Source organism: Mesorhizobium sp. YC-39, from assembly GCF_025753795.1.
GTDB lineage: Bacteria > Pseudomonadota > Alphaproteobacteria > Rhizobiales > Rhizobiaceae > Mesorhizobium.
Genome location: NZ_JAOWPS010000004.1, coordinates 339256 through 393842, shown reverse-complemented (window position 1 = coordinate 393842; position 54587 = coordinate 339256). Strand labels below are relative to the sequence as shown.

The following is a 54587-nucleotide window of genomic DNA, read 5'->3' as shown; positions in this document are numbered from 1 at the left end:
CTGCAAGAGGCCAGAGTTCGAGATACGTAGAAATCCGTTTTTGGCTGCGCTAGCTTGGCCCGCTATTGGCAAAGGGGCGAGTGCATGAAGGAAGAACATACTGTGTTCTTGATCGGCGGCGGCACGGGCGGCGACGAGCAGGCAACGTTTACACTGTACGATATGGGGAAAAAGTGCCGGCTCACCTGTAGCTATCGAAACAAGGTGATCGAGGCCGAGGAGGACGACTATTTCGAAGCCTTGTTCCAGATTCGCCAGCAACTCGAAGTCGATGGGCTGCTGCCCTTTTGTTACGGTGCCAGCGCAAATGTCTATCCCGAAGGCATGGTAATGGAGATGAGCCGCGGACTGACAGTCTGTAAGGTGAAAATGGGCCAGCCGCCTCAGAGAACTGATCTGGTCAACATATTCGACGACGGCTACGACGTGGTGCCTGTGTTCGTACACATGCAACAGCAGTTTTGGGATGCGTGGCTAGCCTCGCTGCCGTCATAGCCGAAAAAGACTTGTCTTGCGCAACCCTGCCCTTCCTTCAAATCTTCACCCAATGCCGCCCATAACCGCATAAGCGCCGGCGACGCGCCCGTCCTCAAGTCGCACGATGGCCGTGACGATCGAGCCGTATGACCCGCGCCAGACGCTGTGGATTCTCCGATGCTCGGCGGCCGAAACCAATGCCCGACCGGTGAAGCGCGCGCCGGCTCGCTGCATGGCGACAGGCTCGCCGTTGACATGGACTTTTACACTCGCAACTCCGGCCTCAGCCGCGTTGCCATCCAGGTCGAGCGTGATGGAAATCTCGTCCCGCCTCTCTCTGTGCCGTGTCTCGACGGCAAGAGTGATAGTGGGCTGCGAGGCATCGATATTGCTGGACGGAAAGCCACCCGTCCGACCGGCAAAGACATCATCCGCCAGGTCCGGCGTGCGCGGCGGCCGGGTGCGGCGCACGGTGGCGCGCTCGAAATCGCCGGCCAGGCGAAGCAGTCTGGTGTCATCATAAGCCTTGCCGGCGAAGGTCAGCCCCACCGGCATGCCGATATCGGCCATCGTCCCCATCGGCACGGTGACGGTGGGAATGCCGAGATGCCGCCACACCAGATTGCCATTGGCGACCCAGGTGCCGTTGCGCCAGGCAAGTGCTGCCGACACCTCGTTGACATCCGCGTCGGCCGGCCCGACATCGGCCACGGCGGAAAACACCACCGCGTCGAGTCCAAGCGCGTCCAGCCAGTCCTCGAAATCGATCCGCCGCGTCGCCTCCAGGCCCTTCAGGCCCTCTTCCAGTGTCGGAATGTCCTTGAACGGCGTCACACTCGCCTTCGCCCGCTCGACATATTCCGCCAGGTCGAAACCATCGTCGCCATAACGGTCCAGCAGCGTACCCGGCGGTTGCGGAAAGATCTTTGGGCCGTCGACCGAGGCGAGATCGGGGAAGGCCGGGTCGGCATTGGCGCGTAGAAAGTCGTCCCAGGCAAAGACGCACAGATCCCAGATTTCGCGTTCGGCGAAATTCCGGGGCACCAGCCCGCGCTCGACCATGTTTTGGGCGCCGGGCCGGTCGCGCTCATAATTGGAGACGACGGGGAAATCGACTTCGACGACATCGGCGCCCAGCCGCCTCAAATCCACAGCCGCCTGCTCCCACAGCGCCAGCACCGAGGCGCGGGTTTCGATCGGTGTGGTCGCTTCCGTATCGCGGCCGATATACATGCGGGGCACGCCGAGCCGCGCACCTTTGAGTGAGCCTTCGAGCCTTAGCCCGGTATAGCGCGGCGGACGCACGGCCGAACTCTTCGGTAGCTCGACCCAGGGCTGCATCCGCCAAAAGTCTCCCCTGGTCTCAGGATCATCCGCCACGATAACGTCGAGCAGTTCGAGCATATCCGCCACGCTGCGCGTATGCGGCACCACCACATCCATGGTCGGCACCAGTGGCCAGTTGCCGCGCACGGAAATGACGCCGCGCGACGGCGTGTAGGCGACCAGCGCATTGTTCGACGCCGGCGCCCTGCCGGACGACCACGTCTCCTCGCCGAGCCCGAAGGCGGCGAAGCTCGCCCCTGTCGCCGTGCCGGAACCGTTGGACGATCCGGAAGCGAAGGCTGCGGTCAGATAATCGGCATTGTAAGGGCTTTCGGCCCGGCCGTAGACGCCGCGCTGCATGCCGCCATTGGCCATCGGCGGCATGTTGGTCAACCCCACCAGCACCGCGCCGCCGGCTCTCAGCCGCGCGATGGTGAAGGCGTCCTCATTGGCGACGAGATGCTCGAAGGCCGGCGAGCCGGCGGCCACCGTCAGGCCTTTCACCTTGTAGCTGTCCTTGGCGGTATAGGGGATGCCGTCCAGTGGCCCGAGCGTCGAGCCGTTCCGGCGGCGCCGGTCAGAGGCGGCCGCTTCCTCGAACATATCAGGGTTGAGCACGGGAACTGCGTTCAGCGCGATGCCGTGGCGGTCGTAATGGGCGATGCGCCTGAGATACGCGCCGACCAGTTCGACGCTCGTGACAGTGCCGTCCTCCAGCGCGCGGCGCAGACCGGCGATCGAGGCTTCGACGATGTGAAACTCGGTCATCACTCCGACCCGTTCAATCCGGCGCGCCAGCAAAAAGCACCACGCCGTCGCCGCCCGCCGCCGGCCATTCCCTGATGGTGCGGTCGTAGCCGCCGGTCAGCACCGTGCCGTCGGCGGCGAAGGCCACTGCGTAGATCGGGCCGGTCTGGCTGTCGAACATGGTGATCTCGTTGCCGCTGTCCATGTCCCACAGCCGCGCCGTGCCGTCGAGCGAACCGGAGAGCAGGCGCTGGCCGTCGGCCGAAAGCACCAGCGCATAGACCGTGCCCGAATGGCCGTCGAAACGCCGGACTTCGCGGCCGCTGTCGAGATCCCACAGCTTGATCGTGTCGTCGCCGCTGCCGGTGACCAGATGATGCCCGTCCGCCGTGAACACCGCGCCATAGGTGCCTTCTTCGTGCCCGCGCCAACTGCGCAATTGCTTGCCGCCGCCGATGTCCCACAGCTTCAGCGTGCCGTCGATGCTGCCGCTGACTGCGCGTGCGCCGTCGGGCGAGACGGCAACGGCGCTGATCGACCAGTCATGCCCGGTCATCACGTGCAGCACGCTGCCCTTCTCGATATCCCAGACGATGACCGTGCCGGTATCGTGGCCGCTGACAGCGCGTTTGCCGTCCGGGCTGATCGCCAGCTTGTTGACGCCGCCATTGCCGCCTGACGAGAAGACATGCAGCACCGCGCCGTCGGAAAGCCGGCGCTGCACGATCTCGCCATCGTCGCCGGCCGTCAGCGCGCTGACGCCACCGGGCATGAACAGCGCTGTCCGCGCCATGTCCTTGTGGACGCCGAGGGTGCGGATCAAGCGCTTGCCACCAATGTCCCAGAGCTTGATCGTGTGGTCGGTGCTGGCGCTCAGGATCGAGTGCCCGTCCGGCGCTACCGCCAGCCAAACGACGGCATCGCGATGGCCATCTGGCTCGGTCGGCAGCGGTGGAGGGGGCTGAGGCAGCGGCGCGACGGTCTCGGGTGGCGAAACGACAGCCGGCGGCGATATCGGGGCTGGCGGGGCAAGCGCGACCTCGGGTGGCTGCACTGGCACTGCGGGCGCGGCAGCAGGCGGCGCCGGCCGGGCCGGCTTGGGCGACGTCTCGGCTGCCTGCTCAGGTGGCGCAGGCGGCGAAGGTGCCGGAACTGGTGCTGCCGCCGGCGGGTTTGCCGGCGCTGGTGCCGGCGGCGCATTGGCGATGTCCTGGCCCTCCGGTTCGCCTGGCGCAACCGCCTCGTCGGGGCTCTTGCCGGACCAGAACCGATCGGCGACCAGCACCAGCAAGGCGACGACAGGCAGAACAAGGAAGACCTGCCGCAGACGCGGCCGGCCGATGTCTTGCGTCTCAGCCGCCCGTCCGAACAACGGCGCTGCGGATGCATGGCTTGGCCGCCCCGGTAACAGGCCGGCCCAAAAAAGCACCGCGGCAACCGCCGAGACGATGCCCGCGGCACCGAAGACAGCCAGACGCACCGAGGTGAAAGCTTCGTCGGCAACCTCGCCGCCATGCGCCAGATACGCCATGGCAAAGCAGGCCGCGCCGATCGCCAGCAGGAGAAGCGCCAGCAGCCTGTCGGCAAATCTGTTCATCGATTCCTCCCCCAAGGCCGGCAGTGGCGGCTGTTTCCCCTTGCGGGAAAGAGTGATTTCAACATCTTGGTCGAGCTTTTCGCAAGACTGATGCAGGTCGTGGTCAGCAGCAGCGACTGGCCCTGATTGGCGCCGCTGGCGCGCCAACCCGGCGGGACCGAGACCGAAAACCGGTAGGTGCCGGGCGAGCGGATTGCGGCCCGGCGCCGGGTCGCTGACATCTTGAAATTGGCGAAGCCGCCATTGTTGCTTCGCTCCGCCGCAATGAAGCCGCCCTGCCCGTCGAACAGCCGCACCATGATGCCGGCCATCGGCCGGTCGGCGAGCCCGTATTTTCGGTCGCCATCGACATCCATGTAGACGAAGGACGAGTAGTTGAGCGTGGTGGTACTCGGCCGCCAATCGGCGCGCACCGCATAGTCGTTCGCGGGATTGGCCCGGCGCCCAGCCTTGCGCCGAAGACGGACTTGCCGCTGCGCCAGCCAGTAGAGAAAAGCCACGCCGAGGACGACTGCGGACACGATCGCGATTTCGACCAGGCCGAAATCACCCATGGGAGCCACTGAATTCAGTCGAGGGCGAGATGTCGATCACTGGGAAACCCATGTTGGCGCTTTGCTGCAGCCTAGCTTGCGCACTGCTCGCTGGACAGATGGCGCAATGAAGGCGCCGACCCGGCGTGGTTGGTGTCGCCCGTCCTCGTCTGGCTTACCACGGAGATCTCTGGGGCAAGCCTTGCCAATTGGCAAACATATGCTATATATTTGCCAGAAAGTGAGATACGCGATGCAGCTTCAGCCTATTATCATCACGCCGGCCGCGGCCGGAGCGGCCGCCATTACCGAGGAAGAAGCCGGCGCCCTGGCGCGCACCACGGTCAATTTGTTCAAGGCCTGGTCGCTTACCGATGGCGAGGCCTGCATCCTTCTCGGCGGCATGTCGCCCCGCACCTGGGCCCGCTGGAAGGAAGGGCTCATCGGCAGGATCGACCGCGATCTCAGGATGAGGATGGCGCACCTGATGGGCATCCACAAAGGCCTGCGCTATTTGTTCAGCGAGCCGTCGCGCGGCTATGCCTGGATCCGCAAGCCCAACGCCGCTTTCGCCGGCCAATCGGCGCTTGATCTCATGCTGCGCGGGGAAATGTCCGATCTTGCCGCGATGCGCGAATGGATCGATGCGGAACGCGGTGCATGGTAAGTGGACTTGCGGTTCGCCGCCACGTTCACTGGCAGCAGACCTTCCGCATTATCCGTTCCATCTACCCGCCGATCGATCTCTTCGAGGATATCGCCGATCCGCGTGACTGGGAGGCGCTTGCCGCCGTCGAGGAAAAGACCAATCCGCGCATCCGGCTCGAGATCGGCGACCTCGGCAAGGTTCCGGCCGCCAGACGGGTTTCCGGCCCAGGCGCGAGCCTGGTGATGGCGCCCTTCGTGCATTGCTCGACCCTGCGGCCGGGCCGCTTCTCGGATGGCAGCTACGGGATCTACTATGCCGGCGACAGCGAAGAGGTCGCGCTCGCCGAGACCATCCATCACCACCAGAAATTCATGCTCGCGACGAAGGAGGAGCCGGGCTGGACGGCAGACTTCCGCGTGCTGATCGGCAGCGTCGACCGGAACCTCGATGACGTCGACGCGGTGCCCGGCGTGCTGGACCCGGACGACTACAGCGCCTCCCAAGCGGAAGGACGTGGCCTCCGCGCGGCCGGAAGCGACGGTCTCACCTGGGCCAGCGTGCGCATATCCGGCGGACGCTGTATCGGCATCTTCTGGCCGGACGTGATCACCATCCCCATCCAGGGGCGCCACTACAGCTATCACTGGAACGGCGCCGGCGTGGATTTCGTGCGCCAGCTCGATACGGGCCGCGTGCTGAGTGTCAGTTGATAGTGAGCGAATAGCGAATAGCGAATAGAAATACTCATTGCAGCCTCGACAGCCGCCCATTCACTATTCGGCATTCACCATCAATTTCACTATTCGCTACTCACTATTCGCTACTCGCTATTCGCTCACTTCAACTCCACCCACACCGGCGCATGGTCGCTGGCGCCGTCCTGCCCGCGCACGTCGCGGTCGATGCCGGCAGCGGTGAGGCGGCGCGCCAGTTTCTTCGACAGCAGTATGTGATCCAGCCGCAGCCCGGCGTCGCGCGGCCAGCGGTTGCGGCGATAATCCCAGAATGTGTAGAGCGTTTCCCTCGGGTATTTCTTGCGCAGCGCATCGAGCCAGCCCTGGTCGAGCAGACGCTGGAACGAAGCCCGGCTTTCCGGCTGCACCAGCGCGTTGTCGTCATAGGAGCGGGTCGGGTAGATGTCGCGCGGCTCGGGCACGATGTTGTAGTCGCCGACCAGCGCCACCGGCAGGCCGGTGTCGAACAGCTCGGCGGCATGCGCCTCCAGCCTGTCGTGCCAGGCCAGCTTATACTGGAACTTCGGGCCGGGCTGCGGGTTGCCGTTCGGCGCATAGAGACAGGCGATGACAATGCCGTTGACCGCCGCCTCGATGTAACGGCTTTGCTTGTCGGTGTCGTCGCCGGGTAAGACATCACGGGTCAGCACGGGTTCCGAACCGCGCGCGAGAATGGCAACGCCGTTCCAGGTCGGCTCGCCCTTCCACACCGCGCCATAGCCGGCATCCGCGAGCGCGGTGCGCGGAAACTGCATGTCCCTCGCCTTGAGCTCCTGCAGGCAGACGACATCGGGTTTGGCCACAGCCAGCCAGGCCAGCAGGTTTTGCAGCCGGCTGTTGATGTTGTTGACGTTGAAGGTGGCGAGTTTCATTTTCTGATGCCGAAGGCGCCCCTCGCTTCGTCATCCTCGGGCTTGACCCGAGGATCCATGCCGTGCCCTCTGCCGTGGAACTCGGCAGGGCAGAATTCTTGACCGTTGCAGCTCTCAGAAGTCACGGCATGGATCCTAGGGTCTGCGCCGCGTCGCTTCGCTCCTTGCTCCGCCCTAGGATGACGAAGCCGTTGTCCACGCCTTCACCCTCTCCGCCAGCGTCTTCAGGTGATCGGCGACGGAAAAGCCCGAGATGGCTTTTCGCGGCTTCAAATCGTGATCGCCGTCTTCCAGCCAGATCACTTCGATCTTGTCGGAGAGCGCGTAGGTCGCGACCTCTTCCTTTGTGCCGAACTCGTCACGCGTGCCCTGGAAGATAAGGGTCGGCGTCTTGAGATCGGCGAGATGCTTTGTCCGCAACTGCGTCGGCTTGGCCGGCGGATGGAACGGATAGCCCAAACAGAGAAGGCCTGCGATTTCGCCCTTGGAGAACATCTCGTCGGCGATCATCGAGGCGACACGCCCGCCCATCGACTTGCCGCCGATAACCAGTGGACCGGTCACGCCCTTCGCCCTGAGGTCGCCGATCGCCTTGATGTATTCCGGGTTCACCGTCTCGGCGCGCGGCGGCGGCTTACGGTGGCCGTAGCGGCGCGCTGCCATATAGTGGAATTCGAAACGCGCGACACGGAAGCCCGCAGTGGCGAGCGCCTTGGCCGTGGCGGCCATCGAGGCCGAGTCCATCGGTGCCCCGGCCCCGTGGGCGAGCAGGATGGCGGTGGCGGCGGTTTCGGGACCGTCGAAGAGGAAGTGGGTCATGGGGCAGTGTCCCGCGCGACGGCGACGCTGCTGATCTCCCCCCTTGTGGGGGAGATGCCCGGCAGGGCAGAGGGGGGCGCGAAGGAATGCCGACCTTCGATCGATCTTTCGAGGGGACAAACACTTCGAAATTGGTCCTCGCCTCGGCGGGACAGCGCCCCCCTCTGTCCTGCCGGACATCTCCCCCACAAGGGGGGAGATTGGCTGTCATCTCGGCCTTCGCCAATCATCATCACCCCGCCGACCGCGAAAAGTGCAAATCGACAAACTGTATCCCCTTGGCCGCCATCCGTGCCCATTCCGACTCCGCATCGAGCTCAAGATACCGCACCCAAAGCCGGCGGGCTTCGCCCAGATTACCGGCGTCGAACTCCAGCCGGGCGAGATTGAACACCGGATCGGCATAGGCCTTGTCGAGCGCAATCGCCTTCTGCAAATGCCGGCGCGCCGAGGCCACGCGGCCCTCATCGCTCATCAATCCGGCGAGGTTGAACCAGGCTTCGACGAAACCCGGATCGAGTTTTATGGCGCGGGCATAGTCATGCGCAGCCTCATTCACGTGGCCGGCGCCGCGCAGGCAGTTGGCGCGGTTGAAGGCGGCGATGGCATCGGACGGATCGATGGAAAGGCAGCGCTGGTAAAGAGCGGCCGCCTCGTCGTGCCGGTCCTCCTCCTCCGCGGCTTCCGCCTCGGCGAACAACTCCTCCAGCGTGTCGTCGTCCGGAGAGCCGAGATCGAACAGAAGCTGACCGTCGATCTCGCTCTCGCCACCGTCGAGATAGATCGCATCATTACGGCCATACTGGGAACCGACGGCGAGCGACTTGGCGGTGAGCGAGGCGACCGGGCCGGAGCGATGCACCGAGCGTGCGATCGCGCCCCATGAGGCACCGCCAGCCACCAGCCCGGCATATTTGTGCGCCAGGATCAGGTCGCGGAAGGAATAGGGTTCGCTGTCATGCTCAAACGCATCGAAGAGCGACAGAAGGTCGAGAGCAGCGGCGGCAAGCCGCGACTGGTCGATGAGCGACTGGCGCGACAGGGCCGACGCCTCCGGCGCCTTCAACAGCCCGAGCAGGCGCAGAAATCCGTTTTCGCTGAGAAGCTTGTGTCCGGCGGCGCGTTCGGCGGCGACCCGGCGCTCGATCTCGGCATCATTTGCCTTGGCGAGATACATGCGGCCGAACACGACATGGCTGGTGCGTCTGGTGACGCCGCGCCGCAACTGGCCCTGCTGGCGCGCGACCTCACGCGCAGCCAGCCGTAGCGGAAACGCCGCCAGCGCGCCGACGACGCCGAACATGGCGCCGGGGATGCCGCCGGCGGGGGCCGTCACGCCTTGCTCTTGCCGACGGCCTTCAGCAAATTGGCCTTCAACGGGTTTTCCTTGGCAGCGCCGCCCGCTGCCGCCTTCTTGGCTGCGGGCTTAGCCGCCTCATCGGCCTTGCTCTTCGACTTGGCCGGCGGCTTGGCCGATTGCGACAGGCTCGCCTTCAGCGCATCCATCAGGTTGATGACATTGCCGCGCTCGGGCGCCGCCGCGATGATCGGCTTGTGGCCCTTCAGCTTCTCGCGGATCATCGCCATCAGCGCGATTTCGTAGCGGTCTTCGTAATTCTTCGGATCGAAGGTGGTTTCCTTCTGCTTGATCAGCGCTTCGGCCAGTTGCAGCATTTCCGGGTCGGGCTTGCCGGCCGGGATGTTGCCGAAATATTCAGCCGTGCCGCGCACTTCGTTCGGGTTCCTCAACGTGCACACGAACATGCCGTTCTCGCGCGCGCCAATGGTCACCACGCGTTCGCGGCTGGACAGCACCAGCCTTGCGATCGCCAGCTTGCCGGATTTGCGCATGGCTTCGCGCAGCACGGCGAAGGTTTCCTCGGCCATCGCGCCATCCGGCGCCAGATAGTAAGGCGCGTCCTGATAGATGACGTCGACCTCGCCCTCGTCGACAAAGGCCTCGATGTTCATCGTATGGTTGGATTCGATGCGCACCGCGTCGAGATCGGTATCGTCGATGATGATGTACTGCTTGTCCTCGTATTCGTAGCCCTTGACCAGGTCCGAGCGCTCGACCAGCCCGAGCTCGGGATCGACCGGCTTCATGTTGATGCGGTTGTGCGTCTTCTTGTGCAGCTGGTTGAAGCTGATGCGTTCGCTGGCACTCGTCGCCGGATAGAGCCGGACCGGACAGCTGACGAGGCTGAGCTTGAGATAACCTTTCCAACTTGCCCTGGGCGCCATGAATTCTCTCCTACGCGGCCGTGCGCTGTCGAACTGATGCAGCGCTGTTCGTCCGAAGGACGAACGAAGACGCCGAAATCCTACATCGAGCCCTCACAATACCGGCAAATCCCTAGCGAAATCTTCCATGTCGGCCCAGGGGTCGCCGGAGGTAGCCAGAAGGCCCGGCAGCGAAGAATAATTCAAATCCTGCGGAGCGTCGATGGATTCCAGGTCGGACCAGCTCACCGGCGTCGAGGCCGGCAAGTTTGTGCGGGCGCGCAGCGAATAGGGTGCGGCCGACGTGTGGCCGCGCGCATTGCGGTGATAGTCGATGAAGATGCGCCGCTTGCGGTTGTCCTTGCCCATGGTGGTGGTGAAGGTGTCGGGTGCTGTGGCAGTCAGATGCGTGGAGATGGCGCTGGATGCCTGATGCAGTTTCTTCCAGTTCTGCTTTTGCGTCACCGGCACGGTGATGTGGATGCCGCTGCCGCCGGAGGTCTTGGCGAACGGCATCAGCCCAAGACCTTCCAGTTCACCCCTGATGTGCACCGCGGCCTCCACCACCTCGCGCCACGCAATTCCCTCGCCCGGATCGAGGTCGAAGACGATCAGGTCGGGCTTGTCCAGTTTTGTCCGATGGGTGCCCCAGGTGTGGAATTCGACGACGCCGAACTGCGCCAGCGCCAGATAGCCCTTGGCACCCTCGACCGACAGATAGGATTTTGTCTCACCCTCTGAATTGGTCGCCTCGAAGGTGACGACCGAAGGTGGCATGCCGGTGAAGGCATGGCGCTGGAAGAAACAATCCTGCGGCTTGCCGGTCGGACAGCGCACCAGAGATACCGGACGGCCGAGAATATGCGGCAGCATGAAATCGCCGACCAGCGCGTAGTAGACGGCGATATCGAGCTTGGTCGGCCCGGTCTTGCCGAACAGCCGCCGCGTCGGGTTGGTCACCCAGATCGTCGCAAGGTCGGCCTCGGCAATCAGCCGTTTGCGTTTCGCCGCGACCGGCGTCGACAGGCCGACATCCCTTAGGCCGCGGAACACGCCGTGACGCAGTGCATTGTCCGAGGTGCGGTTGGCGTAGTGGATGCGCGCCGACAGTAGCGGCCGCACCCAGTTCATCTCGCGCATGATCTCGCGCGGCACGCCTTCGGGTGCGGTGGCGCCTTCGCGCAACGGTTCCAGCCGGGCCAGCAATTCGCTGGCCATCCCGGCATCGAAGCCGGTGCCGACCTTGCCGCGATAGTGCAATTCGCCGTCCCCGAATTCCGCCATGCCAAGTGCCGCCAGCCCCTCGGCGGCGTCCGATGTGGTGTAGCCGGCGATGACGAAGTCGCCCGACTGCAACGCCTTGGTCTTGGTCCAGCTCTTGGTGCGGCCGCTCTGATAGGTCGCGGTGGCGCGTTTTGAGACGACGCCTTCCAGACCGAGTTCGGAGGCCCTGACATAAAGCCCCTGCCCGTCGCCCTCGACATGGTCGGAGAATTGGATCGCGGAGTTGGCGCCAAGGCCGGACAGCAGTTGCGACAGCAGCGCCTTGCGCCTGATGAGCGGCGCCTTGGTGAGGTCCCAGCCATCGAGATACAAAAGATCGAAGGCGTAGAAGTGCAGCTTGTTGCCGGCGCCTTCGGCCAGCGCATCCTGCAGCAGTGCGAAGCGGCTGATGCCTTTGGCGTCGAGCGCGACGACCTCGCCGTCGATAACCGCCTCGCGGCACGGCAGTCTGGCGAAGGCGTGCGGCAGATCTCCATAGCGCTTCGTCCAGTCGAGGCCGGCGCGGGTGATCAGTCGCACCTCCTTGTCGGCCAGATGCGCCATGGTGCGGTAGCCGTCGAACTTGATCTCGTGCAGCCAGGTTTCGCCTGTGCGCTCCCCCGGATTGTCGCCGCCCGGCGGTTTCGGCACCTGTGTGGCCAATTGCGGCTCGATGCGGGCGGGAGGTGGCGCCTTGACGGCGCCGGGCAAGGCGCCTGGTTTCGGCACAACCGGCTTTGCAGGTTTAGCGGCAGGCTTCGGCGGAGCCACCAGCTCCTCGATGCGCTGGCCAGATTTGACGCTCTCGGGCCGGGCAGCAAGGATGTCGAGCTTGGTATCGGCGGCGAGGTCACGCTCCTTGAACAGCAGCCAGTTCTTCTTGCCCTCATCCTCGCCTGGCTTCGGCTTCAGCCGCGTCAGCATCCAGCCGCCATTCAGCTTCTCGCCGGCGAGGCGAAACTTGAAGGCGCCGGTGCGCAGGCTCTTTTCGACATCGTCCATAGGCGCCCAGGTGCCGGTGTCCCAGACGATCATCGGACCGCCGCCATATTCGCCCTCGGGAATGACGCCTTCGAAGTCGATATAGTCGAGCGGATGGTCCTCGGTCTCGACCGCCAGCCTTTTGTCCGCCGGGTTGAGCGATGGGCCGCGCGGCACCGCCCAGCTTTTCAGCACTTCACCGACCTGCAGGCGCAGATCGTAGTGATCGGCTGTGGCATGATGCTTGTGGACGACGAAGCGGTTGCCATCGTCGCTGAGCAGCCCGCCTGCCGGTTCCGGCGTGCGGCTGAATTCGCGCTTGGCGCGATAGGCCTTGAGTTTTGGCGAGGTGGTCATGCCCACGCGCCAGTCGGAATGCCGCGCAAAAACAATGACTTGATGCACATCACTTGAATCATTTTGTCAGCATGCGGCAGGCAGGTGTCGCGCCCACGCGGCTCAATCGTCGGTGGCTGGAGTCAATTCGAGCTCAGCGGGCGAAAGTCCCTGCTGAAGCTGGCCCAACCGGAATTCGTCGACCCAGTAGGCCTCGCCATCAACCAGAACCCGCGCGCTGTAGGCGCCGGCGGAAAAACGCTGCGCGGTGATGTAGACCTTGTGGCGGTCGAGCGCCCGGCGCACCGCAGCGCGCTTGGATTTTTGGGCAGTGACGGAACTGGCCATGACTTGCTCATGCGCTCGACGCCACACAACAGGGCGAGTGGGAGAAGGATGACCGAGACCGGGGTTTGAGTCAATTTGCGGACGATTTTTCGCAGCTGCCAAAAATTGCGTCTGGATGCCCATGGTCTAAACGCATGATGTGCTGAAGGCAAATTGAAGGGACGATCTGCCGAGCGAAACACGAACAGGCTTATCGGGGCAGTCCGTCGGACTCAATTGCCTGGCGGTTCGCACGCGCCTAGGCGTCGATAATTGGGGCGGGGTTGTTCAATGGCATCTGGATCAACAAGCGGCAAAGCCGAGCGCATGGGTTCGCTTGATCTGCTGCGTCTGGTCGCGGCTTTGGCTGTCGTCTGCTTCCACTACTTTTTCCGGGCAGCGCACACAGAACCGCTGCAGGTGAACGGCTACCCCGAAATCGCCCCTTTCGCGATCTACGGCTACATGGGCGTCAGTCTGTTCTTTCTGATCAGCGGTTTCGTCATCGCCTGGTCGGCCGAAGGCAGGAACTGGACGGAGTTCGCCGTGGCAAGGTTCGCGCGGCTTTACCCCGGCTTTCTTGTCTGTATGACCGTCACCTTCATCATCCAATTCCTGGCCCGCGATCCGAACCTTCCATATGACCCGATGGCGTGGGTCGCCAATCTCATTATCGTCGCTCCAGCTCTCAACAAGCCCTTCATGGACGGTGTCTACTGGTCGATCGTGTTCGAGATTATTTTCTATGGCTGGATCGCGATCGCCCTGTTCTTCGGCATCTTCTCGCGCTGGAAGCTGCAAATCGTGGCGACGTGGCTGCTGATTTCCGTGATCAACGAAACGTTCATCCACAGCATGGCCCTGCACATGCTGTTCGCCACGCAATATGCGCCATTCTTCGCCGCCGGAATCCTTGCCCAGCACATGGTCGCGAAAGGTGCGTCGACCGAAGCGCTGGTGCTGCTCGTTGCGGCGTTCCTGCTGTCGTTCAAGTACCTGCATATCGAGGCCGACTGGATGCAGGAAAATTACGGATTCTCACTGACGTTCTCAAAGCTGATTATCGCAAATGTCGTCGTTTTTGCCCTTTTTGGCGCTGCTCTCCTCTTGCGTCACCGCATCGCGCCGACACCTTTGGTGCTCGTCTTGGGCGGGCTGACCTATCCGCTCTATCTCCTGCATCAGCATATCGGCCTGCTCGGGCTCAACGCGCTGTCGCCAACGGTCGGCCGATGGCCGGCCCTCGCAATCGTCCTCGCGGTGGTCCTGTCGGCCTCCTTCGTGGTCTCGTTCTATTTCGAAAAGCCGGTACGCAAGCCTTTGATATCGCTGTTGCTGCCCCCGCTGAACATGATGGCAAGCAAACTTCGGCTCCACCGGCCGGCATAGATCGGGCGCAAGTGAGCCGCATCCGCATGGTGGATAGCGAGTCACAACAGTTCCTCCGCCTTGGGATGAGAACCGCCTGGAGCGTTTCCTGTTTTGACGGAAGCGTAGCCTGCATTTGCGGGACAGTTGGAGCACTCTGCGGGTTCGATGGTTGCGAAGAGTGCGCCGATGTGGCGCCAAGTCTCCTCGACCGTTGCCTTTGGCGTTCAGCGCCTAATCCATGGGTATGGGCCTGATCCATCCGATGTATCCTTCGGCTAGCGCTCCAAGATTATTCGCAGATCGGTCAAAGCCAGCCAGACTTGCCGACGCTTGGAAATCCCCCAATCGGAGGCAAGTCTGTGATGGAAAAGAAGTTGGTGGCTCTGGCGCACCCATATCTCGCGCCGTTTCTGCGCGACATGCTCGGAGCCAAATATCAAATCGTCGAGCTTGCCTCTCCGATTTCGGAGGCTGGCTCGTGTTCCGCCCGTGCCGTGATCGTCGACGGAAGCCGTCCGTTTGATACGAACGTGCTGCAGGTCCTGCCGAACCTTGCCCTGATAGCCTGCTTCAACGCGGGCTATGACGGAATAGATGTGGACTGGACACGAGAGCACGGCATCATTGTGACGCATGCCCCGGACATAAACCACGAGGACGTGGCCGACTTTGCGATTGCGCAGATACTGAACATCTACAGGAGTATCTCCACCGGCGATCGCTGGGTTCGCAGTGGCGCATGGCGATCAGGCCGGAAGATGATAACGCGTTCCGTCGCGGGGCTCCGGCTCGGCATCGTCGGACTGGGCAGCATCGGACGTGCGATCGCTCATAGGGCGGATGTGCTGCGCATGGTGACTTCGTGGTGGGGCCCACATGACAAGCCTGGCACCCCTTGGCCGAAGGCAGCGAGCATTCTTGGGCTTGCACAGGCAAGTGATGTGCTGGTGGTCGCCGCGCCCGCCAGGAACGACAACCGCGGACTGATTTCGGCAAGCGTGCTGCAGGCGCTTGGCCCTCAAGGCGCCATCATCAATGTCGCCCGAGGATCGCTGGTCGACGAGGGTGCGCTGATCGATGCGCTCACGCACGGTGCGCTCGGAGCCGCCGCGCTGGACGTCTACCAGGATGAGCCGGCCTTACCCGGGCACTGGGCTGACATTCCCAACCTATTTCTATCGCCGCACATTGCCGGCGTTACCGATGTGGCCCTGAGCCGCATGGGGGCGCTGGTGCGTGCAAACCTCGACGCCTTCTTTGATGGGGAGCCCGTGCTAACCCCCGTCAAGGCCGCAGCCTGATCCCAAAGCGACACCGCGAATGGCTGTGCAAACGGAGCGCGCGCCCAATATAGTTCATCGTCCAGTTGGAGCACTGCAAATGACCTTGAGCACACGCAAACTCGGCAGCCAGGGGCTGCAGGTGTCGGTGATCGGCCTCGGCTGCATGGGCATGAGCCAGTCCTACGGCCCGGCCGACGAAGCGGAATCGATCGCCACGCTGCACCGCGCTATCGAACTCGGCTGCACTTTTTTCGACACGGCGGAAGTCTATGGCCCCTACACCAATGAGAAACTGCTCGGCCGGGCGCTGAAGGGCCGGCGCGACCAGGTGACCATCGCCACCAAATTCGGCTTCCGCATCGAAAACGGCAAGCAGGTCGGCACCGACCGCGACAGTCGGCCCGAACACATCCGCAAGGCGGTGGACGGTTCGCTCAGTCGGCTCGCCACCGACCATATCGACCTGCTCTACCAGCACCGCATCGATCCGGCGGTGCCGATCGAGGATGTCGCGGGGACGGTGGGCGAACTGGTAGCCGAGGGCAAGGTGCGCTTCTTTGGTCTGTCGGAGGCGGGTGCTGCCAACATCCGCCGGGCGCATGGCGTACACCCGTTGTCGGTGGTGCAGAGCGAGTATTCGCTGTGGGAACGCAATCTGGAGCCGGGGATCATCCCGCTGCTTACCGAACTCGGCATCGGCCTGGTGCCATTCTCGCCGCTTGGCCGGGGCTTCCTCACCGGCGACGTCAAGCGCGCCGAGGATTATCCGGAAGGTGATTTCCGGCGCGGCGACCCGCGCTACCAGGGCACCAACTACGACGCCAATGTACAGGCCGCCGGAGTTGTCCGCGACATTGCTGTGGCCAAGGGTGTCAGGCCGGGCCAGATCGCGCTGGCATGGCTGCTGCACAAGGGTTCCGGTTTCGGCATCGACATCGTCCCGATCCCCGGCACCAAGCGCCGAAAATATCTCGAGGAAAACGTCGCCGCCGTGGCAATCAGGCTCGACTCCGCCGCGATGCAGGCGCTCGACGCGGCACTGGCGCCGGGCAAGGTCTCGGGCGAGCGCTACAACGAGCGCATCATGGCGATCATCGATCGCTAGGGTGGCACAAAGGGAGGCTGGTGAGGTGCCAAAGCTATTCGATGCCGCCCAACAGTTCTTCCGCCCTGTCAATGGCATCCGCCTGGTGCGGCTGCAGGGGCTGGCCGGCGTAGCCTTCGAAGACCGGCAGGAACGGATCGTCGATATCAGTCCTGATACCGGACAGCTGCTCCATCACCGCCAGGCCGCAATAGGGAACGTAGGCAGCCGAATAGCCGCCTTCATGCGACATCATTAGGCGTCCGCCGCAGAGGTCGTCCGCCGCCTGCATCAGCATGCGCGTCATCTTGCGGTAGCTGCCGCTGTGCAGCATCATGCGCCCCAGCGGATCGGCCGCCGAGGCATCGAAGCCGGACGGCACGACGATGAGATCGGGCTTGTAGCGATAAAGCGCCGGCAGCACGATGCGTTCGAACACCGACATATAGGCGCCGTGGCCGCATCCGGCCGGCAGCGGCACATTGATGTTGTAGCCTTCGCCCCTGCCCTCGCCGCGCTCCTTGTGGAAACCGCTGTCATGCGGATAGAGCCCATCCTGGTGGATCGAGATCGTCAGCACGGACGAGTCGCCATAGAAGGCGGACTGGGTGCCATTGCCGTGATGGACGTCCCAGTCGACGGTGGCGACGCGCTCGAAGCCATGCTTGGCCCGGTTCTTCAGGATGGCGACCGGAACGTTGCCGAACAGGCAAAAGCCCATGCCTTGTGCGCGCTCGGCATGATGGCCGGGCGGCCGCACCAGCGCGTAGCCATTGCCGACATCGCCGCTCAGCACCGCGTCCATCACCGCCGCGGTGCCGCCGGCGGCAAGACAGGCAATCTCATAACTGCCATGGCCAAAGGGCGTCAGATAGCTCGCATCGCCACCACGCCCGTCGCTGAGCGTCTTGATGCGGCTGACATAGTCGCGGTCGTGGAACAGGGCGAGATCGTCCTCGCTCACCGCAACGGAGGCGATCTTCGCCAGTTTGTCGGTGAGGCCCGAAACCTCCATCAGGTTGCGGAACCGGCGCTTGGTCGCAGCATTTTCGGCATGCTCGCCCGGCTCGATGGTCAGGCTCGGCTGAAAGAACTGCGCGGCGTTGCCGGTTTCGTGCCAGAGATAGAGTTCGTGGAAATTCCAGCCCGTCGTCATCTGTTGTTTCCTAGCCCGCCAGGATCATCGAGGCGGCACGTTCGGCGATCATGATCGTCGGCGCGTTGGTGTTGCCCGAGACCATCTTTGGAAAGACCGAGGCGTCGGCGATGCAAAGCCCGTCCAGCCCATGCACCTTCATCGACGAAGGATCGACGACGGCCATCGCATCGGTACCCATGCGGCAGGTGCTGGTCGGGTGATAGAGCGTCGTGCAGTGGCCGCGAATATACTGCGCGATCTCGGCGTCGCTCTCGCATTCGGCGCTTGGCGTGATTTCGCCGACCAGCATTTCGGCAAGCGGCGACTGCGCCGCGATCCGGCGGCTGATGCGGATGCCTTCGACCAGCGTCGCGATGTCGGAGCCGTCCTCGTCGCTGATGAAGTAACGCGGATCGATCGCCGGATACTCGACCGGATTGGCCGAGCGCAGCCGGATCTCGCCGCGGCTGTCCGGCCGCTGCAGCGTGGTGTGCAGCGTGATGCCGGGCTTCGACGACAGGAACCGCACATAATCGCGATGCGGGCTGATGGCGCCGTAAAGCTGCAAATCCGGTTCGACATCGGGCCGACTCTTGACGAAGCCGCCCGCCGCCACCCAGGGCGAGGAGCGCGGACCGCTGCGCGATGTCTCCCATTCCAGGAAGTCGCGCTGCAGCGTCTCGTCGGTCCAGGCGCCGACGCCGATCTTGTCCTTCGTATAGAAGGTGATCGGAATGTTGATGTGGTCCTGCAGATCCTTGCCGACGCCCGGCAGGTCATGCACGGGGGCAACGCCGGCCTGGGCGAGCTCGTCGGCCGGCCCAATGCCGGAAAGCAGCATCAGTTGGCAGCTGCCGATCGAGCCCGAGGACAGCACCACCTCGCTGTCGGCGAAAGCGGTCTCCGGCACGCCATTGACCAGATAGCGGATACCCCTCGCCCTGCCCTTCTCGACGATCAGGCCAGTCGCCAGCACCCCGGTTTTCACAGTCAGGTTGGGACGTTCCCGCGCCGGGCGCAGATAGGCCTTGCCGGTGCCCCAACGCTCGCCATTCTTGATGGTGAACTGGAAGAGGCCGACGCCCTCCTGCTCGACGCCGTTGAAATCGCGGTTCTGCTTGAAGCCAGCGGCCTTGCAGGCCTCGATCCAGGCAAGCTCGTTGGGATCGACATGCCCGACATTGCCGATATGCAGCGGCCCGTTGGCACCGTGCAGCGGATCGTTGCCGAGTTCGGCATTGCTTTCGCAGGCCTTGAACACCGGCAGCACGTCGGCCCACGCCCAGCCGGGGCAGCCCATCGCGGCCCAGCCATCATAGTCGGACGGCAGGCCGCGAATATAGATCATGGCGTTCAACGCGCCGGAGCCGCCGATCATCTTGCCGCGCGGCCAGAACACCCGCCTGCCGCGGCAGCCGGCCTGCGGCTCGGTGTAATAGCCCCAGTCGACGGCTGTGTTGAACATGGTCGGCCAGTCCGAGGGCACGTCCGAGGCGAGCGGCGCCTCGCGCCCCGCCTCCAGCAACAGCACCTTGCGGGCCGGATCGGCGCTGAGCCGGTTGGCCAGCACGCAACCGGCCGAGCCGGCACCCACTATGATCGTATCGAACATCGTCAGTCTCTCACTTTCCGGCAGGGGCCGGGCTTTGCACAATGTTGCTCACTGCTGTCTTGCTGTCCGGGCTGGCTCGACGGCGCGCCAGCCAGTGGACGAGATCGCCAAAGCGGCCGACCAGCCCCTTCGGCATCAGCACCACCGACAGCGCGATGATCAGGCCGAGCCCGAGCGTGCGGAACTCGCCGCTCTCGCGCATCAGTTCGTCGGCCAGGACCAGCACCACCGTCCCGACCAGAGGTCCCCAGAACGTGCCGACGCCGCCGACCACGACGATGGCGATGATGAACATCAGTTGCGACATCGACAGCACGCCGGGGCCGATCGCCTGGAAATGCGCGGCATAGAAACCGCCGGCCAGCCCGGTGAAGAAGGCGGAGATGCCGAAGACCAGAAGCTGCGCCTGGAAGCGGTTGACGCCCCGCGCCACCGCATAGCCCGGATTGTCCTTCAGCGCCCGGAAGGCGAGGCCGATCGGGCTTTTGACGATCGCGTAGGTGAAGACCATGGTGACCGCGAACAGCACCGCGATGATGGCGTAATTGCCGACCAGCCACTGCGCCCTGAGCAAGGCCCGGGTGCCGAGATCGCCGAAGCGGGCAAAGCCGACGGCGCCGCCGGTGAACTGGCGGCAGACGGAGCCGACCATGACGAAGCATTCGGTGTCGGTGACGATCAGCAGATACATCGTCTGGGCGATCGCCAGCGTCAGCAGCGCCACATAGACGCCGGTCAGGCGCAAGCAGGCGAGGCCGACGACCAGCGAGAACAGCACGGCGCCCAGCGCGCCGGGCACAAGGGCGGCCCATACGTTCCAGCCGAAATAGAAGCAGAGCATCGCCGTCGCATAGCCGCCGAAGGCGAAGATCGCCATCTGCGCCAGCGAGAAGATGCCGGAGAAGCCAAACAGGAGGTTCCACTGCGAGGCGATCGTTGCATAGAACAGCGCCAGCACGATCTGACCGAGGATGTAGCGGCTGTCGACCATGAACGGCAGCGCGATCGCCGCTGCGATCAGCACCAGGCTGATGGCAAGATCGGTCTTGGCTGAGGGGGACATGGAGGAACGCGACGCGGGCCTTGTCTCTGTCATGATGCCCCTCACATGCGCCGGATTTCGGCGCGGCCGAACAGGCCGGACGGTCGCCAGATCAGCACGGCAATGACCACGAACAGCAGCGACGGAAACCCCCAGCGGGCGCCGAGCGCGTACTGGACGAAGGATTCGAGCAGCGCCAGGCCAAGCGCGGCGGCGACAGCGCCCGGCAGATTGCCGAGACCGGCGACCACGCACATGATGAATGCCTTTAGCATCGGGTCGTTGCCGAGCGGCGGCGACAGCTGCGTCATCGACGACACCATGACACCGCAGATGCCGGCAAGCGCGCCGGACAGCATCAGCACCTGCAGATAGACGCGGTTGACGGCGACGCCCATGAGCTGGGCCGCGTCGCGGTTCTGCGCCGTCGCCCGGATCGCCCGGCCCATCCGCGTGCGGCCGAGCGCCAGCGAGACCACCACCATCATGACGACGACGACCGCGATGATCATCAGGTTCTGCCAGGGCAGCGTCAGCGGCCCGAGGCGAAAGGTGCCGGCGATCGAGACCGGTTGCTTCAGCGGCTGCCCGCCATAGGTCAGCAGGATGGCGTTCTCGAGCGCGATGCCGATGCCGACCGTAGCGATCATGACGTTGGCTTCGAATGTCGATTTGTCGTTCTTCAGGAGATTGCGCACGATCGCAAAATAGAGGATGGCGCCGGCCACGGCACCCGCGACGATGGCGCCGGCAAAGCCGAGCGCGATCGGCAGCCCAAGCGAGGTGATCACCGTGAAGGCGACGTAACCGCCAAGCGTCAGCATCGCCGCATGGGCCATGTTGAGCATGCCCATCGAACCCCAGACCAGCGACAGCCCGACCGTCGCCAGGGCATAGAGCGCGCCCGAGGTGAAGCCGGCGACGAGAATGGCCATGAGAACGTCGGTCATGGCGTCAGCCTCCGAGATAGGTTGCGAGAAGCTCGTCGCGGGCCATCAACTCGGCGGGCTTGCCCGACCAGACGATGGCGCCGTCGTCAAGCAGATGCAGGCGGTCGGCGAGGTCTTCGACCCGCGCCGGGTTCTCCTCCACCAAGAGGATCGTGCGGCCGGCCCTGCTCAGTTCGGAAATGACGCCGTAGACCTGGTCGATGATCAGCGGCGCCAGGCCGAGCGACGGCTCGTCGATCAAAAGGATGCGCCCACCCATCATCAGGCCGCGGCCGATGCCGACCATGCGCCGTTCGCCGCCGGACAGGCTCGAGGCGATCTGGTTGCGGCGGTCGGCAAGCTTCGGCAGAAGCGCGTAGACTTCGTCCAGCCGGCGCGCGATCACTGCCTTGTCCGGCGCCAGATAGGCGCCCATCAAAAGGTTTTCGAGCACGCTCATCTGCGCAAACAGCATGTCGCCCTGCGGCACGTGGGCGACGCCCAGCATCGCCGTCTCATGCGGCTTGCCGGACAGGCGTTGGCCGTCGATGCTGATCTGCCCGCCGCGCAGCGGCACCAGGCCGGAGATGGTCTTCAGCAATGTCGACTTGCCATGGCCGTTCGGGCCGACGACGGTGACGAATTCACCGGCATCAACGGTCAGCGAAATGCCCTTGAGCACGTCGAGCCCGTCATAGCCGGAGACGATGCCGTCGAGTTGCAGGACAGGCGGTTTTGCGGCTGCGCCCGTCATGGCGTCCCCACCGCCGCCGGAATCGTCGTGGCGGCTTGCTCGTCGAAGAATTTCTTCAGCCGTTTCTGCGTGCCCTGGCCGAGATAGGTTTCGACGACGGTCTGGTCCTCGGCAACCTTGTCCGGCCGGCCTTCGAAGATCACCTTGCCATGGTGCATGATGACGACGCGGCTGGAGAGCGCCAGCAGAAAGCGCATGACATGCTCGATCAGGACGATGGTCAGTCCCTGGTCGCGCAGTTTCAGCACCATCGCCATGATCTGGTCGATCTCGGCGACGTTGAGCCCGCCGACCGGCTCGTCGAGGAAGAGCATTTTCGGCCGGGTGGCGATGGCGCCGGCGATCATCAGCAGCTTGCGGTCGAGCACCGGCAGCCGCGCCACGGTCTCGTCGGCCTTGGCCGCAAGCCCGACGAAGTCCAGCGCCTCGATCGTCGCCTGGCGGACATCCTCGCCGAGGCGGAAGCCGGCCAGCCTTCGCCGCTGCCGGCCGAAATAGGCGGCGATCTCGATGTTTTCGCGAACGGTCAGGCTGTCGAAGGCGGCATTGAGCTGGAAGGTGCGGGCCATGCCGAGCTGGCAGATGCGGTCGGCCGGAAAGGCCGAAATGTCGGTGTCGCCGAAATGCACGCGGCCGCCGCTGGCCGGCGTGATCCCAGTCACCACGTCGAAGAAGGTCGTCTTGCCGGCGCCGTTCGGTCCGCCAATGCCGACGATCTCGCCTGGATTGACCACCATCGACACGCCGTCGACGGCGGCCAGCGAGCCGAAACGTTTGACCACACCGTCACAAACCAGCATCGGACCAGCGGCCTCAGTCATATTTCTCCCCAATGGAAACCGGTCGGGCGCAGGGCCCCGGCCGGTTTCGTTGTTTCATTTCTGCTCGGCTCATTTGATCCATGGCGGCACAATGAAGCTGTCCGTGGCATAGAGCACCGGCGCGATCAGCTTCGGATCGGTCTTGTAATCCTGATGCTGCAGGAACTGGTGCGGCATGCCAAGCGACGGATCGGCCACCTGCGTCGGATAGCAGAAGGCCGACTGGCCAGCCGGATCGGCCCGGTAGGTGCCGTTGACCCCGCGATAGACCAGGCGCTTCATCGCATTGGCCACCTTGGTCGTCTGCTCCTTGTTCATCGGTTCGCCCGGACCGCCAGCGATCGCCGCGGCAAGCGCCCACATCCACAGGCCGTCATAGGTCTGCGACCCCGTGATGTAGGCGGAGTTCGGACCGAATTTGGCCCGGTAGCTCTCGCGGAACGGCTTGGAGAAATCGTCCGGCAGGCAGCCGATCACCGTCGAATAGACGACGCCGTTGACCGCCTCGCCGCCGATCTCGCGGAAGGCCGGCAGCGATGGTCCGTACTGCATGTAGATCAGGCTGTTGATCGGCTCGGCGAGGAACTGGACCATGAACTGCGCCAAGTCCTGCGGCAGGAAATGCGTCACCAGGATCGCCGCCGGCGGGTCCTGGCGGAGTTTTGCCAGCGTCGGGCCCCACTGGTTGGTCGGGAACGGAACGGTCTCGAACAGGCTGACCTCGAAGCCGTATTCGGTGGCCTTGTCGCGGATCGCGTTGGCGATGACGATCGAATATTCGTTGGCCGACGGGATGATGGCGATCTTCTTGTTCGGCGCCTTCCATTTGCCATCCGCGGCAAGCGTCTTGAGGAAATTCAAGCAGCCCGGTCCATACCAGAACTCCGGCGGGTCGCCCTGGAAGGAGCTGTAATAGCGGGCCGGGTCGGTCTTGAACTTCTCATTGTGCGAAATCAGCGTGTTGTAGTGCATCATGATGACGTCGTTGTCGGCGGCGACGTCCATCTCGATCATGTTGGTGCCGAGATTGTAGCCGTTGATGATGACCGGCGCCTCGAAACGGTCGATCAGGCGCTGCATCGACTGGCTGACGAGGTCGGCGCCCATTTCCTTGGTGTCTTCGATGTGGATCTCGACAGGCCGGCCGAGAATACCGCCCGCCGCATTGATCTCCTCGGCGGCAAGCTCGAGACCGTTCTTGAACTCGATGCCGTCGGCGGCGGCGATGCCGGACATCGGCAGGGCCGAGCCGACCGGAATGGGCGTGGCGTCCTGGGCGATTGCGGCGTTGTTCATGTCGGCAAGAAGTGCGGCACCGGCGGCGCCCGCGCCGACCACGCCTTGCAGCATTGCACGTCTGTTCATCATGGCAAAGTTCCCCTTTTGGCGTTGGTTAGAGTCTTTTCTTCATGTGAAATTTTCAGGCGAAATCCTTCAGGCGAAACGCTTCGGTCATGGGCAGAAAGGCGGCCTCCAAGTCGGCCGCCGCCGACAGTACGCGGGCATCGTCGCCGCGCGCGCCGATGATCTGGAGGCCGACAGGCAGGCCCGCCGCGGTCATGCCGCAAGGGATGACGCAGGCCGGTTGCTGGCTGAGATTGATCGGGTAGCTGAACGCCGCCCATTCGGTCCAGCGCGACAGGCCGCTGCCCGGAGGCACTTCAAGTCCGACGTCGAAGGCCGGAACCGATGTTCCAGGCGAAACGATGAAATCATAGGCGTCGAGCAGCCGGTCCATGGCGGCGCCGAATTCGGTACGCTCCAACTGTGCGGCGACGAGCGCCTCGACGTCGAATGCCGCCCCCGCTTGCGCGATCTCCAGGAAGCCCGGATCGATGCCTGCCCGTTCGTCCGGCGCGACCAGCGCCAGCCGCGCCGCGGCGCCGGTGAACCAATGATGCTGGAAAAGATCGAGAAGATCGCCACCGGGAAGATCAATCGGCTCGACCGTCGCGCCGAACGCATCGAAATGCGTCAGGGCATGGGAGACGGCGGCGGCGATCCCGGAATCCAGCGCTCCTGACGGCGGCTTCGACCAATAGCCGATCCGGGCGCCCTGCAAAGTGTCTTCGATCCGGCCAAGCGGCGCCAGCATTCCCACGCCTTGCTGCCAGTCGCTGATATCGCGGCCTGACATGGCCTCGGCCATGACGGAAAGATCCCGTGCTGTCCGCGCCATCGGTCCGATATGGGCGACGGTTCCGAACGCGCTGGACGGGTAGGCCGGCACGCGGCCGAAGGTCGGCTTCAGTCCGGCGATGCCGGTGAACGAGGCCGGGATGCGGATCGACCCGCCGCCGTCGGTGCCGAGATGGAAGACGCCGGCGCCGGTGGCGGCCGCCACCGCCGCGCCGCCGGAGGAACCACCGGGCGTCTTTTGCGCGTTCCAGGGATTGCGCGTGATGCCGCAGAGGGCGCTGTCGGTGATCGCCTTCCAGCCGAATTCGGGCGTCGTCGTCTGCCCGATGAAGACGGCGCCGGCTCCGCGCAGCAGGGCAACCGCGGGGGCATCCTTGTCATAGGCGGCGGAAGTGGTCGTCCTGCTGCCGTAGCGCACGCTCCAGCCGTCGACCCAGACGATGTCCTTCAGCGTCGTCGGTATGCCGTCGGCCGCCGACAGCGGCTCGCCTGCCCGCCAGCGTTTCTCGGAAGCGCCGGCGGCCTCGATCGCACCCTTGCGGTCGATCATGGTGAAGGCGTTGAAAAGCGGATTGATCGCTTCGGCGCGTTCCAGCGCCGCCAGCGTCACCTCGACGGGCGACAGCGATCCAGCGCGATAGGCGGCGTCAAGCTCCGCCGCGCCCAGGCGGCACAGATCATTGGCGTCGGCAATGGGTGAGATCCCATTCGGCATGCGGTTCGAACCCCTCACTTCATGGCCGCTCTTCCGGCAGCCTTGTCAGCCCGGGCAATCTGGCGGGTTTCTTCTTCACCATAAAATGTATTATTGTGGGGAACATTCACCATTCAATGTAACAAGAGCCATGAACCTGACAATCCGGCAGTTGCGCTATGTCTGCGAGGTCGCCCGCCTCGGCAGCGTGCTGGCAGCCTCCAAATCGCTCTACATCTCGCAATCCTCCATCCTGGCGGCGATCACGCTGGCCGAGGCCGAGATGGGGGCGCGCATTTTCGACAGGCGGCCGGCGCGCGGCGTCTCCATCACGCCGGCCGGCCAACGCTTCGTCGCCGCCGCCCGCGTCATGTTGGCGGCGGAGACGGAGTTCAACCGGTCGATCGGCGACCTCAGCGGGCGCATGCCGAAAGTCCTGCGCATCGGCTGTTTCGAGCCGTTCGGCGCGCTGTTCATGCCGGAGATGCTGCGCAGCTACCTCGACAGTGTCGGCGATGTCGAGATCGACCTTGTCGAGGCCGACCAGGTCCAGTTGCAGGAACGGCTTGTCGCCGGCCAGATCGATCTTGCCATTCTCTACGACATCGGCCCGATCGGCATCGACAGCGTCACCCGCATCTGCAAGGTGCCGGCGCATGCCGTGCTCAACGCGGACGATCCCCTCGCCGCGCGCGACGGCATCTGGCTGGCGGAACTGGCCGCGCGGCCGCTGGTGCTGCTCGACCTGCCGCACACGGCGACCTATCTCCTGACCCTGTTCGACGTGCTGGCGAAACGGCCGGAGGTGCGCTTTCGCACGCGCTCCTATGAAACGGTCCGCTCGGCTGTCGCCTCGGGCTTCGGCATGGCCATCCTCAACATGCGGCCGATCGGCCGCGCCACCGCCGATGGCGACGAGATCGTCCGCAAGCCGATCTTCGACGAATTGCCGCCGCCGACACTGATCGTCGCCGACATGTATGGTTCGGCAAAGCCGCTCTTCGTGCGTGTCTTCATCGAGATATTCCATCGCTTCTTCACCGCGGTCGGCCCGGCAGGCTTTTCGGTGACGACACCGGAGCGCGAAGCTTCCCTGCTGGTCGCCAAGGAGGGCTGACGTTCTTGCGCAAACCTCCGGCCTTGGCTAGCATCCGCCGGCCGGCACCGAGCGGAGGAGAACGTCGCGGTGGACCGGCTGGAGCGCCGTTGCGTCCCCTTGGGCGCTCACAGGACACTCCATTTTTGAATCGACGCAATGATCCTCCCCAAAACCGGGACCGGTTTTCGGGGGTCATGCGCTCATGTGGAGGAGACTAAATTGATCAACAGACGCGAATTCCTGCTGTCTTCCGTAGCTGTCGGCACATTGGCGCTGGCCGCACCCTCGGCCTTCGCCCAGGACAAGCTGACCATTCTTGGTTCGATACCCAATCTCGGCTTCCCGTTCTTCGTGCACATGCTGAACGAGATCAAGGCCGAGGCTGCGGCGCAAGGCGTCAACCTGATCGAGAGTGACGGCCAGAACTCGGCGCCCAAGCAGACCGCCGACATCGAAGCCGCGCTCGTGCAAAAGGTCAACGCCATCGTCATCTCGCCGCTTGACGTCAACGCGCTGGCTCCGGCCATCGAGGAAGCGGTCAAGGCCGGCGTTCCCGTCGTCACCATCGACCGCCGTGTCGACGGCGTCGAAGGCATCCTCGCCCATGTCGGCGCCGACAACACCAAGGGCGGTGAAGCTGAAGCACAGGCCATGGTGGCGGCGTTCCCCAATGGCGCCAAGCTGTTCCATCTGCAGGGCCAGCCAGGTGCCGGGCCAGCGATCGACCGCAACAAGGGCGTCCACAACGTTCTCGATCCGCTCAAGGACAAGTACCAGATCATCTTCGAGCAGACCGCCAACTTCGCCCGCGCCGAGGCGCTCTCGGTCACCGAGGCCGGCCTTGCCGCCAACGGCAAGCCCGACGCGATCATCTGCGCCAATGACGACATGGCGCTCGGCGCGCTCGAAGCCTGCGCGGCGCGCAACTTCACCGACGTCAAGATCTACGGCTTCGACGCGCTGCCCGAAGCGCTGGTCGCCGTGCGCGACGGCAAGCTTGCCGGCACGGTCGAACAGTTCCCGGGCGAGCAGTCGCGCACTGCCGTGCAGATCGCGGTCGCCTACGCCAGGGACAAGACCGAGCCGAAGGAAAAGCTGGTGCTCTTGACGCCGATCGTCATCGGCAAGGACAATCTCGACAAGGCGGAGAGGCTCGGCGAGACGAAGTAGGGTGAGAGGCGGGGCGCATGGCTTATAGCGGTCTCGTTTTGTCGCGCCCCCCTCTGTCTTGCCGGACATCTCCCCCACTTGGGGGAGATTGGCAGTTCTCCCGGAAGCGCCTTTTCTGCGAGGTTGGCGATTGGCGAAGGCCGACGCGATATTCGATCTCCCCCCTTGTGGGGGAGATGTCCGGCAGGACAGAGGGGGGCGCTGTCCCGCGGCCAATCGCAATCAGGGAGCAACTTTTGTCCGTCGCTGAAGCCGCAACACCATCGCCCGCCCTCCTCACCGTCGAGGGCGTAACCAAGCATTTTGCCGGCGTCACCGCGCTCAGCGACGTCTCGCTCGAGGTTCGGCCCGGCGAAATCCTCGGCCTGCTCGGTGAGAACGGCGCCGGCAAGTCGACGCTGCTCAAGATTCTGTCCGGCGTCATGCCGCCGTCCAGCGGCCGCATCGTCTTCGATGGCGCCGAATTCAACCCGCACAATCCGCAGGACGCCAAGCGCCACGGCATCGTCACCATCTACCAGGAACTGAGCCTGATCCCGACGCTGACGGTGGCGGAGAACATCTTCATCGGCCGCGCGCCGCTCGGCCCGCTCGGACTGGTCAGTTGGCGAAAGATGGAGGAAGACTCCCGCGGCATCATCGCCCGCGTCGGCCTCGACCTCGACCCGGCAACACCGGTGTCGGCTCTCTCGGTCGCCGAGCAGCAGTTGGTCGAGATCGCGCGTGCGCTGTCGCTCAAGAGCCGCCTCATCATCATGGACGAGCCGACCTCGGCGCTGACCGAAACCGAGGTGCAAAAGCTGATGTCGATCATGGACCGGCTGCGCAAGGACGGCGTCGCCATCATGTTCGTCACCCACCGGCTGGAAGAGGCCTCTGCCATCTGCGACCGCATGACCGTGCTGCGCGACGGCAGGCTGGCCGGCCATCTCGACCGCGAGGGCGGGCCGATCAAGCTACCGAAAATCATCGAGAAGATGGTCGGCCGCGCCGCCTCCGAACTCTATGCCAGGCCGACGCAGCGCGATGTCGCCGGCGACGTCAGGCTGTCCGTGCGCGGCCTGCGCACCGTACGCGATCCGCAGGCGCCGCACGCCATCGTGCTCGAAGGCGTCGACCTCGACCTCAAGGCGGGCGAGATCCTCGGCGTCGCCGGCCTCGTCGGTTCCGGCCGCACCGAGCTTGCCCGCGCCATCTTCGGCGCCGACCGCATTGCCGCCGGCACCATCACCCTCGACGGCAAGCCGATCGCACCCACCTCGCCGGCCGATGCCATCGCGCTCGGCATCGGCCTGGTGCCGGAAGACCGCAAGCATCAGGCGATCTTTGCAGCACTTGGCATCCTCAACAATTTCTCCATCGCAGCGCTTGGCCGCTACTCCAACGCCGCCGGCTTCATGGCCGAGCGGCGCGAGCGTGAGGCGCTGGCGAGCTACAGGAAGACGCTGTCGATCCGCATGGCCTCGCCCGAGCAGGCGATCGAGGGCCTGTCCGGCGGCAACCAGCAGAAGGTCATCCTTGCCCGCTGGCTGGCGCGCGACCCCAAGGTGCTGATCGTCGATGAGCCGACGCGCGGCGTCGATGTCGGCGCCAAGGCCGAGGTGCACCAGATCCTGGTGCACCTCGCCGCGCGCGGCATCGCGGTCATGATGATCTCATCCGAATTGCCCGAGGTGCTGGCCGTATCGGACAGGATCGTCACCATGCGGCGCGGCCGCATCACCGGCGAGATGCCAGGCATCGAAGCGACCGAGGAAAAACTGATGGAACTGATGGCGCTCGACCAAAGGCAGGGAGCGACGCAATGACCAGCACGACCGAACCGAGCCAGCGCGGCGGTATCAATGTCGCGCGCCTGTTGATGAGCTTCGGCCCGCTGATGTTCCTGGCGGTGCTGATTATCGTCTTCACGGTGCTGAAGCCGAGCTTCATCGATCCCATCAACCTGTTCAACATCATGCGGCAGATCTCGATCACCGGGCTGATCGCACTCGGCATGACCTTCGTCATCCTCACCGCCGGCATCGACCTCTCGGTCGGCTCGCTGCTGGCCTTCTGCGGCATGGTGGCCGCGGTGGTGGCCAAGGGCGGCACCGCCAACACGCTGTCGCTGTCGACGTCTGGCACGCAAGGCTATGGCTGGTTCGCGGCCCTTCTCGCCGCCGTCGCGGTCGGCGCCATGGCCGGCAGCGTCCAGGGTTTTGCCATCACCAGGCTGAAAGTGCCGCCCTTCGTCGTCACGCTCGGCGGCCTCACCGTGTTTCGCGGCCTGACGCTGACTATCTCCAATGGCGGCCCGATCTCCGGCTTCGATGCCTCGATGCGCTGGTTCGGCACCGGATTGATCGGCCCGGTGCCGGTACCGGCGATCATCTTCGCGATTGCGGCGATCCTGTGCCACATCGTGTTGCGCTACACACGCTACGGCCGCGCTGTCTATGCCGTCGGCGGCAATGCCGAGGCGGCACGCCTGTCCGGCCTGCGCGTCGACCGCATCCTGATCTCGGTCTATGTCATCGTCGGCTTTTTCGCCGGCCTTGCCGCTTTCGTCTTGTCGGCGAGGCTCAATTCCTCGGAAGCAGTCGCCGGCATCGGCTACGAGCTGACGGTGATCTCGGCGGTGGTCATCGGCGGCACCTCGCTGTTCGGCGGCATCGGCAGCGTCGGCGGCACGGTGGTGGGTGCAGCACTGATCGGCGTGCTGCAGAACGGGCTGCAGTTCAACAACGTCTCGTCCTACACCCAGAGCATCGTCATCGGCCTGATCCTCATTCTCGCGGTCGCCTTCGACCGCTGGCTGAAGTCGCGGGTAAGGCGGTGAGTTAGCGATGGTCCAGATCAGAACCATGACCGGGAAGGATGTGCCGTCGGTGTCGCGGCTGCTGGGCGAGTCCTGGCGCCGGACCTATTCGCCAATCATCGGCGCCGAGACCACGGCACGCATCTCGGATGAATATCATGCGCCGCAGAGGATCGCGGCGGAACTGGCCGACGACAACAAGATGTCGTTCGTGGCGGAACGACCGGACGGCTCGATTGCCGGCTACGCGATGGCTAAGATGGATGCAACCGGCGACGTCATGCTCGACCGGCTCCACATCGACAAGACCGAGTTCGGCACGGGGTTGGCCGCCGATATGCTGCACGCCGTCTTTGCCGCCCATGCGGGCATTCCAAGCATTGCGCTCGAAGTGGTCGAGGGCAACGACCGGGCGATTGCCTTCTATCACAAGCACGGATTCGAAGTGGTCGAGCGCCGGCCCGCGTCCCACGGCGCGGAAGGCCTTACATCGTTCATCATGCGCAAGCTGCTGCCAAGGGCGTGACTCCGGCGGGACACCGCTCCTCGTCCCGCCTCGGCTTTCCAACGCTGGAAGGCGCCCGCTCAGGCCGATGCGTTGACGTGCTGCGAACGTGTCGTGCAGCCCGCGATCGTCCCGCTTGCAATGGCCCCATTCGTCTGCGGCACAAGAAGATCGTTGCGGCGGGCAAACGCCACGAAGGTCGCCCGCGCCGTCTCGGCGTCGATCTCTCCGTCCATCGCGGCCCGGCAGGCCTTGGCGGCGATGTCATGCGCGGCCGTCCGGCTCGCCGCCGGCCAGTCGGCCAGCAGCGCATGGGCTTGCGCCGCGCTTTCTATTTTCGTCGGCGTGCCGAGGCCGGTGAGGATCGTCACCGGCTTTTCAAAAGAAGAACGATCCATCACACTCTCCTTTCGAGGTTCAACTGTCTCCATTCCAGGGTCAAAAGTCGGGCCGTTTCCCGGTATCGGGCCGGGTTCAATTGCAGGCACCGTACGAATTTCGGGCGCGGCCGACATCCCGGTGGCCGACATGGCATCGGCGCGCCGGTTGGCCGGAGTCGCCGGCATGCTCGGCCGCGGCAGCGATCGATGCGCCTTGACCAGTGCCTCCAGCCAGGCCACCACGCCGAGAGGCGGACGCTCGCGCGCCCAGAGCCAGTTTCTTGCCGTTGCAACCGGATAGCCCACCTCTTCGGCAAAATCGGATTCCGACCACCTCAGCAGGCGCAGGCATTCGCGCATGCGCGCCGCAATCATTTGCGCCCCTCCTTACCGGCTCCCAATCGCTGAGCCGACAGGAACATTAGGGTGTAGGTCGCCTTGCGGCGGTCCCAGCCGGCCGACTCGACCGCGTCCAGCAATCCGTCGACAAGCGGCGCCAGCGCCGTCTTGCACTCCGTTTCATAGTTGAAATTGGTTTTCGATAGGGTTGGCGCCGCGATCTTTCCAAAACTGTTCATCGTGTCCATGGCCACACCTGCATATCTTCAGTCAGGCAGGGCCGTGTCCGCCTTTCACGTCAGCGGCACGGCCGTTCGTCCTTTGAGGCCTGGGCCTCAGAAGTCCATGCCGCCACCGCCAGGCATTGCCGGCGCGGCCGCCTCCTTCTTCGGCTTTTCGGCCACCATCGCTTCTGTGGTTACCAACAGGCCCGCGACCGACGCGGCGTCCTGCAGAGCGGTGCGCACGACCTTGGCCGGGTCGATCACGCCCTGACGATAGAGGTCGCCGAACTCGTTGGTCTGGGCATTCCAGCCATAGCCGAAGTCGGTCTTCTCGCGTAGCTTGCCGACGATGATCGACCCTTCAGCGCCTGCATTCTCGGCGATCTGGCGCACCGGCGCTTCGATCGCGCGGCGCACGATCTCGACGCCGGTCCTCTGGTCGGCATTGTCGGTCTGCACTGCATCGAGAGCCTTTGCTGCCCTGAGCAGAGCAACGCCGCCGCCGGGCAGTACGCCTTCCTCCACCGCCGCACGGGTCGCGTGCATCGCATCGTCGACACGGTCCTTGCGCTCCTTGACCTCGACCTCGGTCGAGCCGCCGACGCGGATGACAGCGACACCGCCCGCGAGCTTGGCCAGCCGCTCCTGCAGTTTCTCGCGGTCATAGTCGGAGGTGGTCTCCTCGATCTGCGCCTTGATCTGGGTGATGCGCCCCTGGATTTCGTCCTTGCGGCCGGCGCCGTCGACGATGGTGGTGTTCTCCTTCTCGATCACCACCTTCTTGGCGCGGCCAAGCATCTCGAGCGTCACGTTCTCCAGCTTGATGCCGAGGTCTTCCGAGATCGCCGTTCCGCCGGTCAGGATGGCGATGTCCTCCAGCATGGCCTTGCGGCGATCGCCGAAGCCCGGCGCCTTGACGGCCGCGACCTTCAGCCCGCCACGCAGCTTGTTGACGACGAGGGTGGCGAGCGCCTCGCCCTCGACATCCTCGGCGATGATCAGCAGCGGCTTGCCCGATTGCACGGCAGCTTCGAGCACGGGAAGCATGGCCTGCAGGTTGGAGAGTTTCTTTTCGTGGATCAGCACATAGGGCTCTTCGAGCTCGACGCGCATCTTGTCCTGGTTGGTGATGAAGTACGGCGAGAGATAGCCGCGGTCGAACTGCATGCCTTCGACGACTTCGAGTTCGGTCTCGGCGGTCTTGGCTTCCTCGACGGTGATGACGCCTTCATTGCCGACCTTTTCCATCGCCTCGGCGAGGAAGCGGCCGATCTCGGCATCGCCATTGGCCGAGATGGCGCCAACCTGGGCGATCTCGTCGTTCCTGGTCACCTTGCGAGCATTGGCCTTGAGCTCCGAGACCACGGCCTCGACCGCCTTGTCGATGCCACGCTTCAGGTCCATCGGGTTCATGCCGGCGGCAACCGCCTTGGCGCCTTCCCTGACAATCGATTGCGCCAGAACTGTCGCGGTCGTGGTGCCGTCGCCGGCGATGTCGCTGGTCTTCGACGCCACCTCGCGGACCATCTGCGCGCCCATGTTCTCGAACTTGTCCTCAAGCTCGATCTCCTTGGCGACGGTCACGCCGTCCTTGGTGATGCGCGGTGCGCCGAACGACTTGTCGATGACGACGTTGCGGCCCTTGGGACCGAGCGTCACCTTCACCGCATTGGCGAGAATGTCGACGCCATGCAGCATTTTCTCGCGCGCTTCAGTATGGAATTTCACGTCCTTGGCAGCCATTGGATCACTCCTTCGATTAGGCAGCTTTTCGTTGACTGATTGCTTGTCCGGCCCGCTCAGGCAGCCTTCTTCACTTCGGCGCTGGCTTCGATCACGCCCAGCACATCGCTCTCCTTCATGATGAGCAGGTCCTCGCCGTCGAGCTTGATCTCGGTGCCGGACCATTTGCCGAACAGGATGCGGTCGCCAACCTTGACATCGAGAGGCTGCAGCTGGCCGGCCTCATCACGTGCGCCCGGACCGGCGGCGATGACCTCGCCCTCCTGCGGCTTCTCCTTGGCGGTGTCGGGAATGATGATACCGCCGACAGTCTTCTCGTCGACCTCGATGCGGCGAACCAGGATACGGTCATGCAATGGGCGGAACGTCATGTTGTTCTCCTCTTGGACAAACAGATTTTCGAAAGCCCTCCAGACCGGGCCGGCATATCGGCCCGGCGCGGGAGTACGCGACCCCTCCTCAGGCATCGCGCGCATATCGAGGTAGTCTGGCAATACGGGGTTTCAAGAGGACGGCAAAAAAATTTTGGCACTCGGCGTATCCGAGTGCCAATGCGTTGTAATCATAAGATTATTCAGACTGAAATGCCTAGGACAGGCAGGCCTTCTAGGATGGCTTGCGTCCCGCCGCCAGCAATCCAGCCTTGCGCGCAGCCCTCGTAAAGGCCTTGCGGGCGTCACGCCCCGTGCGCCAGCCGTCGAGCGCGTCGCGGCAGGTCCGGTAGGCTGTGCGCCAGCTTCGTCCGCGCGCCCATTGCGGCCATTGCTGGCGCATGCATTCGATCGCCTCCCAACTGCTGGCGACCTTGCGCTCTCCGGTGGATTGGAATTTCAGCGTGATCGGCTCGGGAAACGGAACGTCGTTCATCACTTCCTCCGTCTTTTCTGGCTTCGAGCAAGCAATATGGCGACCGATTCCCGATCGGCGCCGATGAAGGACATGGTTCGCCTCCCCGCGTGCTTCAAGACCGATGGCCGGTATCGATCATCACGACGGAGTGCCGGCAGATTCGGTGCCAGCAGAAAATCTGCCGGCAAGACGGAATCGGGCTCTTGACTTCGGTCAGACGGCCACCAAATCGACAGTGCCGGTCGCCCAACGGGGCCGGCGGAACCAGGGAGCGCCGGCTTCTTGGCGCTCCTCGTACCTATGTTGCTCAATGGAGGATGTAGCTATGAGAACCGCATTCGACTTTTCCCCGCTCTATCGGTCGAGCATCGGCTTCGACCGTGTCTTCAACCTGCTGGAAAACAGCCCGCGGGCTTTCGATAGCTGGCCGCCCTACGACATCGAGCGGCGCGGCGAGAACGCCTATCGCGTGACGATCGCTGTGGCCGGCTTTTCCGAAGACGATCTCGACATCACCCACCAGCCGAACCTGCTGATCGTCACAGGCCAGCACAAGGAACCGGAAGAGGTCGAGTATCTGCATCGCGGCCTGGCGTCACGGCCCTTTACGCGCCGCTTCGAACTGGCCGACCATATGAAGGTGGCGGACGCCCGGCTTGGCAACGGGCTGCTCGCCATCGATCTCGTGCGCGAGGTGCCGGAAGAGGCGAAACCGCGTCGCATCGCAATCGCGACGGACAGCACAGCGGAGGCAGGGCAGGTCGAGATGAAGAAGCGCGCCGCCTGAACCATCCAGGCTGAAACACGCGACGCGGGGAGATTTGCCGGCGTCGCCTTACCGTGACCAACCGAGAAAGGAGACGATCCAAATGGCTATTCGTGATCTTATTCCCTGGGGCCGGGAGAGCAATCAAGTCCCCAACCTCTATCGCGACAGCGATCGCGATCCGTTCATGGCCTTGCACCGCGAGATGAACCGCCTGTTCGACGATGCCTGGCGTGGTTTCGACACGCGGCTGCCGTCGCTCAGCGGCGGCTATGGCGCACGCGCCTGGCCAAGCATGGAAATCTCCGACGGCGAGATGGAGATCCGCGTGACCGCCGAGATTCCCGGCATGGACGAGAAGGATGTTGAAGTTCTGCTCGATGACGGCGTGCTGACGCTGCGCGGCGAGAAGCGCTCCGAGACCGAGGACAAGGACAAGCAGTTCTCCGAGCGTTTCTATGGCCGCTTCGAGCGGCGCATTCCGCTCGGCTACGAGGTCGAGGAGGACAAGGTGAGCGCCGCCTTCCATAACGGCGTACTCACCGTAACGCTGCCGAAGACCCAGCGTGCGCAAGCAAAGGCCAGGCGCATCGCGATCAGTGGCGGCAGCGCCGGTTCCGGCAAGAGCAAGCACTGACGGCGTTGGCGGCCGGGCCGCAAATCGCGCGCCCGGCCGCGCAGGAAAAGTGATCAGCCGCCCGCCACGGCGTGGCTTCTCAGCAGCCGCATGACGCCGGCTTGGAACGCGCCGGGGGTGAGGGCTCGCCTCGGCCAGTTGCCAGGCATCCCAGCCATGAACGATGCGGCCTTCGGCCAGGAGCACGGCGCGGTAGCAGAGAGACGGCGCGACGTCGATCACATGCGTGGAGGCGATGGCGACCGTTCGCCACCAAGGCGATGATCAAACAAAAGATTGAGCGGCGGCACGGTTCGACTTGAAAATCCGCCGCTCCAGGAAGCCTGTCGTGCCGCATGGTTCCATCTTCACGATTGGTTCAACCCGCAAGTTGGACATCGCAACACGTCGACGACGATTGTCCCGCCAACAAGGCATCAGCCCCCCTCGCCACTCTTTGCCCTGACGGTCTTCAGCGCGGTCAACAGATAGTCCTGCACGGTCGCCTGAAGGTTAGTCGTGGCGGTGCGCACTGCCGCCATCGCGTCCTTCACCGCCGCTTCGTCGAAGGGCGAAGCCTGCTGCGCCGCCGCAAGATTGGCCCGCGCCGCGCGCAGCTCGCGCAGTGCCGAGAATGTGCGCGGTCGGTTCTCGCGCATGATGCTGCGAAACTCCTTCCTCACCTCAGGCGGATAGGTGCCGGCGATCTCGGTCATCAGCAAGCGCCCCGCCGCTCCTTGCCGCAACCCATGCGCCGCATAACCGATCAGGAAGAAATTGACGGCGAGCGAGAGGCCGAGCAGCACCAGCGTAGTCGTCAGGATCCAGGAACGTTTCGTCAAAGCGAATCCTCCTCTATCGGATCGGCCGCGATGCCTGGCTCGTCTACGATACCTGGCTCGTCAGACAGCCGCGCGCCGGAGGCCAGTGCCAGAAGCTCCGAATCCGGCAGGTCGTCCTGTAGCCGCGCTACCTGATAGCCCGCCACAGTCACCGCCAGGAGCGCTGCCGCCGCGCAGGCCGCCAGCCCCGCCGGCGCCAGGAAAAAGCCCGGCAGGAAGGATGACTGTGCCCGGCCGGCGTCGATACGGGCCAGCACCTTGCGCGCCAGCGCCTGGTCGTCGCCATCCGTCAGCGCCGCCTCGAGCACAAGGCGGTCAAGCGCACGATCCGGATCGTCCTGGAGCGCTCGCTCGGTCGCCGTTACGCCAGCCATGAAGGCCAGCGCTTCTTGCCGGAAAGGCGCAGGCCAGGCATTGACATCGTCGCCGAAGCGACGCCTGTTTCGTTCGAACTCGTCCCTTGTCATGAGGACTTCCTTTCACGGCCTTCGGCCGTCATTGCCAGATGGTCCCGCAACGCCCGCCGCCCGCGGACAAGCAATTGCTCAGCCGACCCGACGCTGCCGCCCATCACCTCGGCGATTGCCGCGATGTCAAGGTCGCCGACGGCCCTGAGCAGCACGGCCATGCGCTGCCGTTCCGGCAGGCGCGACAGGCCGTCGCGGACGATCGCCAGCTCCTGCCGCGCCGCGGTCGCCGCTTCGGCGTCGGGCTCCCGCGAGGCCACCTCGTCGCTGATATCATCGAGACCCATGAAGGTGCGCAGCGCCTGGCGCCGACGCTGGTCGATGCAGCGATTGGCGGTGATCCTGTACAGCCAGGTCGAGGCGCGCCCCCGGGCGGAGTCGAACCGCACGGCCTGTTTCCAGACGGTCACGAACACCTCCTGCACCACGTCCTCGGCGTCGCCTTCATTGCCGAGATAGCGCGCGGCAAACGTCCGCAAGCCCCGGCCATGGCGGGCGATGAGCTCGGACAGCGCGCTTTGGTTGCCCGCCGCCACGCGCGCCAGCAGTTCGTCGTCCTCACGGGGCTTCTCATGCTGCACTGCGACGGGCACCAACTGGCGAGGGCTCCTGAACGTCAACGGCGCCAGCGGCGGAATCCGTAGACCGTCTTGCCGTTCGGTCCGGTAAAGCTGCCGGCCGAGCGGCCATGGAAAGGCCCACGCGCCGACACCCGCTTGCCGGAGAAGGACTGCCCGTCCGGCCCGACGCCAGAATAGCTTCTGGAGCAGCGGTCAACAACGCCCGCCACGCATTTGGATGTCGACGTATAGGTGCCGCCATTGGGGCCAGTGCGCGTGGTCGAGCCGGTATAGACGCCGCCATCGCCAGTAACGCTGCGACTGATCTCGCCGCCATGCGCGGTTGGCCGTTTCCATTCCTCGGCGACGGCCGGTATGGCCGTCGATATTACCAGCATCGCACCGAGGCAGAGCAGGCGAATCTTCGCTGAAGAAAGCATGTCATACTCCTTGATTTTGCTCAGAAAAGACGGAGGCGTTCACCCGGAAAGGCTGAAGCCTTGTGTCGAACAGAAAATGGTAGCGGGATCGTCAGCCGGCGCGATCGGCGAAGAGCTTGCGGACGGCGGCGATTTCGTCCGTCGAAAGCTTGCCGTCGCCATTGCGGTCGGCGAAGTCGAACAGCGGCGTGCGGCCGCGGAACTCATCCTCCGAAACCTTGCCGTCGCCATTCATGTCCAGGCGCCGCCAGCGGTTGCCGAGCCTGGCCTGCGCGGCATCGGCGCGATCGATGATGGCATCACGCGCGCCTTCGATTTCCTTCTCATCGATGACGCCGTCGCCATTGCGATCGAGCTTCTCGAAGGCCCGCTCGCGGGCGGCGATCATCTCCTCCTTCGAAATCGCGCCGTCGCCATTGGTGTCGACCCCCTGCAGGATGCGCTTGCCTGACATGTCCCTGCCTGGCACATCCTGGGCTTGGGCGGCGCAAAGCGGTGCGAACCCCAGAAGCAGGGCCGCAAGAGATGCTGGGCATTTCATGATGGTGGTCCTTTCGCTGTCATCGGTCGCCCTGTCATTGGCGACTGCTGACCGATACGCAGGACGGACCGCGCCCCTACGCTCGCCTACGAAAAATTCTCGCACAAAGGCGATCTCGCCGCACTGATAGACCAACACCGGACGAGAGGATTTCCAACGGCTGAAGTCTAATCGAACGAGCTGAGTATCTGCAGGATCACCACCAACAGCGCAAAGCCCAGAACAGATGCAAAGACCGCCACCAAGAGGATGACACGTTGCTTCCTGTGCATGGCTTCCCCCCGAACGCGAGCCTCTCCCCGCAAACACGAGCGCCATTCTCAGAAAGTTGCCGGGCGCACTGCTTCGCGCGAAAAGAATCGTTAGCCAGCGTGCTCGCGCTCGAGGGCGGTCACATCATTCGTTCGGCCGATGCAGGAACATTAGGTATGCCTAATAACTATCTCTAAGCAGCGGAATCTTTCGGATTCCCCCTGCGGATCGGGCTGCAACCCGATCGGCCCGCGCCCTCGCCAGAGCGCGGGCCTTCATCTATTTAGCCGATGCACCAAGCGGCGACGGCCGCGTATTGAACATCTACGGGAGCATCAGTTGCAGACGTAGCTACCGTGGCGCCCGGGCGCCCAGGCAACGGGGCCCGTCATCCCCGGGGTGTCGGAACCTGTCATCCCCAGGGTGACGGATTTCCGTCATCCCCCAGGGTGGCTGAGTTCCGTCATCCCCCCAAGGGATGGCGGGCTTCGGCTTGAACTGTCAATTTCTGCTGGCTTATCGAGGTGTCAGCCGCTGGACGGATGGCTCATTTGCCATTGTCACCGAAGGTGTTGTCTAGAGGACATGCCCCCATTGCAGCAACAGGAATGCGGCCACACCCGCCACTGCGATGGCGTAGACAGCATAAAGAACAAGGATAGACACTTCCAAATCGTGGAAAAAGCTTGCAGCGAGCCTGATCTGTTGCGGCTCTATCTTCTCAATGGTATCGGCGTCCTCGACGGGGTCGGTTGCTTCGACGAGATCGGCGTCGCGTTGCGCAGCCTTGGCAACGACGAAAGAAATCGTATCGTTCTCGGCTGCTTGTAGTATGCGGTCCTTGACGGCAATCATTGGATCCTCTGCCAGCTGATCTGCCGACAGCCAGTGTTCAGCAACAGTCCGGATCTCATGTTTACCCATATATGGTAATCGCATCGTTAAGATTAGGTTCCACTAAATTACAATTCCGGTTGGTCCGCGTCCTTCGAACACAGGGCGCCGGCTAAACTATCGCGTGACATGATGCCGCCTTGCTCACCGTTGGCAGGTCGCAATGTCAAAGCAGACTCACATAGCGGACGTGGCACCGATGTCGTCGGTGCCGACCGGATATGACGAAGACTGCATGCTGACCTATATCCGGCTGCTCGATGCCTCGGCGGACGGAGCAGACTGGCGTGAGGTTGCCCAAAATGTTCTGCACATCGACCCGATCCGGGAGCCGGAGAGGGCATTCCGGGCCTGGGCGACGCATCTTGCCCGCGCCCGCTGGATGACCACGAACGGCGTTCGACATTTTGCTGGCGGCGCACCACACTAACCCTTCCTGACGCTGTGCCGGGCCCGCTGTCCGGCGGTGGCGTTTCATCCGTGAAAAAACATCACTTGCTGCGTAGGGGCAGACAAGGCGCTGCGTAGAAGGTCTTGCAACGACGCCCGCCGCGGGCTGTCCGACCGAGACTGGAGACCAGCATGAACAAGATCGCCATGGCCTTCGCGGGCCTGCTGCTTGGCGCAAACGGCGCCTTGGCGGCGGACGGGGCCGCAGCAAGGCAACTCTTCCAGCGCATCGACACGAATGGAGACCGGATACTTGAATTCGGCGAGATCCAGGCTGCGCGGGCACAGATGTTCGACCGGATGGATGCCAACCACAACGGCCTGCTCGATCCGGGCGAGGTGCGCGATGCCGTGCAGCAGGTGAAATCCAGGCGCGATTTCGGCAGTGCGCAGGTCGCGGATTTCAAGGCACAGGCCGGCCGCATGGATCGCAACGGCGACGGAAAAATTTCGCGCGACGAGTTTGCAAGCTTCATTCCCGACCGGCTGCTGCAGGCGGACAAGAACGGGGACCGTGCGCTCTCGATCTCCGAATTGCGGGCGCTCAGGCATCGCTGACCAGCACTCTTCGACATCAAAAGGACGAACACGATGAAACAGACAATCACAGCGTTTTGCGCATTGATGCTCGGCGCTTCGGTGCTTGCTTCACCGGCCAGCGCCTTGCCGGTCATGGCAGCTTCCGGACTGACATCGGCTGCAACCGCGCCTGAACCCGTCCGCCACCGGCGCGGCTTCTATGTCGTCGGCGGCGCCTATTACTACAATGGCTACCGAGGCTACGTCCGCTTGCGGCCGGGCTATCGCTACTACAATGGCTATTGGTTCCCCGCCGCCGCCTTCGCCACCGGCGTGGCGGTCGCAACCGTCGCTCCGCCACCGCGCCCAGCAGCCCGGCTGGCTGCCGCCCATATCCGCTGGTGCTACGACCGCTACGTCTCCTACCGCGCCTGGGACAACAGCTATCAGCCCTATTCAGGTCCTCGCCAGCAATGCTGGTCGCCCTATAGTTGATTTGGAGTGCTCCGTCGGTAGCGGGTCCCGCGCACTGACGCGGAGCAAAGAGACAACATGCTTCGCAACCGCTCGATGCCAACTGCCGCGACCTTGCCGGCCACAGCTGGACCTTCTCGCAATCGATCGCCGATATCGCGCCAGAGGACTGGGGCGGCACTGTTGAAGATATCCCAGGCGATTAGCGCAGCGTCCATCGCGAACGAACAGACTCTAAATCGGTTGTGAGCGAATCTGCAGCGGCCCCAGCCGTTCCGGCAAACATCGGCTCGGCATATTCGGCATATGAGGTGTTTACCACTTCCGTTGCGAGCCCTTGGTTTTTACAACCATCGCGCTATTCTGCAGATGTAGACCTTGTCTCGCTCAAAGGTGATTGGGAGGTTTCCATGGATCGGCGACTATTTCTGACAGGAATGTTTGGCATTGCAGGGGCGGCGGCTCTCGCGGCCGCGGTTCGGCCCGTCAATGCGGTGGCCGGCGTTCCAGCCGCCAGAAGCGGCATTCTCGATGAACTCGAGGCGCAGGATAAAGAAGTCTTCGAGGATGGCGATACCCAGACGGAATTGGAACCGATCAGCCATCGGCGGCGACATTGGCGCAGATACAACAGGCGGCGCAGGCGGCGCGTCTGGAGACGGGTCTGCCGTCGCTATTGGCGGCATGGCCGCTGGCGCACCCGGTGCTATCGCGAGCGTGTCTGGGTCTGGTACAGGGTGTATTAACCAGTTGTGCTGAACCCCGGTGGGCTCCACCGGGGTTTTCATTAGGATTTTTCAGCAATATCGCGGCGACTCCCCGCCTTGCGGCGGCCACCGGCGTAGCCTCAAGCAGGAGTTGTTACCCATTTTCGCTAACACGGTAACAACTCCTTGGCCCTGCCGATCATAGCCACGCATAACCGCTCGCGCGGCTCTTGCGTCTTGACTGCCGATTGACCATCCTTGCCGCATCATCTTGAGCTGCGGCCGGGGGGTTCGCACATGCCGACGCTTTATGCGCTGAAACCGGCCTTCCAGGCCAAGCTGCGGCCATTTGCCGACAGGTTGGCACAGACCGGCGTCACCGCCAACCAGATCACCCTTCTCGCCGCCGCTCTTTCGATTGCCACGGGCCTTGTCGTTGCAAGGTTTGCCGGCCATTCTCCGGTGTTCCTGCTGATGCCGGTGGTGCTGTTCGTCCGCATGGCGCTGAACGCCATCGACGGGATGCTGGCGCGGGAACACGGCCAGGCCTCGAAACTCGGCATGTACCTCAACGAACTCTGCGACATCGTCTCGGACCTGGCTTTGATCCTGGCCTTTGCCGCTGTCTTCCCGGCCTGGGGCGTCGTCGCTTTCGCCATCGCGGCGATCATCGCCGAATATGCCGGGGTGCTCGGCACAGCTGCCGGCACGGGCCGCAACTATGCCGGGCCGTTCGGCAAGAGCGACCGGGCGCTGGCGCTCGGCGTCATCGGCTTCCTCATTGCCTGCGGCCTGTGGGTCGGGGCAATCGCGCCGTTTGTGTTTCCAGCCATGGCTACACTGTCGCTGGCGACCGCCATCAACCGGATACGCAGCGGCCTTAGGGGGAGCGACGGCTGATGACCAGCCTCGAGGGGAACGCCATGCTTCACCAACAGAACATCACAGCCACAGCGAGCCTCGAGCGCGTGGCTGAGGAGCGGACTTTCAAGAGCCATGACGGCACCGAGATCTTCTACCGCTACTGGCCGGCGGTCGGGGAAAAACCAAAGGGCGCCATCCTGCTGTTCCATCGCGGCCACGAGCACGGCGGCCGCATGGCGCATCTGGTCGCTGAACTGGCCATGCCAGGCCATGCCTTCTACGCCTGGGATGCGCGCGGCAATGGCCGCTCGGCCGGCGAACGCGGCTATGCCCCGTCCTTTGCGGCCCTGGTGCGCGACATCGACTGTTTCGTGCGCGAGATCGGCAAGGATGGGTTTGGTCCGCGCGACATTGCACTGATCGCGCAGTCCTTCGGCGCGGTGCTCGCCGCTGCCTGGGTGCACGACTATGCGCCCGACATCCGCGCGCTGGTGGTCGCCTCGCCGGCCTTTTCGGTCAAGCTCTACGTGCCCTTCGCCAAGGAAGGCATTGCGCTGTGGCAAAGGATCAAGGGCCGCTTCTTCGTCAATTCCTACGTCAAGGCGAAATTTCTGACACACGACCCGGAGCGTATCGCCTCCTTCGACGCCGATCCGCTGATCACGCGACCGATCGCCTCCAACATCCTGGTCGAGCTCTACGACCACGCCGCCCGCATCGTCGCCGATGCCCGCGCCATCACCGTGCCGACGCAGCTTTTGATTTCCGGGGCCGACTGGGTGGTGCGGCACGGGCCGCAGCACCAGTTCTTCGTCAATCTGGCAAGCCCCGCCAAGGAGCGGCATGTGCTGCCCGGCTTCTTCCACGACACGCTGGGCGAACGCGACCGCCACCAAGCGCTCGACCTGATTCGGCCATTCCTCGAGAAACAATTCGCGGCACCGGAAAAGCCGGTCGACCTTACCGGCGCCGACCGCGCCGGCTACACGCGCGACGAGGCCGACCAGCTGGCCTCGCCGCTGCCGCTGCTGTCGCCCAGGGGCCTTTACTGGGCGATGAGCCGCGCCTCGATCCGCATGGGCGCCTGGCTGTCGTCGGGCATGAAGACCGGGATCGCCACCGGCTTCGATTCCGGCTCGACGCTCGACTATGTTTACGAGAACAAGGCGCGGGGCACCGGTCCCATCGGCCGCAGGATCGACCGCACCTTCCTCGACGCCATCGGCTGGCGCGGCATCCGCCAGCGCAAGCTTCATCTGGAAGAGCTGATCGGCAACGCCGTTGCCACGCTCAAGGCGGCGGGCCGGCCGGTCAATATCGTCGATATCGCCGCCGGCCGTGGCCGCTACGTGCTCGACGCCGTCGCCAAATGCGCCGAGCCGCCGGCCAGCGTGCGGCTGCAGGATTTCTCCGACCTCAACGTTTCGCTTGGCCAAAAGCTGATCGCCGAGCGCAAGCTGCCGGCAACCGTCTCCTTCCACCAGGCCGACGCCTTCGACGCCAAAATGCTTGCCGGGCTGGATCCGGCGCCGGACCTTGCCATCGTCTCCGGGCTTTACGAATTGTTTGCCGACAACGCCATGATCGCCCGCTCGCTCGGTGGGCTGGCCAAGGCGATGCAGCCCGGCGGCCTCCTCCTCTACACCAACCAGCCCTGGCATCCGCAGCTCGAAATGATCGCGCGCAGCCTGACCTCGCATCGCGGCGGCCAGGCCTGGGTGATGCGCCGGCGCACGCAAGGCGAGATGGACCAGCTGGTGGCTGCCGCCGGCTTCGAAAAACTCGACCAGCGCATCGACCAATGGGGCATCTTCACCGTCTCGGTCGCGCGGCGCATCTGAGAACATGGACGTGCCTGCCGCCGACCCAGCCCTGTCCATCCCGGCGCGCGAGCCTTATTCCGGTGTCGTGCTGCGGGCCGCACTTTGGCTAGCCTTTCTGGCGCCGTTCTTCTATTCGACCTACGGCTACGCCAACTGGCTGGCGTCGCGGCGCGATCACGTCGGCAGCATCGTCTTGGACTGGGAGCACGGCATCCCATTCATCGCCTGGACGATCATACCCTACTGGTCGATCAACCTGTTCTACGGCCTGTCGCTGCTGCTCAACGATACCAAGAGCGGCGTCGACCGGCTCGCCGGCCGCTACCTCACCGCGCAGATCGTCGCTGTCACCTGCTTCATCGCGTTCCCGTTGACCGCGACCTTCGTGCGGCCGCAAACATCAGGCCTGCCGGGCTTCCTGTTCGCGGTGCTCGGCGGTTTCGACAAGCCGTTCAACCAGGCGCCGTCGCTGCACATCGCGCTGCTGGTGATCATCTGGGACCATTGGCGTCAGAAGCTGGGCGGCGTCGCCCGGACGGCCTGGCATGTCTGGTGTTTCCTGATCGGCGCCTCCGTGTTGACGACCTGGCAGCATCATTTCATCGACATCCCGACCGGCGCGCTGCTCGGGTTTTTTGCGCTGTGGCTGTTTCCGGCCAAGGGCGAATTGCCGTTCGCCGGTTTCCGACTGACCGCCGATGCCAAGGCCAGGCGGCTGGCGCAGTTCTATGCGCTGGGCGCGGCGCTGGCGCTGGCAGGTGCGGCTACCGGCGCCTTCGTCTCGGCGCTGTGGCTCGTCCTGCTGTGGCCGGCGCTGGCGCTGGCCATCGTCGCCTTCGCCTACGCCGGGGCCGGCGCCAAAGTGTTCCAGAAAGCCGCCGACGGCAGCGTTTCGCCGGCGAGCCGCATCCTGCTTTGGCCATACCGGCTCGGCGCCAGGATCAACATATGGGCATGGACCCGCAAGCTTGCGCCTGAGATCGCGGTGGCCGACGGTGTCTCGCTCGGCCGCTTTCCGACAGCGGCCGAAGCTGACGCCTTCGGCACGGTGATCGACCTTGCCGGCGAATTGGAAAGGCCGCGCGGCACCACCCGCCGCTGGACCAGCCTTCCCATGCTCGACCTTCTGCCGCCGTCGCGCGACAGGCTCGCAGAAGCCGTGACGGCGATCGAGGACGCGCGCGGCCAGGGCACCGTGCTGGTCTGCTGCGCGCTCGGCTTCCAGCGCAGCGCCGGCGTCGTCGCCGCATGGCTGGTCGCCACCGGCCGGGCACCAACACCAGCACAGGCGCGCAAAAAGCTCGCTGCGGCGGGCCGGCCCGTGCATCTTCATATCGGAGCGGACGAGCCGGCATGAACAATGAGACCTTTCAGGACAAAGCAGGCGCATTCGCCGCCGCGCTGATGGTGCAGGCGGCATGGCCGCTGCTGGTGATCGCGGCTTGCGTGCTGGCGACCCCCGTCATCGGGCTGGCTGCCGGGCCGCAGGCGACGCCGCTGTCGGCGGTGGCCTGGTTCGTGGCCGCCGCCAGTGCCCTGGCCACCCTCGCCTTCTCGATGCTCATCCTGTTCGACGCCCTGCTGTTCCGGCTGATGGCGAGCCATGCCAGCGAGACCGCCGGCGGTGCCGCGGTCGACGATCTCCTGGCCCGCATGCGGCTGAAGCCGGAGCCCGCTGCTGCGCGATCGCTCGACCAGCGGATGTCAGGCACGCGCCGCCTGCTCATGAAGCAGCGCATCGCCTTTTGCCTGTTCGCTGCAGCGTCGCTTGTCGCGGCATTTGTCTGATCCGCCGATGATGAAGCTCCACATCCGCGCCACCACCTTCACCTTGCTGCAGACCATGACCTCGGTCGGCCTGTCGGCGCTGGCCTGGGCGGTGACCGGCGTCAGGCCGATCTGGAGCGGCAGCGAGCCGTCGGACCGGCAGCGCATCTACTTCGCCAACCATGCCAGCCACGGCGATTTCATCCTCTTGTCGGCCTGCCTCAGCGAGAAGCAGCGCGCCCGCACCCATGCCGTCGCCGCGGCCGAATATTGGGGCAAGTCGCGGCTGCGCCGCTTTATCGCGCAGGACATGCTGTCCTCCGTGCTCATCCACCGGCAGTGGACCGACGAGGCGCAGAACCCGATCTCGATCATGCTGTCGGTGCTCGACGAGGGTCACTCGCTGATCCTGTTTCCTGAAGGCACGCGCAACATGACGGACGAAGCCCTGCTGCCGTTCCGCTCGGGCCTCTACAATCTGTCGATGGCGCGGCCCGATGTCGAACTCATCCCCTGCTGGATCGAGAACATGTCGCGGGTGCTGCCCAAGGGCCAGTTCGTGCCAGTGCCGCTGCTTTGCCGTGTCGTCTTCGGTGCGCCGGTGGCCATCGCGCCTGGCGAGGAACGCCGCGCCTTTCTCGACCGCGCCCGCCAGACGCTGCTTGCGTTGAACCCCCGCCCGCCAAGGCATGGTGCGGAAAAGCCGGTTGTCCGAAAAACATCGCGTGACCAAAAGAGCTTAGAGCATCGTGCAGGATCCGATATCCGGCACGGCGCCCCGGGAGACGACTGACCAACATGCCGATGCGCGAAACCCTGATCCTGGTCATCGGCCTCACGGCCGTGCTGACCATCGCGAACCTGATCGCCGGCATCCTGTCGTGGCGCGCGCCGAAGCCGCTCTCCTCGGCGCTGGTCAACCTCAACGAGCGCATCAACGCCTGGTGGGTGATGGTCCTGGCCATCACCGTCGCCATGTTCCTGGGCCGCCGCGCAATGACCATCCTGTTCGCGCTGATCTCGTTTGCGGCGCTACGCGAATTCGTGACGCTGACCCACAACCGGCGCAGCGACCACTGGGTGCTGCTTGGCATGTTCGGCATCATCATCCCGTTCCAGTACTGGCTGGTGTGGACCGCCTGGTACGGCCTCTTCACCATCTTCATCCCGGTCTATTGCTTCCTGCTGATGCCGGCGATCACGGCGCTGCATGGCGACACCGAGCGCTTTCTCGAACGCGTCTCGGCGCAGCAATGGGCGGTCATGATCTCGGTCTATTGCGTTAGCCATGTGCCGGCGCTGCTGACGCTCGAACTGCCCGGTTTCGAAGGCCGCAACCTGTTGCTGATCGCTTTCCTGATCATCACCGTGCAAGGCAGCGACGTGCTGCAATATATCTTCGGCAAGCTGTTCGGCAGACATCTGTTGTCGCCGGCCGTCTCACCGTCAAAGACCTGGGAAGGGCTGATCGGCGGGCTGGCGGCGGCGAGCCTGCTTGGCGCGCTGCTGTCGTTCCTGACACCGTTCTCGCCCCTGCAGGCGGCCGGCGTCGCCTTCATCGCCTGCCTGATGGGATTTCTCGGCGGGCTGGTCGCCTCGGCCATCAAGCGCGACCAGGGGGTCAAGGACTGGGGCCATCTGATCGAGGGTCATGGCGGCATGATGGACCGCGCCGACAGCCTGGTTTTCGCCGCCCCGGTGTTCTTCCACACCGTGCGCTATTTCTGGACGTGATGGCCCACCCGGGATCGGAGAACCCCATGCGAACACTGTTGCGTACCCTCTTCCTCGGCCTCGCCACCGCCGCCAGCCTGTCGCCCGCCTGGGCCGCGGCCGGCGATTGCGGTGATGCTGCCGCCCTGGTGCAGCAGGCCTATCCCAAGGCCCGAAAGAGCGCCGACGGCGCCTCGTTCACACTCGAACCCCATATCAGCATCGCCGCCCAGACGCTCCCGGAGGGCGATACGCCATTCGGACTGGTCTGCAAGATCTGGCCCGCCCATGACGACCTGCTGCTGGTCGCAGTGCCACTGATCGACAGCGCCAAATCCAGCGACGACGGGCATGTTGGCGATATCGAGCTTCTGGTCGTCGACAGGAAGAGCCTGCAGGTACGCCAGCGCTTGCTCCAGCCCGGGCTGATGACCGATGACGCCATCGCCATCCGCAAGGTCGAATTCGATACCGGCCGCTATAGGCTGGCGCCCGCCGTCACCGCCTTCGGCCTGCGCATCGAAATGGCCAACCATTCGCAGCCCAATCCCTTCGGCGAAACCGACCTGCGGCTCTATGCCCTCGCCGGCGATGCCCTGCGCGTGGTGCTCGACGGCCTCGTCGTGGCCGGCAATGGTGGCGAAGGCGATACCAATTGCGAGGGATCCTTTCATTCCAGCCAGGTCAGCCTGGCGATGAGCCCGGTGAGCCATCATGGCTATCACGACATCATCGTGGTCGAGCGGACGGATACCGACAAGCCCTCCCTCGACAAGGAGGGCGAGTGCCAGTCCCATCCCGGCAAATCTGTGAACCGGACCTACCAGCTGCGCTATGATGGGAGCCGCTATCCGGTTCCGGCGGCGCTCAAGGTCCTGGGGCCGTGAAAAGCCGCTCGCGTCCTGGGCCAGCATGGCACCGTCGGATCGATTCATTTCGCGACACCGATGCGGCAATTGTGTAAAGATAGGGCCTGAGAGGAGGCAAAACGCCTCCAGATCGGCTTTGAGCCTTGTTCCATCCCATCTCCAATATCGACGACGCGCAGACGCTGGCGCAGGCCATCGTCAATACGATCGCCGAGCCCTTCCTGGTGCTCGACGAGCAGTTTCGCGTGCTGGCGGCCAGCCGTTCCTTCTATGAGACCTTCAAGGTCGACCCCGATCAGACACACGGCTCACTGCTCTACGCGCTCGGCGACGGCCAATGGGACATCCCGGCGCTGCGCCTGCTCTTGGAGACGATCATCCCCGAGAAGACGGCGATGGACGGCTTCGAGGTCGAGCATGATTTCCCCAATATCGGCCCGCGCACGATGCTGCTCAACGCCCGCAAGGTCCTCTACGACCACAGCTCTGCCATCACCATCCTGCTCGCCTTCAACGACATAACGGCGCGGCGCGCCATCGAGAAGGAAAAGGAAGAGCTTCTCGGCCGCACCGAGGAATTGCTGCGGCAGAAGGATGTGTTGCTGCGCGAGATGGAGCACCGGGTCGCCAACAGCCTGCAGATCATCGCCAGCATCCTTTTGCTGAAGGCCCGCTCCGTCACCTCGGAGGAAACCCGCCAGCACCTCAAGGATGCCCATCAGCGGGTGCTGTCGGTCGCCGAAGTACAGCGCCACCTCCACACCGAGGCCGGCGTCGAAGAGATCGACGTCGTCTCCTATCTGTCGAAACTATGCAGCAGCCTGGCCACCTCGATGGTTGGCGAAGACCAGCCGATCGCGGTCAACGTCACGGCGCAAGGCGGCAGGATAGACTCACAAAAGGCGGTGAGCCTCGGCCTGATCGTCACCGAGCTCGTTCTCAACGCGATCAAATATGCTTTCCCGATGGAGAAGGCCAAGGCCCTGATCCAGGTGACCTACGAAACCGAGGGCAGCGACTGGAAGCTGACGGTCTCGGACAATGGCGCCGGCAAGACCGTCGTCGACGCGCCGAGTGTGGGTCTGGGAACGGCCATCGTCGAGGCGCTGGTCAAGCAGTTGGAGGCCAAGGTCGAGGTCATCAGCGACACCGGCGGCACCAGCGTGTCGGTGACCAGGGCGACGTTCACGTCACGCATACCGCGGGCAGCGTAGCCTGATCCATTCCTGGTCGGCGGCGAGTGGGCGTCACGCCACTTAACTAAGCGGTTCCGTTGGGCTGGCCATGCTCGACCTGTTCATTGGAACAAGAACGCTTGCGGAACGTTGATTGAGGTTACAGGCACAACTTACACACTGCTCAGGGCAAGAGCGGCGCGCGGCGAATACCGCTGGGCGCGCTCATAGGAGGCGAACATGGATATCACCACAATACTGGTCATTGTTCTTATTGTTTTACTGCTAGGCGGCGGCGGCTTCTACGGCCGTGGACGCTGGTACTAAACGGCATCGAGAAATCACTAATTTGGCGCTGAGCGCCGGCCCACCCGAGTCTCCATAGCTGCACGTCAGGATCGGCGCTTGTCTTTCGCACCCGAAAAAGGCGGGTGGACATGTCGATCAATCGCAAGATCAAAGAGGCCCGCATTTTCACGCCTTCCGAAGTAGGGCTCTTTGGACGCGTGTTCGAGCGGGCGAAGCGGAAAGGTGATTCTGAAGCTCATCGAGAAGCACTGGCGTCTCGAATCGTCGCCAACTACATGGCCGGAATCACGGACGAGGCGGAACTTCTGGCGTTGTCGCGGCAGCCGCCTGGTAGTTCCGATACATCACCTAGCCCCGCCAGGAGTTAATGCATCAGCGGCGATATCTCCAGGATACTGCTCCCGTAGACCGATCGGCCTGCGTCCTTCACCGAGGCCGGCGCTTTGCGCTAACCCGACTGGCGCAGCCAATGACGGTCGAACACATCTAGAATAGCCCGGAACTCGGCCGGCGGGATCTGATTGGCGCCGCCGTCGCTGCTGTCTCCGATGAGGAATTGCGCCAGCTGCCGGTCGACCGCTTCCGGCTGCTCGACGGTCAGACCGAGCGATGCCAAATCTCTGGCGATCGACCCGCCAGGGGGCAGATAGCCGCCCCATCCCTCCGGCGCCGGATCGCGCAAGCGGACGATCAGGATCCTGGTCAGGGACGGCTGCGGCTCCGGACCGATGATGGCGCCACCGCACATATAGCCGCCAAGCACGCTTCCCGGCCGCGACTGCGGGAACAGGCAGAGGAAGAAATGGGCATCGCCGCCGGTTTCCTTGAGAAGCGCATAAAGGCCGCGTTTTGTCGAGGTCACCGGTCCGCCGACCAGCAATTGCCCGGTCGGCAACACCTCGCGATAGGCGGCAGTCAACCCGTGCGCACCCGGCCCGATCTCTATCGACAGGCTGCCCCTGATCAGCTGGCCGCGATAATAGGGCGACAAGGCATGCGAATAACATGCGTAGGTTCCGGCAAGGGCCAATCCGAGGCCTCGCTCCTCATGCCCGGATGATGCCTCGAACTGCGCGCCGGCGCGGCGTTCCAGTTCCGTCCTGTCGATGCCGTGTCGGGCGCAGATCGCGGCGGTGAAGCCGCGCAGATCGCTTTGGGCAATCCAGGCGCCGGGTTGCTCCAGCTTAAGAACCTTCGACCAATCGTCATAGACGCTCAGTTGGCGTGGCTGGGCGCGGCCCTGCAGCCATTTGTCGGCACGACCAAGATCGAACGCCGTGTTCGGGTTGACGTCACGGAACGCAGCCGCAAGATCCTTGCGACTGACGGCTCCCAGCAGGGCCGAAGTCAGCCGCAATTTCTGCGCGATATGCTGTGCCATCCCACTGCCCCTTATGCCACTGCAAGGCATAACATGTGCCAGCACTTGCTCCCACAGCATTCATTGCGAGCCGCACTTCTCCTAAAGTTCCATATTCCAGGAAATCCGCGGAATTCCACGCTGTTCCACGCGCCTGCCCTTTTCGCCCCGCCGGGTGGCGCTAAGGTCGCGCAAGGCAAGGGCAACCGCCGTAAAACGATCTGGAGCTTGAATACACAACCCCTTCCTCCCTCGCAGTCATGGCACGACCGATTTGAGCAACCGCGAAACCGGGCTTTCCGGCCGAAAAACGAACCGCCGCCTCAACCAAGGAAGGAACAATTCGATGTCCTGGATCGCCTCTCCCAAAATCCCCTTCACCGCCGTTGCGGCTGGATCCGCCGCGCTGCTGCTGCTGACCTTCGGGCCGGACGGACCGTCGCGAGCTGCAGCCGGCTCACGCGCGGCAGCGACATACGGCAAGCCGGTTCGTGCGGCCATCGAGCCCACGCGCATTGAAGTCGACAGCAGCGCGCATGTGATCCGCTTTTATATCGACGGCAAGCAGGTGGCCCTGCTCGACTCGACCGGCTTCAAGGATTGACGTCAGGTCGGACGAAGCGGGCGAATAGCTGCTGCCCTCATGCGCGAACGACGGTTATCAAGGACGAGTGACCGTCAAACTTTGCGCGACGTGCTGCGCACCCGGTGCCCTTGATGCGGCTGCAAGCCTGACTCGCGTCGGTTCCTTGCAGTCGCGCTTTTCCACAAGCCATATTCCAGGAATTCCGGAGAATTCGACGCCCTTCCACACAGCGGCGGTGTTCGAGCCGGCGGCTGTGGTTAACCTTGCGTTAACCACGGAGGGACCCATCATGAAACTTGCCCTGTCTGCAATTCTCGTCCTGCTAGCATTTTCGCAATCCGTGGAGGCCAAGACGAAAGTCGTTGCCACCGGGACCAAGGCGGCCACGGCCAACGAAAGCAGGCCGCAGCTAGATGACAAGCCCACAGGTGGGATCACGGCCTCGTCTGGTGCGATGGTGGCGCCAGCCGGCAAGGATGGGTCCAATCCATATCCGCCGGCGATCTATTTCAACTTCTAGCCGACGCTGCGCTTGCTCCTAACCGACGCCACACTTGCGGCTGACGCACCGTAGCAGAATTAGATGATTGCGGGTGGAACCAATCCTTCGCTTCTATGTTATTTGACATATCGAACATCCCAAGCGTTCGGTTGTTAAAAAGCCCGCTTCCCGATCCCCCCTCCGGAATGCGGGTTTTTTTGCGTCTTTCGCCCGGCAACGGGTACGTCATTTGACATAGACATTGGACGCTACTCGACCATGGGTCTACCGAAACGCCTGCCGTCCGGAAATTGTCTCGATCTTGATCTGGTAAAACAGATGGCTGCCGGCAGTGACAGGCGTCGCACCCAGATTGAGCGAGCCGGGCTCCCACCAGTTGGCGTGCTTCTGCAGCAGCGACCAGGCAAATTCACGCTCATGGTCCGACTGCGGCCCCTGCTGGACGACGGCCGGCGCCGTCGGATTCAGAGCGGGCGCCTTCGGCAAGTCCTCGAAGACGCCGTCGACGACGACGCTCTTCCAGCCATGGACGCCGCCGACATCGTCGACCTGCAGGCAGACTCGCGGGTTGACCCGCATCCACTCGACCTTCTTGCCGAGCAGCGAGAAGCTGAAAATGAAATTGTCGCCGAAGGCAAAATGGATCGGCACCACATAAGGCCGGTTGTTTCTGACACAGCCGAGGCGGCCAAGCCTGGCCGACTTCAACATGACGGTGCATTCCTGTCGCGTCATCTCCCTGATATTCATTGTGATTGTTCTTTCCGTTGGTTCGTTTCTGCTGGGTCAGATCCTGGTTGAGTCAGGCACCCTGGTCGAGCCGCCGGATGGCCCGGACCGCCTCCATTTCGGCGACGCCGATCAGCGCATCGATGGCCTGGATCGCCTCAATGTGACCACGGCTTGCCACCGTCTTGCGCAGGGCATGCAGGTCATCACGAATGTCGCAGAGCGTGGTTCGGACTGTGAGGGGCATGGGCCGCCTTCCAGCGACACAACAACCTGAGATAGTGATAGGTTCCGCTTCCATCGGAGAGCTTCATCAGCCCGGCAGTACCAGTCCTTCCACTCTCACCTGCCTGGCAGTGCCGCCTCGCTTCAGCCGACCCTGACGACGAAGTGCTTGGTCACCGGCTCAATGATCTTCCACGTTCCTCTGAAATCGGCTTCGACTACGAAGGCATCGCCAGGGCCGACTTCGACGGGCGTGCCGCCATCGGGCGTGATGACG

Annotated in this window: 60 protein-coding genes (1 of these 60 running past the window's edge); 27 read left to right on the top strand and 33 right to left on the bottom strand. The window is 64.0% G+C overall.

Annotated features, from left to right (window positions below):
* Positions 1-84: 84 nt before the first annotated feature.
* A complete protein-coding gene (locus OHD62_RS23305; protein ID WP_263787542.1) occupies positions 85-495 on the top strand; it encodes a hypothetical protein in 411 nt (136 codons plus the stop codon).
* Between the two features lie 45 nt (positions 496-540).
* Here the strand turns inward: OHD62_RS23305 and OHD62_RS23300 are convergent, their stop codons facing one another.
* Genes OHD62_RS23300 through OHD62_RS23290 form a run of 3 tightly spaced genes read right to left on the bottom strand, consistent with a single transcriptional unit; the run spans position 541 to position 4701 of the window.
* Positions 541-2571 (bottom strand): amidase, encoded by a 2031-nt coding sequence (locus tag OHD62_RS23300; protein ID WP_263787534.1) that lies wholly within the window; start codon positions 2569-2571, stop codon positions 541-543.
* 13 nt (positions 2572-2584) lie between these two features.
* Positions 2585-4147, bottom strand: a complete 1563-nt coding sequence (locus OHD62_RS23295) for a WD40 repeat domain-containing protein (protein ID WP_263787533.1) — start codon at positions 4145-4147, stop codon at positions 2585-2587.
* On the bottom strand, positions 4144-4701 hold the full coding sequence (locus OHD62_RS23290; protein WP_263787531.1) for a hypothetical protein: 558 nt from the start codon (positions 4699-4701) through the stop codon (positions 4144-4146). The genes OHD62_RS23295 and OHD62_RS23290 overlap by 4 nt, the downstream gene beginning before the upstream one ends.
* Before the next feature lie 232 nt (positions 4702-4933).
* On the opposite strand from OHD62_RS23290, the gene OHD62_RS23285 reads away from it, so the two are divergent.
* Together OHD62_RS23285 and OHD62_RS23280 are read left to right on the top strand one after the other, a co-directional pair.
* A complete protein-coding gene (locus OHD62_RS23285; RefSeq protein ID WP_263787528.1) occupies positions 4934-5347 on the top strand; it encodes an MbcA/ParS/Xre antitoxin family protein in 414 nt (137 codons plus the stop codon).
* Positions 5341-6039: an RES family NAD+ phosphorylase gene (locus tag OHD62_RS23280; protein ID WP_263787526.1), complete on the top strand. Its 699-nt coding sequence runs from the start codon at positions 5341-5343 to the stop codon at positions 6037-6039. The genes OHD62_RS23285 and OHD62_RS23280 overlap by 7 nt, the downstream gene beginning before the upstream one ends.
* A 125-nt stretch (positions 6040-6164) precedes the next feature.
* Here the strand turns inward: OHD62_RS23280 and OHD62_RS23275 are convergent, their stop codons facing one another.
* From OHD62_RS23275 to OHD62_RS23250, 6 genes are all read right to left on the bottom strand, one after another.
* Positions 6165-6935, bottom strand: a complete 771-nt coding sequence (locus OHD62_RS23275; protein WP_263787524.1) for an exodeoxyribonuclease III — start codon at positions 6933-6935, stop codon at positions 6165-6167.
* Between the two features lie 174 nt (positions 6936-7109).
* A complete protein-coding gene (locus OHD62_RS23270) occupies positions 7110-7754 on the bottom strand; it encodes an alpha/beta family hydrolase (RefSeq protein WP_263787522.1) in 645 nt (214 codons plus the stop codon).
* A gap of 232 nt (positions 7755-7986) precedes the next feature.
* A complete protein-coding gene (locus tag OHD62_RS23265; RefSeq protein ID WP_412177413.1) occupies positions 7987-9090 on the bottom strand; it encodes a tetratricopeptide repeat protein in 1104 nt (367 codons plus the stop codon).
* Positions 9087-9998 (bottom strand): Ku protein, encoded by a 912-nt coding sequence (locus tag OHD62_RS23260; protein WP_263787520.1) that lies wholly within the window; start codon positions 9996-9998, stop codon positions 9087-9089. Before OHD62_RS23260 ends, OHD62_RS23265 begins: the two co-directional genes overlap by 4 nt.
* A 93-nt stretch (positions 9999-10091) precedes the next feature.
* On the bottom strand, positions 10092-12578 hold the full coding sequence (ligD, locus tag OHD62_RS23255; protein WP_263787517.1) for a DNA ligase D: 2487 nt from the start codon (positions 12576-12578) through the stop codon (positions 10092-10094).
* A 102-nt stretch (positions 12579-12680) separates the two neighbouring features.
* Entirely contained in the window at positions 12681-12905 is a 225-nt protein-coding gene (locus tag OHD62_RS23250; protein WP_263787515.1) for a hypothetical protein, read from the bottom strand.
* A 270-nt stretch (positions 12906-13175) separates the two neighbouring features.
* On the opposite strand from OHD62_RS23250, the gene OHD62_RS23245 reads away from it, so the two are divergent.
* From OHD62_RS23245 to OHD62_RS23230, 3 genes are all read left to right on the top strand, one after another.
* The gene (locus OHD62_RS23245; RefSeq protein WP_263787513.1) at positions 13176-14273 is read left to right on the top strand and encodes an acyltransferase family protein; all 1098 of its coding nucleotides are present in this window, start codon (positions 13176-13178) and stop codon (positions 14271-14273) included.
* A gap of 344 nt (positions 14274-14617) precedes the next feature.
* Complete coding sequence (locus OHD62_RS23235) at positions 14618-15556, top strand: 2-hydroxyacid dehydrogenase (protein ID WP_263787511.1); 939 nt, start codon at positions 14618-14620, stop codon at positions 15554-15556.
* Between the two features lie 79 nt (positions 15557-15635).
* Positions 15636-16643: an aldo/keto reductase gene (locus OHD62_RS23230; protein ID WP_263787509.1), complete on the top strand. Its 1008-nt coding sequence runs from the start codon at positions 15636-15638 to the stop codon at positions 16641-16643.
* Between the two features lie 34 nt (positions 16644-16677).
* Here OHD62_RS23230 and OHD62_RS23225 read toward each other — a convergent pair whose 3' ends face one another.
* The 8 genes from OHD62_RS23225 to OHD62_RS23190 all read right to left on the bottom strand — a co-directional run bounded on the left by OHD62_RS23225 (position 16678) and on the right by OHD62_RS23190 (position 25772).
* Positions 16678-17778, bottom strand: a complete 1101-nt coding sequence (locus OHD62_RS23225; protein ID WP_263787507.1) for a class II histone deacetylase — start codon at positions 17776-17778, stop codon at positions 16678-16680.
* Between the two features lie 10 nt (positions 17779-17788).
* Positions 17789-19372 carry a GMC family oxidoreductase gene (locus OHD62_RS23220; RefSeq protein ID WP_263787505.1) on the bottom strand — a complete coding sequence of 528 codons (1584 nt, stop codon included), beginning with the start codon at positions 19370-19372 and terminating at the stop codon, positions 17789-17791.
* Positions 19373-19382: 10 nt separating this feature from the next.
* A complete protein-coding gene (locus tag OHD62_RS23215) occupies positions 19383-20468 on the bottom strand; it encodes a branched-chain amino acid ABC transporter permease (protein ID WP_263787503.1) in 1086 nt (361 codons plus the stop codon).
* An 8-nt stretch (positions 20469-20476) separates the two neighbouring features.
* Positions 20477-21364 (bottom strand): branched-chain amino acid ABC transporter permease, encoded by an 888-nt coding sequence (locus OHD62_RS23210; RefSeq protein ID WP_107652915.1) that lies wholly within the window; start codon positions 21362-21364, stop codon positions 20477-20479.
* A 4-nt stretch (positions 21365-21368) separates the two neighbouring features.
* Complete coding sequence (locus OHD62_RS23205) at positions 21369-22097, bottom strand: ABC transporter ATP-binding protein (RefSeq protein WP_263787500.1); 729 nt, start codon at positions 22095-22097, stop codon at positions 21369-21371.
* The gene (locus OHD62_RS23200; RefSeq protein ID WP_263787498.1) at positions 22094-22918 is read right to left on the bottom strand and encodes an ABC transporter ATP-binding protein; all 825 of its coding nucleotides are present in this window, start codon (positions 22916-22918) and stop codon (positions 22094-22096) included. The genes OHD62_RS23205 and OHD62_RS23200 overlap by 4 nt, the downstream gene beginning before the upstream one ends.
* A 69-nt stretch (positions 22919-22987) precedes the next feature.
* A complete protein-coding gene (locus OHD62_RS23195) occupies positions 22988-24286 on the bottom strand; it encodes an ABC transporter substrate-binding protein (protein WP_263787496.1) in 1299 nt (432 codons plus the stop codon).
* A 52-nt stretch (positions 24287-24338) separates the two neighbouring features.
* Positions 24339-25772, bottom strand: a complete 1434-nt coding sequence (locus OHD62_RS23190; protein WP_263787494.1) for an amidase — start codon at positions 25770-25772, stop codon at positions 24339-24341.
* A 130-nt stretch (positions 25773-25902) separates the two neighbouring features.
* Here OHD62_RS23190 and OHD62_RS23185 point away from each other — a divergent pair, with 130 nt between their 5' ends.
* The 5 genes from OHD62_RS23185 to OHD62_RS23165 all read left to right on the top strand — a co-directional run bounded on the left by OHD62_RS23185 (position 25903) and on the right by OHD62_RS23165 (position 31346).
* Positions 25903-26868, top strand: a complete 966-nt coding sequence (locus tag OHD62_RS23185) for a LysR family transcriptional regulator (protein ID WP_263787493.1) — start codon at positions 25903-25905, stop codon at positions 26866-26868.
* 204 nt (positions 26869-27072) lie between these two features.
* Complete coding sequence (locus OHD62_RS23180) at positions 27073-28020, top strand: substrate-binding domain-containing protein (RefSeq protein ID WP_097577093.1); 948 nt, start codon at positions 27073-27075, stop codon at positions 28018-28020.
* Positions 28021-28196: 176 nt separating this feature from the next.
* Positions 28197-29828 (top strand): sugar ABC transporter ATP-binding protein, encoded by a 1632-nt coding sequence (locus OHD62_RS23175; RefSeq protein ID WP_263787491.1) that lies wholly within the window; start codon positions 28197-28199, stop codon positions 29826-29828.
* Positions 29825-30841 (top strand): ABC transporter permease, encoded by a 1017-nt coding sequence (locus tag OHD62_RS23170; RefSeq protein WP_263787489.1) that lies wholly within the window; start codon positions 29825-29827, stop codon positions 30839-30841. The genes OHD62_RS23175 and OHD62_RS23170 overlap by 4 nt, the downstream gene beginning before the upstream one ends.
* 7 nt (positions 30842-30848) lie before the next feature.
* On the top strand, positions 30849-31346 hold the full coding sequence (locus tag OHD62_RS23165) for a GNAT family N-acetyltransferase (protein WP_263787487.1): 498 nt from the start codon (positions 30849-30851) through the stop codon (positions 31344-31346).
* A 59-nt stretch (positions 31347-31405) separates the two neighbouring features.
* Here OHD62_RS23165 and OHD62_RS35620 read toward each other — a convergent pair whose 3' ends face one another.
* From OHD62_RS35620 to OHD62_RS23140, 5 genes are all read right to left on the bottom strand, one after another.
* The gene (locus tag OHD62_RS35620) at positions 31406-32080 is read right to left on the bottom strand and encodes a DUF982 domain-containing protein (RefSeq protein WP_318528628.1); all 675 of its coding nucleotides are present in this window, start codon (positions 32078-32080) and stop codon (positions 31406-31408) included.
* Positions 32077-32292, bottom strand: coding sequence for a hypothetical protein (locus OHD62_RS23155; protein WP_263787485.1), 216 nt, complete (start codon positions 32290-32292; stop codon positions 32077-32079). The genes OHD62_RS35620 and OHD62_RS23155 overlap by 4 nt, the downstream gene beginning before the upstream one ends.
* Before the next feature lie 87 nt (positions 32293-32379).
* Positions 32380-34011 carry a chaperonin GroEL gene (groL, locus tag OHD62_RS23150; RefSeq protein WP_263787483.1) on the bottom strand — a complete coding sequence of 544 codons (1632 nt, stop codon included), beginning with the start codon at positions 34009-34011 and terminating at the stop codon, positions 32380-32382.
* Positions 34012-34067: 56 nt separating this feature from the next.
* Positions 34068-34382 carry a co-chaperone GroES gene (locus tag OHD62_RS23145; protein WP_263787481.1) on the bottom strand — a complete coding sequence of 105 codons (315 nt, stop codon included), beginning with the start codon at positions 34380-34382 and terminating at the stop codon, positions 34068-34070.
* 235 nt (positions 34383-34617) lie between these two features.
* Positions 34618-34878, bottom strand: coding sequence for a DUF982 domain-containing protein (locus OHD62_RS23140; RefSeq protein ID WP_263787479.1), 261 nt, complete (start codon positions 34876-34878; stop codon positions 34618-34620).
* Between the two features lie 307 nt (positions 34879-35185).
* On the opposite strand from OHD62_RS23140, the gene OHD62_RS23135 reads away from it, so the two are divergent.
* Both OHD62_RS23135 and OHD62_RS23130 read left to right on the top strand, forming a co-directional pair.
* A complete protein-coding gene (locus OHD62_RS23135) occupies positions 35186-35647 on the top strand; it encodes an Hsp20 family protein (RefSeq protein ID WP_263787477.1) in 462 nt (153 codons plus the stop codon).
* A gap of 82 nt (positions 35648-35729) precedes the next feature.
* Positions 35730-36263 (top strand): Hsp20/alpha crystallin family protein, encoded by a 534-nt coding sequence (locus OHD62_RS23130; RefSeq protein ID WP_263787476.1) that lies wholly within the window; start codon positions 35730-35732, stop codon positions 36261-36263.
* Positions 36264-36679: 416 nt separating this feature from the next.
* Here the strand turns inward: OHD62_RS23130 and OHD62_RS23125 are convergent, their stop codons facing one another.
* The 6 genes from OHD62_RS23125 to OHD62_RS23100 form a co-directional block, all read right to left on the bottom strand.
* The gene (locus OHD62_RS23125) at positions 36680-37084 is read right to left on the bottom strand and encodes a periplasmic heavy metal sensor (protein ID WP_263787474.1); all 405 of its coding nucleotides are present in this window, start codon (positions 37082-37084) and stop codon (positions 36680-36682) included.
* Positions 37081-37551, bottom strand: a complete 471-nt coding sequence (locus OHD62_RS23120) for a hypothetical protein (RefSeq protein WP_263787472.1) — start codon at positions 37549-37551, stop codon at positions 37081-37083. The genes OHD62_RS23125 and OHD62_RS23120 overlap by 4 nt, the downstream gene beginning before the upstream one ends.
* Positions 37548-38144, bottom strand: coding sequence for an RNA polymerase sigma factor (locus tag OHD62_RS23115; protein ID WP_263788528.1), 597 nt, complete (start codon positions 38142-38144; stop codon positions 37548-37550). Before OHD62_RS23115 ends, OHD62_RS23120 begins: the two co-directional genes overlap by 4 nt.
* Positions 38145-38167: 23 nt before the next feature.
* Positions 38168-38551 carry a hypothetical protein gene (locus tag OHD62_RS23110; protein ID WP_263787470.1) on the bottom strand — a complete coding sequence of 128 codons (384 nt, stop codon included), beginning with the start codon at positions 38549-38551 and terminating at the stop codon, positions 38168-38170.
* A gap of 91 nt (positions 38552-38642) precedes the next feature.
* Positions 38643-39005, bottom strand: coding sequence for an EF-hand domain-containing protein (locus OHD62_RS23105; RefSeq protein WP_263787468.1), 363 nt, complete (start codon positions 39003-39005; stop codon positions 38643-38645).
* 915 nt (positions 39006-39920) lie between these two features.
* Entirely contained in the window at positions 39921-40268 is a 348-nt protein-coding gene (locus OHD62_RS23100) for a hypothetical protein (RefSeq protein WP_263787467.1), read from the bottom strand.
* Between the two features lie 169 nt (positions 40269-40437).
* Here OHD62_RS23100 and OHD62_RS23095 point away from each other — a divergent pair, with 169 nt between their 5' ends.
* The 3 genes from OHD62_RS23095 to OHD62_RS23085 all read left to right on the top strand — a co-directional run bounded on the left by OHD62_RS23095 (position 40438) and on the right by OHD62_RS23085 (position 41702).
* On the top strand, positions 40438-40668 hold the full coding sequence (locus tag OHD62_RS23095; RefSeq protein ID WP_263788527.1) for a hypothetical protein: 231 nt from the start codon (positions 40438-40440) through the stop codon (positions 40666-40668).
* A 152-nt stretch (positions 40669-40820) separates the two neighbouring features.
* Complete coding sequence (locus tag OHD62_RS23090) at positions 40821-41246, top strand: EF-hand domain-containing protein (RefSeq protein ID WP_263787466.1); 426 nt, start codon at positions 40821-40823, stop codon at positions 41244-41246.
* A gap of 33 nt (positions 41247-41279) precedes the next feature.
* Positions 41280-41702 carry a BA14K family protein gene (locus OHD62_RS23085; protein WP_263787465.1) on the top strand — a complete coding sequence of 141 codons (423 nt, stop codon included), beginning with the start codon at positions 41280-41282 and terminating at the stop codon, positions 41700-41702.
* Positions 41703-42103: 401 nt separating this feature from the next.
* Here OHD62_RS23085 and OHD62_RS23080 read toward each other — a convergent pair whose 3' ends face one another.
* Positions 42104-42298: a hypothetical protein gene (locus OHD62_RS23080; protein ID WP_263787464.1), complete on the bottom strand. Its 195-nt coding sequence runs from the start codon at positions 42296-42298 to the stop codon at positions 42104-42106.
* 387 nt (positions 42299-42685) lie between these two features.
* Between OHD62_RS23080 and OHD62_RS23075 the strand changes: the two genes are divergently transcribed.
* The 9 genes from OHD62_RS23075 to OHD62_RS23035 all read left to right on the top strand — a co-directional run bounded on the left by OHD62_RS23075 (position 42686) and on the right by OHD62_RS23035 (position 51276).
* Positions 42686-43288, top strand: coding sequence for a CDP-alcohol phosphatidyltransferase family protein (locus tag OHD62_RS23075; RefSeq protein ID WP_263787463.1), 603 nt, complete (start codon positions 42686-42688; stop codon positions 43286-43288).
* Between the two features lie 23 nt (positions 43289-43311).
* Positions 43312-45093, top strand: a complete 1782-nt coding sequence (locus OHD62_RS23070; RefSeq protein WP_412177421.1) for a bifunctional alpha/beta hydrolase/class I SAM-dependent methyltransferase — start codon at positions 43312-43314, stop codon at positions 45091-45093.
* Positions 45094-45097: 4 nt separating this feature from the next.
* Complete coding sequence (locus tag OHD62_RS23065; RefSeq protein ID WP_263787461.1) at positions 45098-46432, top strand: phosphatase PAP2/dual specificity phosphatase family protein; 1335 nt, start codon at positions 45098-45100, stop codon at positions 46430-46432.
* Positions 46429-46863, top strand: coding sequence for a hypothetical protein (locus tag OHD62_RS23060; protein ID WP_263787460.1), 435 nt, complete (start codon positions 46429-46431; stop codon positions 46861-46863). Before OHD62_RS23065 ends, OHD62_RS23060 begins: the two co-directional genes overlap by 4 nt.
* 10 nt (positions 46864-46873) lie before the next feature.
* Positions 46874-47635, top strand: a complete 762-nt coding sequence (locus OHD62_RS23055) for a lysophospholipid acyltransferase family protein (RefSeq protein ID WP_412177420.1) — start codon at positions 46874-46876, stop codon at positions 47633-47635.
* An 11-nt stretch (positions 47636-47646) separates the two neighbouring features.
* Complete coding sequence (locus OHD62_RS23050) at positions 47647-48576, top strand: phosphatidate cytidylyltransferase (protein ID WP_263788525.1); 930 nt, start codon at positions 47647-47649, stop codon at positions 48574-48576.
* 26 nt (positions 48577-48602) lie between these two features.
* Entirely contained in the window at positions 48603-49442 is an 840-nt protein-coding gene (locus OHD62_RS23045) for a hypothetical protein (RefSeq protein ID WP_263787457.1), read from the top strand.
* A gap of 125 nt (positions 49443-49567) precedes the next feature.
* On the top strand, positions 49568-50638 hold the full coding sequence (locus OHD62_RS23040; protein WP_263787456.1) for a sensor histidine kinase: 1071 nt from the start codon (positions 49568-49570) through the stop codon (positions 50636-50638).
* A 398-nt stretch (positions 50639-51036) separates the two neighbouring features.
* A complete protein-coding gene (locus tag OHD62_RS23035) occupies positions 51037-51276 on the top strand; it encodes a hypothetical protein (RefSeq protein WP_263787455.1) in 240 nt (79 codons plus the stop codon).
* A gap of 80 nt (positions 51277-51356) precedes the next feature.
* Here OHD62_RS23035 and OHD62_RS23030 read toward each other — a convergent pair whose 3' ends face one another.
* A complete protein-coding gene (locus tag OHD62_RS23030; RefSeq protein ID WP_263787454.1) occupies positions 51357-52289 on the bottom strand; it encodes a hypothetical protein in 933 nt (310 codons plus the stop codon).
* 325 nt (positions 52290-52614) lie between these two features.
* Here OHD62_RS23030 and OHD62_RS23025 point away from each other — a divergent pair, with 325 nt between their 5' ends.
* Positions 52615-52872 carry a hypothetical protein gene (locus tag OHD62_RS23025; protein WP_263787453.1) on the top strand — a complete coding sequence of 86 codons (258 nt, stop codon included), beginning with the start codon at positions 52615-52617 and terminating at the stop codon, positions 52870-52872.
* Between the two features lie 271 nt (positions 52873-53143).
* Positions 53144-53374: a hypothetical protein gene (locus OHD62_RS23020; RefSeq protein WP_263787452.1), complete on the top strand. Its 231-nt coding sequence runs from the start codon at positions 53144-53146 to the stop codon at positions 53372-53374.
* A gap of 246 nt (positions 53375-53620) precedes the next feature.
* On the opposite strand, the gene OHD62_RS23015 is transcribed toward OHD62_RS23020, so the two are convergent.
* The 3 genes from OHD62_RS23015 to OHD62_RS23005 form a co-directional block, all read right to left on the bottom strand.
* Positions 53621-54106 (bottom strand): pyridoxamine 5'-phosphate oxidase family protein, encoded by a 486-nt coding sequence (locus OHD62_RS23015; RefSeq protein WP_263787451.1) that lies wholly within the window; start codon positions 54104-54106, stop codon positions 53621-53623.
* 52 nt (positions 54107-54158) lie between these two features.
* Positions 54159-54332, bottom strand: a complete 174-nt coding sequence (locus tag OHD62_RS23010) for a hypothetical protein (RefSeq protein ID WP_263787450.1) — start codon at positions 54330-54332, stop codon at positions 54159-54161.
* 122 nt (positions 54333-54454) lie between these two features.
* Positions 54455-54587, bottom strand: the end of a protein-coding gene (locus OHD62_RS23005) for a cupin domain-containing protein (RefSeq protein WP_263787449.1). Its footprint extends 221 nt past the window's final position; 133 of the gene's 354 nt are visible here — the last part of the coding sequence; its start codon lies beyond the right edge, outside the window; it ends in the stop codon at positions 54455-54457.

Bases quoted from the DNA above. Each gene is read 5' to 3' on its own strand.
- OHD62_RS23030 (WP_263787454.1), bottom strand. From the start codon at position 52,289: ATGGCACAGCATATCGCGCAGAAATTGCGGCTGACTTCGGCCCTGCTG.
- OHD62_RS23055 (WP_412177420.1), top strand. From the start codon at position 46,874: ATGAAGCTCCACATCCGCGCCACCACCTTCACCTTGCTGCAGACCATG.
- OHD62_RS35620 (WP_318528628.1), bottom strand. From the start codon at position 32,080: ATGATTGCGGCGCGCATGCGCGAATGCCTGCGCCTGCTGAGGTGGTCG.
- OHD62_RS23245 (WP_263787513.1), top strand. From the start codon at position 13,176: ATGGCATCTGGATCAACAAGCGGCAAAGCCGAGCGCATGGGTTCGCTT.
- OHD62_RS23195 (WP_263787496.1), bottom strand. From the start codon at position 24,286: ATGATGAACAGACGTGCAATGCTGCAAGGCGTGGTCGGCGCGGGCGCC.
- OHD62_RS23110 (WP_263787470.1), bottom strand. From the start codon at position 38,551: ATGCTTTCTTCAGCGAAGATTCGCCTGCTCTGCCTCGGTGCGATGCTG.
- OHD62_RS23100 (WP_263787467.1), bottom strand. From the start codon at position 40,268: ATGGGTAAACATGAGATCCGGACTGTTGCTGAACACTGGCTGTCGGCA.
- OHD62_RS23080 (WP_263787464.1), bottom strand. From the start codon at position 42,298: ATGTCGCCGCCGATGGCTGATCGGTTCCAATTCCGTCTGGGTATCGCC.
- OHD62_RS23105 (WP_263787468.1), bottom strand. From the start codon at position 39,005: ATGTCAGGCAAGCGCATCCTGCAGGGGGTCGACACCAATGGCGACGGC.
- OHD62_RS23280 (WP_263787526.1), top strand. From the start codon at position 5,341: ATGGTAAGTGGACTTGCGGTTCGCCGCCACGTTCACTGGCAGCAGACC.
- OHD62_RS23260 (WP_263787520.1), bottom strand. From the start codon at position 9,998: ATGGCGCCCAGGGCAAGTTGGAAAGGTTATCTCAAGCTCAGCCTCGTC.
- OHD62_RS23305 (WP_263787542.1), top strand. From the start codon at position 85: ATGAAGGAAGAACATACTGTGTTCTTGATCGGCGGCGGCACGGGCGGC.
- OHD62_RS23210 (WP_107652915.1), bottom strand. From the start codon at position 21,364: ATGACCGACGTTCTCATGGCCATTCTCGTCGCCGGCTTCACCTCGGGC.
- OHD62_RS23070 (WP_412177421.1), top strand. From the start codon at position 43,312: ATGCTTCACCAACAGAACATCACAGCCACAGCGAGCCTCGAGCGCGTG.
- OHD62_RS23075 (WP_263787463.1), top strand. From the start codon at position 42,686: ATGCCGACGCTTTATGCGCTGAAACCGGCCTTCCAGGCCAAGCTGCGG.
- OHD62_RS23225 (WP_263787507.1), bottom strand. From the start codon at position 17,778: ATGACGACGGGCTGGAATTTCCACGAACTCTATCTCTGGCACGAAACC.
- OHD62_RS23155 (WP_263787485.1), bottom strand. From the start codon at position 32,292: ATGGACACGATGAACAGTTTTGGAAAGATCGCGGCGCCAACCCTATCG.
- OHD62_RS23185 (WP_263787493.1), top strand. From the start codon at position 25,903: ATGAACCTGACAATCCGGCAGTTGCGCTATGTCTGCGAGGTCGCCCGC.
- OHD62_RS23290 (WP_263787531.1), bottom strand. From the start codon at position 4,701: ATGGGTGATTTCGGCCTGGTCGAAATCGCGATCGTGTCCGCAGTCGTC.
- OHD62_RS23200 (WP_263787498.1), bottom strand. From the start codon at position 22,918: ATGACTGAGGCCGCTGGTCCGATGCTGGTTTGTGACGGTGTGGTCAAA.
- OHD62_RS23220 (WP_263787505.1), bottom strand. From the start codon at position 19,372: ATGTTCGATACGATCATAGTGGGTGCCGGCTCGGCCGGTTGCGTGCTG.
- OHD62_RS23025 (WP_263787453.1), top strand. From the start codon at position 52,615: ATGTCCTGGATCGCCTCTCCCAAAATCCCCTTCACCGCCGTTGCGGCT.
- OHD62_RS23130 (WP_263787476.1), top strand. From the start codon at position 35,730: ATGGCTATTCGTGATCTTATTCCCTGGGGCCGGGAGAGCAATCAAGTC.
- OHD62_RS23170 (WP_263787489.1), top strand. From the start codon at position 29,825: ATGACCAGCACGACCGAACCGAGCCAGCGCGGCGGTATCAATGTCGCG.
- OHD62_RS23295 (WP_263787533.1), bottom strand. From the start codon at position 4,147: ATGAACAGATTTGCCGACAGGCTGCTGGCGCTTCTCCTGCTGGCGATC.
- OHD62_RS23050 (WP_263788525.1), top strand. From the start codon at position 47,647: ATGCGCGAAACCCTGATCCTGGTCATCGGCCTCACGGCCGTGCTGACC.
- OHD62_RS23285 (WP_263787528.1), top strand. From the start codon at position 4,934: ATGCAGCTTCAGCCTATTATCATCACGCCGGCCGCGGCCGGAGCGGCC.
- OHD62_RS23065 (WP_263787461.1), top strand. From the start codon at position 45,098: ATGGACGTGCCTGCCGCCGACCCAGCCCTGTCCATCCCGGCGCGCGAG.
- OHD62_RS23010 (WP_263787450.1), bottom strand. From the start codon at position 54,332: ATGCCCCTCACAGTCCGAACCACGCTCTGCGACATTCGTGATGACCTG.
- OHD62_RS23020 (WP_263787452.1), top strand. From the start codon at position 53,144: ATGAAACTTGCCCTGTCTGCAATTCTCGTCCTGCTAGCATTTTCGCAA.
- OHD62_RS23190 (WP_263787494.1), bottom strand. From the start codon at position 25,772: ATGCCGAATGGGATCTCACCCATTGCCGACGCCAATGATCTGTGCCGC.
- OHD62_RS23275 (WP_263787524.1), bottom strand. From the start codon at position 6,935: ATGAAACTCGCCACCTTCAACGTCAACAACATCAACAGCCGGCTGCAA.
- OHD62_RS23060 (WP_263787460.1), top strand. From the start codon at position 46,429: ATGAACAATGAGACCTTTCAGGACAAAGCAGGCGCATTCGCCGCCGCG.
- OHD62_RS23095 (WP_263788527.1), top strand. From the start codon at position 40,438: ATGTCGTCGGTGCCGACCGGATATGACGAAGACTGCATGCTGACCTAT.
- OHD62_RS23090 (WP_263787466.1), top strand. From the start codon at position 40,821: ATGAACAAGATCGCCATGGCCTTCGCGGGCCTGCTGCTTGGCGCAAAC.
- OHD62_RS23270 (WP_263787522.1), bottom strand. From the start codon at position 7,754: ATGACCCACTTCCTCTTCGACGGTCCCGAAACCGCCGCCACCGCCATC.
- OHD62_RS23035 (WP_263787455.1), top strand. From the start codon at position 51,037: ATGTCGATCAATCGCAAGATCAAAGAGGCCCGCATTTTCACGCCTTCC.
- OHD62_RS23250 (WP_263787515.1), bottom strand. From the start codon at position 12,905: ATGGCCAGTTCCGTCACTGCCCAAAAATCCAAGCGCGCTGCGGTGCGC.
- OHD62_RS23140 (WP_263787479.1), bottom strand. From the start codon at position 34,878: ATGAACGACGTTCCGTTTCCCGAGCCGATCACGCTGAAATTCCAATCC.
- OHD62_RS23120 (WP_263787472.1), bottom strand. From the start codon at position 37,551: ATGACAAGGGACGAGTTCGAACGAAACAGGCGTCGCTTCGGCGACGAT.
- OHD62_RS23300 (WP_263787534.1), bottom strand. From the start codon at position 2,571: ATGACCGAGTTTCACATCGTCGAAGCCTCGATCGCCGGTCTGCGCCGC.
- OHD62_RS23235 (WP_263787511.1), top strand. From the start codon at position 14,618: ATGGAAAAGAAGTTGGTGGCTCTGGCGCACCCATATCTCGCGCCGTTT.
- OHD62_RS23175 (WP_263787491.1), top strand. From the start codon at position 28,197: ATGTCCGGCAGGACAGAGGGGGGCGCTGTCCCGCGGCCAATCGCAATC.
- OHD62_RS23165 (WP_263787487.1), top strand. From the start codon at position 30,849: ATGGTCCAGATCAGAACCATGACCGGGAAGGATGTGCCGTCGGTGTCG.
- OHD62_RS23230 (WP_263787509.1), top strand. From the start codon at position 15,636: ATGACCTTGAGCACACGCAAACTCGGCAGCCAGGGGCTGCAGGTGTCG.
- OHD62_RS23205 (WP_263787500.1), bottom strand. From the start codon at position 22,097: ATGACGGGCGCAGCCGCAAAACCGCCTGTCCTGCAACTCGACGGCATC.
- OHD62_RS23045 (WP_263787457.1), top strand. From the start codon at position 48,603: ATGCGAACACTGTTGCGTACCCTCTTCCTCGGCCTCGCCACCGCCGCC.
- OHD62_RS23085 (WP_263787465.1), top strand. From the start codon at position 41,280: ATGAAACAGACAATCACAGCGTTTTGCGCATTGATGCTCGGCGCTTCG.
- OHD62_RS23215 (WP_263787503.1), bottom strand. From the start codon at position 20,468: ATGACAGAGACAAGGCCCGCGTCGCGTTCCTCCATGTCCCCCTCAGCC.
- groL (WP_263787483.1), bottom strand. From the start codon at position 34,011: ATGGCTGCCAAGGACGTGAAATTCCATACTGAAGCGCGCGAGAAAATG.
- ligD (WP_263787517.1), bottom strand. From the start codon at position 12,578: ATGACCACCTCGCCAAAACTCAAGGCCTATCGCGCCAAGCGCGAATTC.
- OHD62_RS23135 (WP_263787477.1), top strand. From the start codon at position 35,186: ATGAGAACCGCATTCGACTTTTCCCCGCTCTATCGGTCGAGCATCGGC.
- OHD62_RS23145 (WP_263787481.1), bottom strand. From the start codon at position 34,382: ATGACGTTCCGCCCATTGCATGACCGTATCCTGGTTCGCCGCATCGAG.
- OHD62_RS23015 (WP_263787451.1), bottom strand. From the start codon at position 54,106: ATGAATATCAGGGAGATGACGCGACAGGAATGCACCGTCATGTTGAAG.